This is a genomic window from Bradyrhizobium nivariense (genome assembly GCF_029846695.2).
GTDB lineage: Bacteria > Pseudomonadota > Alphaproteobacteria > Rhizobiales > Xanthobacteraceae > Bradyrhizobium.
On sequence record NZ_JARWCR020000016.1, the window covers coordinates 57672 to 113051 of the forward strand.

The following is a 55380-nucleotide window of genomic DNA, read 5'->3' on the forward strand; positions in this document are numbered from 1 at the left end:
CCGGACTATGCGGCTATTTCGTCGGACAATTGTCATTCCGGGTCCGCGGGGCCTATTTCGTCATCGTGACGATTTCCTTTGCCGAGGTAGTCCGGTTGGTCGCGCTGAACTGGGTCGAGCTGACGCAAGGTCCGCTGGCGCTCACCAACATTCCCTCCATTGCGCTGCTCTTGCCTGGTTTCGGCGAGCTGACGCTGCGCACCAAGGTGCAAAACTACTACCTCGTGCTGGTCGTGGCTCTCATCGCCTATCTCCTGATCGCGCGCCTCGTTCATTCCCATTTCGGCCGTGCCATGCGCGGGCTGATGGAGAACGAAACGCTCGCCGTCTCCGTCGGCATCGACGTGACCAAGACGCTGACGCTCGCGGCGGTAATCTCGGCCGCGATTGCGGGCGCGGCCGGCAGCCTCTACGCGCACTACATCCGGATCATCGATCCTGAAGTGTTTGCCTTCATCAACACTGTTACCATGGTGATCATGGTCATCACCGGCGGCAAGGGGTCACTGGCTGGGCCCGTCGTCGGTGGCCTGATCTTCGGTCTACTGCCGGTCGCACTGCGTCCGATCATGGCGCCGGAGGCGCAGTGGATCGCCTATGGCGGCGTGCTCATGGCCATCCTGTTCGTGCTGCCGCGCGGCATCGTGCCCTCGCTCGCGCAGCGATTGGCGAGGAGACGGAGCAGGGCGGCGGCACTGGCGCCGGTGGCTCTCACTGAAACCGGCGCCAAGGAGCCGGCGTGATGGCGGCGCGCAGCATCGCCATGGCGATCGATCAGGTGGCGGTCCGTTTTGGCGGGCTGGTCGCGATCTCCGACATGAGCTTCACCGTGGGAGAAGGTGAGATCGTCAGCCTGATCGGGCCGAACGGTGCCGGCAAGACGACTGCCTTCAATGTGATGACCGGCTTTCTGGCGCCGAGTGCAGGTCGCGTCACTTATCGCAGCACAACGCTCACCGGATTGAAGCCGCACCAGATCGCGGACCTCGGCCTGATCCGCACCTTCCAGCGCACCTCCGTATTTCCCAATGACACCGTCCACGATAATCTCCTGATTGGACTGCATCGCCAGGGCAGGGTCCGGTTGCTCGACGCGATCCTGGGGATGCCAGGTGCGCGCGCCTCGGAACGCAAGCTGCGGCAGCGTGCAGGCGAACTGATCGAATGGGTCGGTCTCGAGCGCCGGGCCCATGATGCGGCCGGCTCGCTCTCCTACGGCGAGCAGCGTCTCGTCGGTGTCGCATTGGCGCTCGCGGCAGAGCCCTCGATGCTGCTGCTCGACGAGCCCGTCTCGGGCATGAATGCTTCGGAGACGCACCGGTTTGTCGAGCTCATCCGCAGCATCCGTGATCGTGGCATCACGATCCTGTTGGTCGAGCACGACATGCCGATGGTGATGACCGTCTCGGACCGCATCGTGGTCCTCAACTACGGCCGCATCATCGCTGAGGGAACTCCCAAAGTGATCCGCAACGATCCAGCGGTGATCGAGGCCTATCTCGGGCATGGAGCGGCACGTGCTTGAGATCCGCGACATGGTGTGCGGCTATGGCGGCGTCACCGCGCTACGCGGCATCTCGCTGGACGTGAAGGCCGGCCAGCTGGTTGCACTGATCGGCGCCAACGGCGCCGGCAAAAGCACGACGCTGCGCGCCATCTCGGGATTGGTGCCACCGCGCTCGGGCCAGCTGCGTTTCGAGGGTATCGACATCACCGGGGCCAGGCCGCCGCGTGTGCTGGCCAGCGGGATCGCGCATTGCCCGGAAGGGCGACGGGTGTTTCCGCACATGAGCGTCGAGGAAAATCTCGACATGGGGGCTTACCTCCGTCGTGGATCAGGCGAGATCGCGGCCGATCGCGATCGCATCTACACGGAATTTCCGCGGCTGGCCGAGCGTCGCCGGCAGGCGGCGGGCACGCTGTCCGGCGGCGAGCAGCAGATGCTCGCGATCGGACGGGCGCTGATGTCGCGGCCGCGGCTGATCATGTTCGACGAGCCCTCGCTCGGGCTCGCCCCCAACATCGTCGAGCGGACCTTTGCGATCATCCGCAGCATTCGCGATTCCGGCACCACGGTGCTGCTGGTCGAGCAGAACGCGTTCGCCGCGCTGGAGATGTGCGACCATGCCTATCTGCTCGAGAATGGCCGCATCGCGCTGTCCGGGACCGGCACTGAGCTGATCGAGGACGAGCATGTGCGTAAGGCCTATCTCGGTGGATGAGCCGGCCGTCCGCCCGGAAGGGTCCGGGTGGATTCCGGTCTGTGACCTCAGCCGGCTGAAGGCAGAGACAATCGTCCGCGTCGCCGGGCTCAATCTGCTCGTGATCTGGAACGAGGGCGATGTCGTTGCTTGCGACCGCGCCTGTCCTCACGAACAGGCGGATCTCGGCCTGGGACAGGTGGTGGCGGGGCGGCTGCTCTGCCCGCGCCATGCAGCATCGTTCGATTTGTGCGACGGACAAATCTCTGCGGGCTGGCCAAGTCCGCCGTTGCAGCTCTATCCGGTGCAGGTCAGGGGAGAGCGGGTCTGGATCGAAGCGCAGGAGCGACGACCGGGGCGATGATGACATCATGCCCCTGTTTTGCCCGACGTGTCAAAGGCACCGACGGCGTGGAGCTGTCCTCAGAAAGCCGATGGGCCTTCGAAAATCTGCCTTTGGAAACAAAGAGCCTTCTACTGTGCATGGGGTTGTTTTCGCGTTTTTAGTCCAGCAACCGGCGGGCAGCGTCGACCAGAATGCCGTCAGGACGACGCAGCGCCTCGAGGATGGTGAAATGGTCGGCGCCTGCGACCGGAATGAGCTTGCCGGGCGCCTGCGCGGCCGCACGTCTCTCGTGAAAATTGATTGAATCGCAGACCAGTGCCGGGAGCTCCCTGCTGCCATAGGCGATATCGAGTCGCTTGTGCGTTGAGGGCAGGCGAAGCGGCGAAAGCCTGGCAATCTCTTCATCGGTGAGCTTCAGCGCTTTGTTGAGCCCGGTATCGCGGATCGGCGCGAGATCGTAGACGCCGGAGATCGCCAATCCCGCAAGGACGCGTGGGTGGTCCAGTGCCATCGCAACGAGGTGGGCGCCTGCAGACCAGCCCGACAGAACGACCGGCCCCGCGACGCCGTGGGATGCGCCATGTGCGGCAAGCCAGTCGAGTGCACGCGAAATTTCAGCGACGATGTCGGTCAGGGAAACTTCCGGTGCCAGCGAATAGCCGGGAATGGCGACCGACCAACCATGCGCGGCGACGCCTTCGGCCAGCATGGCAAACAGCTCGCGCGAGTTGCGCTGCCAATAGCCGCCATGCAGGAACACCAAACAGGGCGCATCGGGCCTCGCGGCCGGGTAGAGGTCGATCTTGTTGTTTGCCCGCTCGCCGTAAGGCAGATCGAGGTGGGATTTCAACGCGTCCCGCAGCCGCGCTGATGCTTCGTTTCGTTCAGCAATCAAGGCTGGGCTGTTCTTGACAGCCGTGTTGTTGTCATACGCAGCGTCGCGTTCGACTTGGGAAAGCTCTGACCAGTTCGTGCGAGGATCGAGGAATCGATGTGTCAAACGGATGTCATCAACCATGGAGTCTCCGGACCGGTACTCGGCGGCTTGATCCGTCGGCTCGTCCAATTCGAGCAGGCCGTTCACAGCCTATTGAGGTGTTGGACCATCCGCGCCAAATATGGATCCAGATATTTCAAGTTACAGCACGTGTGGCCGACAGCGCTCTCTCCTGCCTGCCATAAATCTCGTTCCAGTTGAACATCAATTGCGTTCGGGCGAAGGATATGCGCATCGCACCGAACGGTCAGGCAGGGAATACAGAACGTGTGCACTGGGAGATCAAGAAAAATCTGTCGACCAGCAAGCATGAGCAGGCAGAGCCTTTCTCGTCCCATGCTTTAAAGCATCAGCTCAACGCGTGACCGGCCAATCCGTAGACCCACGGCTCGTTTTCCTTCCGGTTCAGGAATTGCCGTCCCTTGGACATGGTTGTGACCGTCTCGCTTATCCCGAGGTGGCTCTGCTGAAGATAGTCGGCAAATAGCCCTGTCTGCTCTCGCGTATCGACGCGGGCGAACCGTCCCGTGAGTTCCTCGAGATGCACAGCCGTGAGATGGATCGCGTCACAATCATTGCTGGCTACGATTGGACCGATCACATGACCGCGCCCGAACTCGCGCTTCATGGAGTAGCCGACGGTCTCGCCGCCGCGGCTCAGAGCGCAGATTGACGCCCCTTCCGAAAGCAATCCAAGCAGCTTCTGGCGGTTTGATCCGAACGCGCGCTCATCCAGCGCTGCGATCTCCTCAACATTTTCGGCTGACAGCGACCTCAATTCACCGTCTAGAACTGGCGCCACTGGAAGGGGCGACACGACCGCTCCCTGCCACTGATAAACGACCGCTTCCTTTCTAAAGCCCAGCGAAACATAAAGATGGTAGGCAGCGTCGGTCGAGTTGAGGCTCAAATTCCGGTCACCACACCGCTCAAACACCTGATCCATGAGCCAGCGGCCGGTGCCTTGAGTTTGGGTGCGGGGCGATGTGATCACCAAGCCGATGGTGGCAAATTCGCGCCCGTGCGGGAACCACATCGCGCTGCCGAAAACGCGCCCGATGCCGTCGACAGCGACGATGCCCCGACCGGCGCGGCGCAGGAAATCCCAGTCCTTGGGTCGATGCGGCCAGCCAACTGCAATCGAGAGAGCGTGGAGCAGCTTCACGTCAACTTCGCGAATGTCCCGCGCGACCAATTCGAAGGATTTCAGCCGTACCGATCGTCCCATTTCAGCTCATCCGTTGCGTCGCGGAATGCCAAGCCTCTGGCATAACTTGCCTTTTGATCCCGCTGCAGCAATACGCCGCAGACTTGCTTTGCCGCAGTATCGCATGGAAACCCAGCAGGTTCGCCTGTTTGGGGGTGGGTCTTCGAAATCATCAGCCTTTAGCGCAACGCAATTCGGCAGGGAAAGCTCCTGCTTGTGATTACGCTGCCGATAGGCGAATTGCGCAGGCAGAGTGGGCCGTCATGAATGTTGCTGTCATGAATGCTGAGGAAATTCTTGCGAGGCTAATCGCATTTCCCAGCGTCGTCGGCACGCCAAACGAGGCAATTGTCAATTGGGTACGAGGGTACTGCCAGGCCGCCGGGGCCGAAGTTGCAATCATTCCTGGTCCTGAAGGCGATCGGTTCAACCTGTTTGTTACGATTGGGCCGCGCGAGGCCGGAGGGTACGTTCTTTCCGGACACATGGATGTCGTCCCGGCGAGCGAGCCGGAATGGAGCGGAGCCCCCTTTGTCCTGCGTCGTGATGGTGAAAGGCTTTATGGTCGCGGCGCCAGTGATATGAAGGGTTTCCTTGCGTGCGCGTTGGCTGCCCTGCCGCAGCTTGCGGCGATGAATTTGCGGCGGCCAATACATCTTGCATTCTCCTACGACGAGGAGGCGGGTTGCCGTGGTGTTCATCATCTGATCGCCGCGCTGCCAAACTTGTGTGAAAAGCCGCTCGGTGCGATTATCGGCGAGCCGAGCCGGATGCAGCCCGTGCAGGCCCACAAGGGCAAGGCGGCCGTGCGGCTCGAAGTGATCGGGCGGTCCGGCCATTCATCACGCCCTGATTTGGGTCTCAATGCAGTTCACGCAATGGCCAGCGTGGTCGCGCACGCTGTGGCTTACGGCGGATGCCTGACGGCTGGGCCGTTCGACGATAATTTCGTGCCTCCGTACTCTTCCTTGCAGATTGGCGTCATCAACGGCGGGCAGGCGGTCAACATAATTCCCGACCGCTGCTCTGCTGATATCGAGATCCGCGCTGTTCCGGGCGTTTCCCCATCGTCCTTGCTCGAGCCCCTCAGGACCCAGCTTCTCGCCCTCCGCAACAGCGGTTTTGAAGTGGCGTGGCATGAGTTGAGCGCCTATCCCGCACTTGCTCCTGTCAAGGGGAGTGAACTGACGGTCGTTCTGGTCGAGCTGACAGGAAAGAAGTCGCTTCCTGCCGTGAGCTACGGCACGGAGGCTGGGCTTTATCAGCAGGCAGGCATCGATGCGAACATTTGCGGTCCCGGCGATATCGGCCGCGCCCACCGTCCCGATGAATATATTGAGATCGGCGAACTCGCTGAGTGCCAAAGAATGATTGAGGCTCTCGGTGCGCGCCTTGCCGCGTAACACGAGTGGGGTGCATCGATGGCATTTCTTTTCAATTCCGATGCTGCCAGGGAGGCAGTCTTCCGCCAAGTCTTTGCGCGCGAACTCCCCGATCTGGAATTCTACCATTGCAGCGAATCTATCGACCCGGAAAAGGTACGGTACCTGCTGACCTGGAACGTGCCGGATGATGTCTCGCGTTTTCGCAATCTGGAAGTGGTTTTTTCCCTCGGTGCGGGAGTTGATCAGTTCGAGCCGGAGACTGTACCCGGCCATGTGAAGCTGGTGCGCATGGTCGAGGATGGCATCATACGCATGATGCAGGAATACGTCGTTCTTGGAGTGCTGACGCTCCATCGCGAGATGGTTGCATATCGGGAGCAGCAGAGAAGGGGCCTCTGGCAAGCTCTCGCAACGTCCCAGGCCGCTGATCGGCGTGTGGGCTTGTTGGGTCTTGGGACGCTGGCGCAAGCTGCAATCGAACGCCTGAGGCCGTTTCGATTTCCCCTTGCCGCGTGGAGCCGCAGCAAAAAAATGGTCGAGGGTGTTACCTGCTTTCATGGCGACGATCAGCTTGGCAATTTCCTGAGAGAAACGGATATTCTCGTCTGCCTTCTGCCCCTGACGGAGCAAACAAGCGGCATCCTGAACGCAAGGCTTTTCTCGCTTTTGCCTGTGGGCGCGAGGTTGCTGCACGTTGGTCGCGGCCCACAGCTTGACCAGGGCGCACTCATCGAGGCGCTCGACAGCGGTCGCCTGGCAGCAGTCATGCTCGACGTTACCGATCCCGAGCCGCTGCCGGAAAGCCATGCACTCTGGTCTCATCCGAAGGTGATCATAACGCCGCATATCGCGTCCGTAACGCAACCGCATACGGCAGCACAATCCGTCATAGAAAACATCCGGCGCCACCGCGCTGGAAGAAATCCGATCGGCCTCGTCGATCGAACACTCGGCTACTAACAGGAAAGATGCCATGTCACTTCTGATCACCATCGACACCAATCCGGACTTCGCACCAAAGAACGCCTTGCCTGCTCCGGAACGGCTCATTTCCGGCAATCCATCATTCAAGACCTGGGCGCAGGACGCTTCGAAGGGCGAGAAGTTGCTAACCGGCGTCTGGGAAGCAACGCCCGGCGAGACCCATTCCATCAAGGGCACCACCTACGAGTTCTGCCACATCATTTCGGGTCTTATCGAAATTGAGGAAAAGGATGGTGAGACGAAGACGTACCGCGCCGGCGACAGCTTTGTAATGAAGCCCGGCTTCGTCGGCATCTGGCGCACGATCGAGACCGTGCGAAAGATCTACGTCTGTGCTTATGACTGAGCCGAATGCTCAGGGCGGCTAAATTCTGGCTTGGCAGAACAATCGACTTTCAAAGTGGTGCCTGATCGGAGTCAACACCGTCAGGCAATTCATTCTCGATGAAAAATGCGGCGCGCCGTCCTGTATTGCTTGGATGAGACGGCTTTGCCTCGCCAATCGCAAATCCCAGAGCGTTCTCGTCCACGGGTAAGCAGCAATGGCGGGGTTGGGTCCGAAGCCAAAGGAACACATAGATGATTGCATTGAAGGACAGCGATCTGTTTCGTCAGCAAGCGCTGATCGGCGGCAGTTGGCGGGATGCGAGCGCAAAAGCCACCGTTAACGTCATTGATCCTGCCAGCCAGGACGCTCTCGGCACTATCCCCGACATGGGTCGCGACGAGACCAGGAAAGCCATCAACGCTGCGGCCGACGCTTTCAAGCGCTGGAAAAAGACTACGCATGCAGAGCGTGCGGCGCACTTGGAACGATGGTATGAGCTCATGCGGCAGCATGAGCAGGATCTGGCGCTCTTGCTGACTCTGGAGCAGGGCAAGCCCCTTGCTGAATCGCTCGGAGAAATCCGCTATGGGGCATCCTTCGTAAAATGGTTTGGGGAAGAGGCACGCAGGATCAATGGGTCGACCATCCCTTCGCCCACTGCCGATCGCCGCATTTTGGTGCTGAAAGAGCCGGTAGGCGTCTGTGGGGTCATCACCCCCTGGAATTTCCCAAACGCGATGATCACGCGCAAAGTGGCACCTGCGCTTGCTGCGGGCTGCACCGTGGTCATCAAGCCATCTGAATTTACGCCTTTCTCGGCTCTCGCGATCGGCGTTCTGGCGGAGCGAGCAGGAATTCCGGCGGGCGTCATTAATATCGTGACCGGCATGCCCGCGGAAATCGGCACGGAGCTGATGGCCAATGAAACGGTCCGCAAAATCTCGTTTACCGGATCGACCCGCGTAGGCGCGTTGCTGATGAAAGGCGCCGCCGACAACATCAAGAAGCTCAGCCTCGAGCTCGGCGGTAATGCACCATTCATCGTCTTCGACGACGCCGATCTCGACCGGGCCGTCGAGGGCGCGATTGCGTCGAAATTCCGCAATGGCGGACAGACCTGCGTCTGCTGCAATCGCATCCTCGTGCAATCCAGCATTTACGATGCTTTTGCAGAAAAACTCGCCAGCCGAGTTGCGAAAATGAAGGTCGGTGCCGGCACTGAGGAAGGCGTCGAAATCGGACCGATGATCAATGGCCCGGCGATAGAAAAGATCAAGCGGCACGTCACAGACGCCCTGGACAAAGGCGCGAGGATCATCTCGCAGAGTGAACGTATGCCGGAAGGTAGACAGTATGCCCGCCCCGTCGTGCTCGGCGAGGCAACGACTGAGATGCTCTTGGCCTCAGAAGAGACGTTCGGACCAGTCGCGCCGCTTTTCCGCTTCGAGACCGAGGACGAAGCGATCGCGATCGCGAACGGCACGCCCTTCGGCCTGGCTGCCTATTTCTATACGGAAAACCTCAAGCGCTCATGGCGCGTTGCCGAGGCGCTGGAATTCGGCATGGTAGGCCTGAACACCGGCCTGATCTCGACCGAGGTCGCGCCTTTCGGCGGTGTAAAACAATCGGGGCTGGGCCGTGAAGGATCTCAGCTCGGGATAGACGAATATCTCGAGATCAAAACGCTACATGTCGGCGGGCTGGAATAAGCGCCCCGCGAGCCCGCGTCCGCGCGACAAAATGGGATGATGCCTCAAGCTGAAGTAACGCAATTCTACGCGACGAGTAGCTTGAAACACAGGAAAGGGGGGCGGCTGAACCGCTCCCCCTTATTGTATAACTCATCCGTCTCTATTGAAGTTTTAAGCTCTGAAGTGCGCGAAAGGGCCCGAAAGGATACACATTCACGCCCTTTTTTGAAGAGGCTCCAAACCGACCGCCGCGGCGAGCCCGCCGATATCATCCACCTCCGTATACTCATAGAAGGGGTTCGCGGGCTCATGACCGCGGTTCACCCATACCTTGCTCTTGATACCTAGGTCGTAGGCGGTCATCAGGTCGTAGCGGAAGGAGGATGAGACGTGGGTGATGTCTTCCGGACCGCAGCCCAGCTTGTCAAACATGTATTCAAAGCCCTTCATGTGCGGCTTGTAGGCGCCGGTCTCCTCGGCCGTGATGACCATGTGAAAGGGCGCGCCGAGCTTTTCGACGTTCGACATGATGAGGTGCTTCATGGAGTTCGACAGGATGACCAGCGGTATCTCCCTGGCAACCTTGGCCAGGCCCGCCGGGACGTCGGCATGTGGACCCCATGTGTGGATCTCTTCATTAATGCGCTGGGCATCCTCCGGCCGAAATGCGACACCGTTGCGCTTGCACGCGCGCTCTACCGAATTATGCACGACCTCGAAGTACGGCTTCCACGCGCCAAGAACCTCGTCCAGGCGATAGGCAGCGAAATCCTTGATGAACCCTGCCATCGCCGCGGAGGAAAGCTGCGAGCCGTAGACTCTCCGCGCCGCACCGGCCATGTCGAAATTTGTCAGCGTGCCGTAGCAATCGAAGGTGATGTATTTCGGTCGGAACTTCGTCATGGCGTGGAATCCTCCAATCCTCTCGGCACTGCGCGCCGGTACGACAGGCATCATAGTGAGCGTGCCGTAAGATAAAGCGCCGCTTTCGCTGGAGCCGGAAGCAGATTGTGTCGTATCGGATCGAAGCTTTGGCAGACAGTTGCGCCAAGCACCTTTTCAGTTGAACGGCACAGCCACGCGGCGGACGCGCTCCGGTATAAGATGCGGCGTCGATCACCAACGAAAGTCAAAACTCCTTTGGTTCAGGTGCAGCTTGGGAGGAACTGCTGCCTTCGATGTCCTACTTTGCTTTTCGGGTTGATATGGAGGCAGAGATGTTGAGCAATTCGCTGATCGAGCTGGATCGTGCGCATCTGGTTCACCCGGTCTCGTCTTACCGCAGTCACGAGGCGTTGGGCGTGCGGGTGCTAAAATCAGCGAAGGGCGCGACGCTAACCGATGCCGCGGGACATCAATTGCTCGATGGGTTCGCTGGCCTGTGGTGCGTCAATGTCGGGTACGGACAGGATAGCATCGTTGAAGCTGCCACGCGGCAGTTGCGCGAGCTGCCTTATGCGACGGGATATTTCGGCCTGGGATCGGAGCCGGCCATTCGTCTGGCCGCCAGGCTGGCTGAATTGGCGCCTGGCGATCTGAACCATGTTTACTTTACGCTAGGTGGCTCCGATGCCGTCGACAGCACGATCCGATTTATTCGGTACTATTATCATGCCAAGGGTACGCCGCAGAAGGATCAGTTCATTTCCGTCGAGCATGGCTACCATGGATCGTCGACGGCAGGGTCCGGCTTGACCGCGATCCCCGCCTTTCATGCGGGCTTTGGGGTACCTTATAGCTGGCAGCACAAAATCCCGTCGCACTATGCCTATCGTAATCCCGTCGGTTCCCATCCCCAGGCTATCATTGCTGCGTCGGTCGCGGCCCTGCGAGCCAAGATCGCCGAAGTGGGCGTTGATCGCGTCGCCGCTTTTTATGTCGAGCCGATACAGGGGTCAGGAGGGGTCCTCGTTCCCCCGCCGTCTTGGCTGAAGGCCATGCACGCTGTTTGCAAGGAGCACGATATTCTGCTCGTTGCCGATGAGGTCATCACTGGCTTCGGCCGTGTCGGTCCGCTCTTCGCCTGTGAAGAGGATGACGTCGTGCCGGATCTCATGACCACGGCAAAAGGACTGACTTCGGGCTATGTGCCGATGGGAGCGGTTCTCATGTCCGACCGTGTCTACAACACGATTGCGGACGGTGCCGGGAAGACAGCTGTCGGCCACGGTTACACCTATTCCGCACATCCGGTCAGCGCGGCCGTCGGGCTCGCGTGCCTTGATCTTTACGAAAACGGCTTATTGGAAAACGGCCGGAAGGCCGGTCAGCGTCTGATGGAGGGCCTTCGCGCGCTTTCCGACCATCCGCTTGTCGGCGATGTCCGCGGTCGCGGCATGTTGGCCGCCATCGAGCTTGTCACCGACAAGAAGCGCAAGACACCCCTGCCGGCGGAAGCGGACGCGGCGCGCCGCATTTTCGACCGCGCATGGGACAACGGCCTCGTCATCCGCGCCTTTGCCCAGGGCGTGCTGGGTTACGCGCCGCCACTCTGCTGCACGGATGCGGACATCGACGGCATCATCGAACGGACACGGGCCACGCTCGACCAGACGCTCGAAGACAGGGACGTCCGCGCGGCGATGAAAGGATAATCACTGGCCTGCCGATCGGTGGCCAACAAAGCCTGAGCCGTAGCGCGGTCCGGTATCTGCCCGTGCCCCTCCTGAGGTGGAGGATTGTTCTTCAGCTATTGAATATGCTTTCTAGAGGCAGATGTGATTTCACGATTGGGGACTTCAGCACGACAAAACTGAAGTATTTGTCGATGCCAATGTCCATCTCGACCAGGCGCTCCATGACAGCCTGGTATTCGCTGATCCCTGCCGTGATGAACTTTACGAGATAATCGTACCCACCCGAAACGAGATGGCATTCGACGACCGAATCGATCTTTTCAATTGTCGTGAGAAAGCGCGCGAAATCGATCTGGCGATGATTTTTGAGCGTGATCTCGGTGAACACGGTCAGAGTTTGTCCGAGCTTGGAAGCGTCGATCTGGGCGGAATATCCGGTGATGAAGCCCTCCGTCTGGAGCCTCTTGACGCGCATCAGGCACGGGCTCGGGGAAAGGTTTATCAGCTCTGCGAGCTCGACGTTGGAAGTCCGCCCGTTCTTCTGCAGTTCGCATAAAATCCTGATGTCGATCTTATCGAGCTTCATAGCAATGCCATGAGATGGGAGCGATAGTGGCGTCAAGGCTTTGAGGTTTCAGCGTCATAGGCACTGTCATAGCACCAACCAGCATCCTTTCCCACCGGGCGGAGAGATTGCTTTTCAGAACTCGGCGACTTTGCCCCAGGCACCCGTTTTCAGCCGCTCCGGCCTGTATGGACGCGGGTCGACGATCGGCGCAGTACCGGTAATGATGTCGGCGATCAGGTGCCCAGCGCCGGGGCCAATCCCGAAGCCGTGGCCGCTGAACCCTGCCGCAAGGATGAAGCCTGGAATCGACTCAACTTCGCCGATTGCGGGAATGCCATCCGGTGTGCTGTCGATGTAGCCGGCCCAGACGTTCGAGATTGCGGCACGCCGGAGCTCCGGCAGCAATTCGCAAGCTCGTTGATGTGTCAGCCGAATCTGCCGCATGTCGGGACGGGGATTAAGTGTCCGGTTCAGCTCCATCGGGGTCACCTCACCGAGCGCCCATTTCGCCAGGGATTCGTGACCTTGGCGCATGCCTTCGAATGCTCCAGGGGCGAGACTGCGCCACCGGCGAGCAAACATCGGCACGAATTCGCGGGCGAACCTGAATTGCTGCGGCGTTGGATCGACTCGCGCGCGCCCGCTTATTGCCAGCGTGTACCCGCCGCTGCTACGCCTCGTAAGCGAGACGAGCGCTGTGTGCAGGGCATCGGGCAGGCCAGCCGCGCCAGGAGCCACGGCGAGAATGGACTGGCGTACGGACGCCTGCGGGAAACGAATTCCAAGCTGGTTGCAGAACGAAGAAGCCCACGCGCCTCCTGCCATAACCGCCGTCTTCGTCCGGATCGTGCCCGCTTCAGTCACCACTCCGTTGACCCGGCCGGCATTGAGTTCGATGCCGCGAGCCGCGCAATGCTGGTGCACCGTGCCACCCGCCGCCATGATCGCACGCGCGGCAACTGGCACGGCTTTTGAAGGATCTGCCGTTCCGTCGGTTGGAGAAAAGACTCCGCCTTTCCACTTGCGGCCCGTCGCCTTGCCTCTCTCGCTTGCTTCTTCCGCGCTCAACATGTGCGTCGTAACGCCAACGGTCCTGGCGAAGTCTCGCCACTTTGCCCAGCCCGCCAGCTCATTTTCGTCGTTCGACAAATACAGAAGGCCGCAGCGGCGGAAACCGGTATCTTCTCCGGTCTCCTGGGCAACTCTCTCCCAGAGATCGAGGCTGTTGGTTGCAATCGGCAACTCGCGCGCATCGCGGTTCTGTTGCCGGCACCATCCCCAGTTGCGGCTGGACTGCTCTGCGCCAACACGGCCCTTTTCCAGCAAGGCGACCTTAACGCCGCGACGGGCGAGGTAGTAGCTCGTGAACACGCCCACCACTCCGCCACCGATGACGACGACGTCTGCCTCTTGAGGCAGCGATGGACTGGATTCGATATGCATGAGCGGCGCGCTCATTGGCGGGGACTCCTGGCGTTTGATCCATCGTAGCGGAGAATTCGCGGCAGGTGCCCTGTGGGAATTTGTGATTAGACGGAATATCCTGCGGTTTTCCGCCTTCTGTTCAAGCTATTGTTGCGCGCCCACTTCATTCGCCAAAGGCACCAGGGCCTTAAGTTTCGAGCGCGTGGGGGCTAGACGTGCCATGCACAGCGATAGTGCGTTTGTGCGCAAGAGGCAGGCCGCCTGAGAGTTCACGTTCGCGACGGCAATCTTGATCTGATCCATTTCCGGAAGTTGGTCTTGGACGTTTGGCGGCGCAGCCTGAAATGCCAAATCGCACTTTGTTTTCAGAACTTCCTGCTGCTCATATGGCGCGTTTCGGCGACTCCGGGGTGATTGAAGCAGTCAAACTCGCGAATGTCGGGTCAATGTCGATCAACGGCAGAAGTTCTAGAGGGAAGCTGGATGAATCCTGTCCAGGAACAGTCCTTAGCTGAAGCAATCAAGCTGGATGCCAGTGGTAGCTCCACGAACTTCGATACATTGATCGGGTTGGCCACTCGACCGACGCTCCGGCCTGAACAACAGCTTCCACCTGTTGAGCAGAGAGGTCTGGATCATGTCGCAGTCTCCCAACAGGGAATGGCAAAATGAGCGGCGAATTTTCGTTCTGTTCGAGCGTCGCGTGGGCAATAACGGCCGAAGAGCCAATCCGCAGCAGAATGAACCAACGCTGTTGAAAGGGGAGACTGTTCAAATGGCGTCTGCCCCTCAGGCTGTAGCCTCGGAAGATGTGGCACTCTCAGTGCGCGATCTGACCGTGAGCTTGCCGGCCGGGATGGAACGGGTGCACGCCGTCGAGAACGTCTGCTTTGATCTGAAGCGCGGCCAAATCCTGTGCATCATTGGAGAGTCCGGATCAGGCAAGTCGGTCACAGCCAATGCGATCATGGGGCTTCTGCCCAAGGCGATACGTGTTGCCTCGGGTACGATCGACCTGAATGGGAGCAATATCGTAGGCCTTTCGCCCGATAAGCTCCGCAACCTTCGCGGCCGGGTCGTGTCGATGATCTTTCAAGACCCGCTTTCAGCGCTCAATCCGCTGATGACAGTGGGTGCGCAGATCGACGAGGCCATAGCGGCGCATGGCATCGGCACACCGAAATCCCGCCGCAGCCGTGCTATTGAGTTGCTGACCGAAGTGGGGCTGCCCGATGTGCAGCTCATGTATCATCAGTATCCGTTCCGGCTTTCGGGTGGGCAGCGACAGCGCGTGATGATCGCCATAGCCCTGGCGCTCGAGCCCGCGATCTTGATCGCTGACGAACCGACAACCGCACTCGACGTGACCACCCAGGCGCAGATCCTGAAGCTGATCCGCGACATTCAGCGCCGCAAGGGGATGAGCGTGATGTTCATCACGCACGATTTTGGGGTGGTGGCCGAGATCGCCGACAGCGTCGCGGTGATGGAGAAAGGCCATGTCGTCGAGCAGGGCAGTGCCGTTCAGGTTCTGCAATCGCCCAGCCACCCTTACACGCGGCGGCTCATTGCGGCCGTCCCCCATCTGACAGGCAAGGACCGGGTTCCTCTGGAAGCTGCTGGGAAAGCGCCGATCCTGCAGGTTGAGGATTTGGTGAAAACCTATCGCAGCGGCACCAAATTGTTCGGCGCAACGCGGACCGTGCCGGCGGTCAACAACGTATCGTTCGACTTGGCACCTGGCCGGACACTTGGCGTCGTTGGCGAAAGCGGCTCCGGCAAGTCGTCGCTAGGGCGGCTTTTGATCAAACTGATGGACAGTGACGGCGGTCGCATTCTGTTCGAGGGCCGCGACGTTGCCGGGCTTTCTGAGGCCGAGTTCCGCCCACTGCGGCCGCGGATCCAGATGATCTTCCAAGATCCTTTCGCATCCCTCAACCCGCGCTCGACGATCGGTCACATCCTCACTGTAGGTCCGATCGCGCATGGAATGCCCTATGCTCAAGCACGCGAGGAGGCCCGGGGACTGCTGTCCCATGTGGGTCTCGACGCTGGCGCCTTTGGCCGCTATCCGCACGAGTTCTCCGGTGGGCAACGCCAACGCATCGGCATTGCGCGGGCGCTGATGTTCAAACCGACGCTGCTGATTGCCGACGAAGCAGTTTCAGCGCTCGATGTGTCGATCCAAGCCCAGATATTGAAGTTGCTGGATCAAATCCAGCGGGAGACCGGCGTCTCAATGATCTTCATCACCCACGACCTGCGTGTGGCCAGCCAGATCTGCGACGAGATCGCCGTGATGCAGCACGGGCGAATCGTCGAACGCGGACCGCCCTCGCAGATATTCCTAAACCCGAAATCATCCTACACGCGCGAACTGGTGGCTGCGATTCCTGGAGAGCAGCCGGAACATGCCCGCCAGGCTTCGGCCAACCGATGAGAGTAACTGCCGATCCCGCCATAATGAGGAAACCATGACCAAACACTCCAAATCTGCATCCGACTACTCGCGACGCGACACATTGCGAATGATGGCCTTAGGCGGGGCTGCCGGCATCTTCGCGCCCAATCTGCTAGCCAAGCCCGCCTTCAGTCAAAACGCTCCACGAACTCCCAAGGGCCGGATTGTCGTTGGACTCTCGCAAGAGCCCACGGTCTTCAATCCGCTGATGGCGCATATCGAGGTCGATGACGGCGTGCATTTCTCGCTTTTCGACGCGCTCTTCCGGATTGATCCCCACGGCGTTATCCAGCCGAACCTCGCGGTCGACGTGCCGACGCAAAAGAACGGTGGCATTTCCGAGGACGGTCTGAAATGGCGGATCCGCTTGCGCGACGATGTTCGTTGGCACGACGGAAAGCCCTTCACGGCCGAGGACGTGAAATTCACCCTTGAACTCATCACGAACCCGAGCTTCCGCAGTTGGCGTACGACGGGGCACTCGTTGGTGCGCGACATCACCGTGGTCTCGCCCGCCGAGATTACTTGGCGGATGGAGCAGGCTTTCGCACCGTACCTGTCGTTCCTGACCGAAACCTTCATGGTGCCGAAACACATCCTGGAGAAGGAGGCTGATCCAAACAATGCCGCCTTCAACCAAGCGCCAGTCGGTACTGGTGCCTTCAAGTGGGGCACGCGTGTTCCTGGCGACCATGTCGAGCTTGTCGCCAACTCGAATTATTTCGGTGAAGGTCCATACATCGAGCGGCTAATCTTCAAATACATTCCCGATCTGACCGTCCTCTACACCCAATTCAAGAGCGGTGACGTGGACCTCGTGGGCCAGTCATACATCACCCCCGACCATTACGAGGAAGCTCGCAAGCTGCCGAGCCGGGTGGTCAAACTGGAGCCCAAATCCTCATTCGAGTCTTTTTACCTGAATCTAGAGCGCCCGCAGTTTAAGGAGCTGCAGGTCCGTCAGGCGCTGTATGCGGCGATCGACAAGAAGGCAATTGTCGACGGGCTCTATTACGGCGTGCCGACTCCGACTGAGACCTTCATGCCGCGGCAGTCTTTCTATTATAACCCGGGCCTTCCGGTGCAGGAGTTCAGCGTCAAGCGGGCGCAGCAGATCCTCGACGCAGCCGGCTGGGTGCCCGGAAGGGATAGGATCCGCGTAAAAGACGGGGTGCGTCTGTCTTTCACCAACTCGACCACCTCAGGCGACCCTCTCCGCGAGCAGGTCCAGCAGTACCTGCAGCAGACATTTGCCGAGATCGGCGTCGAGATGACCATCTCCAACCTTCCGGCCGCGGTGATGTGGGGCGAATTCTGGCAACGATCTCGTTTCGATTCGGTCATAGTAGGCGCCACTTATTTGATCGGCGCAGACCCGGACGTCACCAACCGCCTGCATTCGCTTTCGATCGCCAATAAAGGCGGTCGCGGTTCAAACAATGCGCAATACGTCAATCCGGAGGTCGACTCTCTCTTGGACAAAGGTAGCCGCACCTTCGATCCGGAAGCGCGGCGCGCAATCTACTTCCGCGTACAAGAACTGGTCCGGCAAGACCTGCCCTTACTGCCGCTTTATCAGAACACTGCAGTGCAGGGGCACAAGAAAGGGATTCAGGGAGCGGTGTCTAATGGGAACACGCGCACAGAGTCCTGGAACGCCGGCGCCTGGTCTTGGACGAGCTGATATTAGCAGCCGCCGCCCCGTCTCGCGAAAGCCAGTCGGGGCGGCAAAGTGCTACTGAATTTCTCATTCTACGGGAGGAAGGCCGAATGCGCGGATTTCTGCTGAATCGCCTCTCACAGAGCCTCGCGCTGCTGGTGATCGTCTCGATCATCGGCTTCACCATTCTAAGCCTTATTCCAGGCGGCCCCCTGTCGCAATACGCACGGGATCCGAGCATGAACCAGCAGGATATCGAGCGGCTGGCGGAACAGTTGGGGCTGAACAGGCCGATATGGATCCAGTATTTCGACTGGGCATGGCGTCTTGTGCAGGGCGACTGGGGGCGCTCGTTTCGCGACGGGACATCCGTGCTGACAGTGATCGGCCAGCATGTTTTTGCCACGCTACTGCTGATGGGTTCCTCGACGGTGATCGCGATCGCCATCGGCACATGGATCGGCATCCGTGGCGCCACGCACCGCTATTCGCTGTTTGATTATTTGGCGACGATCGGCGCCATGATCGCGCTATCGATCCCGACCTTCTGGTTCGGGCTTGTCGGGATCTACGTCTTCTCTCTGCAATTGGGTTGGGTGCCTGCCGGGAATATGTACACTATCGGCGACGGCTCCACTCTAGATTACCTGCACCATCTGATCCTGCCCAGCGTAGTGTTGTCACTCGTCCATGTCGCGGTCTGGAGCCGCTACATGCGGACGGCGACGCTGGACGCCATCAGCCAGGACTTCGTCAAAACTGCCCGCGCCAAGGGCCTGAGCGAGCGCCGAATTCTTTTGAAGCATGTTGTCGGCAACGCACTCCTGCCAATGATCACGCTTGCAGGTGTGCAGCTGCCCAGCATCCTAACCGGCGCATTGGTGACCGAGACGGTCTTTACCTGGCCAGGAATGGGACGGCTGTTTCTCGACAGCCTCGGTTACAGCGACTATCCAGTAGTGATGGGGTTGCTGATATTCTCCGCCATCCTTGTCATTCTCGGAAACCTGATCGCCGACATCGTCGTCGCTATTGTTGACCCGCGCATTCGTCTGGGTTGAACCCGCAAAAGCCCCGACAGGAGCCGACCGATATGACCGCTCTCGCCGTAAGCACAGCACCAAGCCGATGGTGGCACAGCCGCGCGGTATTCCGCTTCATCAACCATCGCCTGGCGCTGCTAGGTCTGGCAATGATCACGCTGCTGACGCTGGCATGCGTCTTGGGCCCCTATCTGCTGCCGTATGACTCGCTCCACATTGACTTGCGCGCCCGCTTCGCTCCTCCGATGACCGGAAATCATTATCTCGGCACCGATCCGCTGGGGCGTGACTTGGCGGCTCGACTGTTAATGGCAGGACGGATCTCGCTGCTGGTGGGATTCTCGGCGATGCTATTGTCAATAGTGATCGGAGCACTCGTCGGGGTGGTCGCGGGATATCGCGGCGGCTGGATCAGCGCAGTCCTCATGCGCACTGTTGATGGCTTCTTGTCGTTTCCGTCGATCTTTCTCTTACTGGCGCTGGCTGCAGCATTGCGGCCCAGTCCCGTCATGATCACGGTTATCATCGCAATCACCAAATGGATGGAGGTTGCCTGCATCGTCGAGGCTGAGGTTCGCTCGTTACGCGAGCGCGAGTTTGTCCAGGCCGGTCGGATGCTTGGGCTAAGCGGAACGCATATTATGCTCAGGGAGATCTTGCCCAACGCTATGGGTCCGATCATCGTAGCCGCCAGTTTGACGGTCGCCCGTGCGATTCTCCTGGAAGCCTACATCAGCTTTCTCGGCTACGGGATCCAACCGCCGCTGCCCAGTTGGGGAAACATGCTCAACGGCGCCCAGCAGTATCTGGCCAGCGCTCCCTGGCTTGCCATCATTCCCGGCGCTGCGATTACGATCGCGGTGACCAGCTTCAACTTCATCGGCGACGGGCTGCGCGATGCGCTCGACGTTAGAGACGACCACATTTGAGAACTTGAGATCAATGCGATGCGGGCTGGCAGGCAACGGACAGCGTTGAAGGCTATGCAGCAGAACTTCTTGATAGCGTAGACGTCGCAAGCATCGCGTTGGCTGATCACAATCCGTCTTGTCAGTAATCCCAGGCCACCTTTAACACACGAGAAGTCAGCTACATGCACGAGCCGATAGCCGCAGAGAAGGACACGCCCTATTGGTGGGAAGCCGCACCGCTTAGGTCGCTGCCTCAACAGACCCTTCCCAAGAAACTGGACGTGCTGATCGTGGGCGCTGGCTATGCCTCTCTTTCGGCCGGGCTGGTGCTGGCGCGCGAGGGACGCTCGGTTGCGGCCTTTGACGCGATGACTCCGGGCGAGGGAGCCTCGACGCGCAACGGCGGAATAGCCAGCGCAAGCATACGGCCGGATTACGCGGCGATCTCCCGACGCTTCGGCGAAGACAAGGCGCTGGCAATCGAGGCGGAAGGCAAGATCGCCCGCGAATTCCTTTACGATTTCATCAAGACCGAAGGGCTTGCCTGCGATTTCCAGCTGGTCGGGCAGTTCAAGGGCGCGTTCGGATATCAGCAGTACGACACGATGGCGCGCAGCGCGGAAGCGTTGGCGAAGAGGCTGCGGATCGAGTCTCACGCCGTTCCCTATGCCGAGCAGCGCAGTTACATCGGCACCGATGTCTACCGGGGTGGAACAGTCCGGATGGATATCGGTGGGCTACAACCGGCGAAGTTTCACGCTGAACTGCTTCGCGTGGCACTCGCTTCGGGCCTCGCGGTTCATGCACACACTCCCGTCATCTCAATTGAGAGGGATGGCTCCGGATTCCGCGTCGTGACCTCGGCCGGCTCGGTGCAGGCGCGTCAGGTGCTGGTTTGCACGAATGGCTATACTGATAGCGCCGTTCCCTTCTTGCGCCGCAGGCTGGTCCCCGTTCGCAGCCGGATCATTGCAACCGAGGAGCTCGCACCTGATGTCATGGCGCGGCTGATGCCAAAACGCATGATGATGACCGAAAACCGCCAAGTCGGGTTCTACTACCGCCCATCGCCCGACGGCAGACGTATCCTGCTAGGGGGGCGCGACAGTTCTCGTGTCGGTAATCCGGTGGCTCCCAAGCTCCTACTGCGCAAGGGGCTGGTGAACCTTTTCCCGGAACTGGAGAATGTTCACCTTTCGCACAGCTGGTTCGGCAACGTGGCGATGAATCGCGACATGCTCCCGCGCATCTTCGAAGAGGACGGTGTGCTCTATGCCAGCGGCTTCTGCGGTTCAGGCGTGGTCTGGGCACCGTGGATCGGTAGGCATGCGGCCCACAAGCTCATGGGAAACGACGAGCGGTCGCGCACGGCCTTTGACTTCCGTCCGCCGGCCTCCATCCCGCTCTATCGCGGCGATCCCTGGTTCATGCCCGGCATGATCTGGGGATATCGGATGCAGGATCGGTTCGCGCTGTGGCGCGACCGCCGCTGACAGCACATCGTCTCCTTTACCGTATCATCAATGCAATACCCTGCTGAACTTTGCTTCCGGCTGTTTGCGCAATGCTGTCGGAGCCAAGATACGCTGCAGCTGGTGCGGCATGTCGGATAGTTCGCCGCGTCAGGCATTGGCGATGTCCGATAACCCAAGCAGGAGACCTCGACCGAATCATGGCAACGGCAACTTACCAGTCCAGAGATCGCGAGACTGAAAATGTAGTCCTCGTTCCTTTCGCGAGAGCGCATCTGGAAGGCGCTCTGAGGCTCTCGCAGGAGATGTCTTGGCCCTACCGAATCGAGGACTGGGATTTCGCGTTGCAGCTGGGCCATGGATTCGTTCTGCAGTGCGCCGGTGTGGTGGTCGGGACCGCGCTCTGGTGGCCTTACGGCGATACCCATGCTTCCGCCGGAATGATCATCGTCGCGAAAGCTGTTCAGGGACGCGGTTACGGGGCGCGACTGATGGACGCGCTGCTGGCGGCGGCACGACCACGGATCATCACGCTGAATTCGACTGCCGAAGGAATGACGCTTTATGAGCGCCGCGGCTTCGCCAGCATCGGAGTCCTGCACCAGCATCACGGCATTCCCACGCAGCGCGGCGACGTGCCGCCGCTCGGAGACGTCAGACCGATGGTTCCATCGGACCTTGGGGCGGTCGTGGGTCTCGATCACGGGGCCACCGGCTGGACGAGGCGCGAGATGCTGAACCGGCTGACCGAGGTCGGCGACGGCTATGTCCTCCTACGTGACGGCACACTCCGCGGCTACGCCATCTCGCGCCGTTTCGGTCGCGGGCATGTCGTCGGTCCCGTCGTCGCCGAAAATCCCATCGATGCGCGCGCGTTGATCGAGGCGGCGCTTGCGCGGCTCGGGAATGTTTTCGTCCGGATCGACACCTCGGCGTCCTCGCAGCTCGGGGACTGGCTCGAGAGCATCGGCCTGGAGCAGGTCAGCGACGCCACGACGATGGTCCTCGGGGCACAGATGCCATCGACCGGGCCGGCGCGCACGTTCGCGGTCGCCAACCAGTCCTTCGGCTAAAGCGCGATGAGATCAGGATGAATCATCATCGCGCTTTAGGTTGTTGTTTGAGCATGATCTTTTCGGAAAACCGCTTCGCACTTTTCCGGATCATGCTTTAGGAGACATCCAGATGCAACGCTGGGAGATGCGCGGAATGGATATCCAGGACGCCGGGCGGCCTGAGATAGCCGCGACGGTCGGCGCATTGGCGACGCCGGCCCTCCTGCTCGACAAAGATCGGCTTGATCGCAACCTCGCCCGTCTGTCCTCTCGCATGGGCGCGCGGGGTGTCGTGCTGCGCCCTCACATGAAAACCGCGAAATCCATCGACGTCGCCCAGCGCGTCCATCTCTCCGGGCCGGGGCCGATCACCGTCTCAACCTTGGCAGAGGCGGAGTACTTCGCGCGGCACGGTTTTCGGGACATGACTTATGCCGTAGGTCTGGCACCGCACACCGCTGAGAGGGCGATGCGTCTCCGGAAAGCGGGCATCGACCTCAAGGTGCTGCTCGATTCGGCCGAACAGGCGACGACGCTCGGCGCGGCCGGGCGCGCCGCTGGTGTGACGCCGTCCACCTTCATCGAGATCGACTGCGACGGTCACCGGGGCGGGCTGACGGCCACCGACCCCAAGCTCATCGCCGTCGCGGCAGCCCTGGCCGAGGCCGGCGTCAAGCTCGCCGGCATTCTCACCCATGCCGGCGAGTCCTACAGCCTTTGTGCGCCGGAGGCCCTTTTCGCGGCTGCGGAGAACGAAAGGGCCGTGGCTGTGGCCGCGGCGGAGACGTTGCGGGCGGCGGGGCATGAATGCCCGGTCGTGAGCGTCGGTTCGACGCCGACCGCCCATTTCGCTGAAGACCTGACCGGCGTTACGGAGATGCGAGCCGGCGTCTACATGTTTTTTGATCTGGTGATGCACGGTGTCGGTGTCTGCACCACCGACGACATCGCGATCTCGGTTCTTGCCACCGTTATCGGCACGAAGCCGGAGAAGGGCTGGATCTTGGTCGATGCGGGGTGGATGGCGCTGTCGCGCGATCGCGGCACTGCGGCACAGCGGGTCGACCAAGCTTACGGTCTTGTCTGCGATCTGTCCGGCCAACTCTATCCGGACCTGATCGTCGCGCAGGCGAGCCAGGAGCACGGCATCCTCGCCATCAGGTCCGGATCGGCTGCAACCCTCCCGCATATCCCGATCGGCGCGAAGGTCAGGATCCTGCCCAATCACGCCTGCGCGACGGCGTCGCAGCACGAGCTGTACAATGTCGTCTCCGCGGGAAGTGACGCAATCGAAGCTCGGTGGCCGCGAATGCGCGGCTGGTAGGTTCTCAAACAGAGGGGGGTCGCCGCGACGTGCGGATACCCAGCATTCAGATAACGCGAGATTCGGAGCCGGTATGAAGCTCACATCCTATTGGCTGGACACATCGCAGCCATTCACGCGCGCCACCGCAGGACCGGTGCAGGGCATCTGCGACGTTGCGGTGATCGGCGGCGGCCTGACCGGTTCTTCGGCGACTCTGGCTCTCGCCAAAAAGGGCGCGCGTGTCGTGCTCCTCGAAGCCGAGACGATCGGGCATGCGGCGTCCGGCCGGAACGGCGGCATGTGCAACAACGGGTTCGCTCAGGATTACGGCACGCTCTCGGCCAGGCTTGGTAAGGACGTCGCCGACCGGCTCTACCGGTCCTTCGACGCCGGGGTCGATACGGTCGAGCGCCTGGTGGCGGAAGAGAAGATCGACTGCAGCTTCGCGCGCGTCGGCAAGATCAAGCTTGCAGCTAAACCTGAGCACTATGACAAGCTGGCGCGCAGCCAGGAATTGCTCGCGGCCAATGTCGATCCCGACACGGCGATGGTGAGCCGTGCCGATCTGGCCGGCGAGGTGGGATCGGAGCGTTATTACGGCGGGCTGATCTACCGCAAGAGCGCCGGCATGCACGTTGGCCGCTTCGTCCGCGGCCTTGCGGACGCAGCGGCACGGCGCGGCGTCGAAATCCACGAGCATACGCCGATGACGGGCCTGCGCCCCGCCGCGGGCGGAGGCCACGAGATCGAAACACCGAAGGGCCGGCTGCGGGCCTCGCAGGTTCTGTTGGCGAGCGGCACCTCGCATACGGGGCCGCTGGGTTGGATTCGACGCCGGATCGTGCCGGTGGGCGCCTTCCTGATCGTCACCGAGCCCTTGCCGACAGCGACGCTCGATCGGCTCCTGCCGCGCCGCCGAATGGCGGTCGATACGAAGAACCTGGTCAACTACTTCCGGACCACACCCGACAATCGGCTGCTCTTCGGTGGCCGCGCTCGCTTCGCGATCTCCAATCCCGCCTCAGACGAGAAGAGCGGTGCGATCTTGCAGGCTGCGCTGCACGATGTCTTTCCCGAGCTTCGCGCCGCGCGCATCGATTATTGCTGGGGCGGAATGGTGGACATGACGCGCGACCGGCTGCCGCGCGCCGGCGAACGCAACGGCATCTACTATTCCATGGGCTACAGCGGCCACGGCACCCAGATGTCGACGCTGATGGGAACGATCATGGCGGACGTCATGGACGGGCGCACCGAGCTCAATCCTTGGAAGAACTTCGCTTGGCCGGCCATTCCGGGCCATCTCGGTCCCCCCTGGTTCCTGCCGCTGGTCGGCGCCTATTACCGGATCAAGGATCGCTTCCAATGACCTCGGCCGTTCGACACCTGACGGAAGCCGGCTTCCTCGGCAAATTCTACATCGACGGAGAATGGCGCAGGCCGAGCGGATCGGAGACGGCAGCCGTCATCAACCCGGCAACCGAGCAACCGATCGCCGAGATCGCGCTCGGCAATGAGAAGGACGTAGACCTCGCCGTTGCCGCCGCCAGGCAAGCCTTCGCCGGCTGGTCTCGTAAGCCAGCGGCAGAGCGGGCGGCGCTGCTCGACCGGGTCCATGGTTTGATCCTCAAGCGGCTCGAGCTGTTCGCGCAGACCATCACGAGTGAGATGGGAGCCGCGGTCACCTATGCGCGCCGCGCCCAGGTGCCGCTGGCCGCCGAACATATCCGCGTCGCGCGCGACAATCTCGCGACCTATTCTTTCGTCAGCCCGCGCGGCAGCACCGCCATCATGCGCGAGCCGATCGGCGTCTGCGGCCTCATCACCCCTTGGAACTGGCCTCTCTACCAGGTCACAGCCAAGGTCGGTCCGGCGCTCGCGGCGGGCTGCACGGTGGTGTTGAAGCCGAGCGAATTGTCGCCGCTGAGTGCCTTGCTGTTCGCCGAGGTGATGGACGATGCCGGCTGTCCACCCGGCGTTTTTAACCTCGTCAACGGGACAGGTCCAATCGTGGGCGCCGGTCTGGCGTCGCATTCGCAGGTGGACATGATCTCGATCACCGGCTCGACCCGCGCCGGGGTTCTCGTTGCGCAAGCAGCGGCGCCCACCGTCAAGCGCGTCGCCCAGGAACTCGGCGGCAAGTCGCCGAACATCATTCTGCCGGATGCCGAGCTGAGCCGGGTCGTTCCACTCGGCGTCGGCGCCGCCTTCCGCAATCTCGGCCAATCCTGCAGCGCGCCCACGCGCATGCTTGTGTCCCGATCGCAGATGGCGGAGGTCGAGGTTCTCGCCGCGGCGGCTGCTTCCGAAATGGCGGTCGGCGATCCGCTAGCGGAATATACCACCCATGGTCCGATCGCCAACCGGCCGCAGTTCGAGCGCATCCAGACCATGATCGGCGTCGGCCTGGAAGAGGGCGCCAAGCTTGTCACCGGCGGGCGAGGGCGACCCGACCACCTTCAGATCGGCCTCTATGCGCGGCCGACGATCTTCTCGAACGTCCGTCGCGACATGAGGATTGCGCACGAGGAGATCTTCGGCCCGGTACTGTCGATCATCCCCTACGATACGGTCGACGAGGCGGTCGAGATCGCCAATGACACTGTCTACGGCCTCGGCGCCCATGTTCAGGGCACCGATATGGAGACAGTGCGGAAAGTGGCTGGGCAGATCCGGTCCGGTCAGGTCCATCTCAACTATCCCGACTGGGACCCGAACGCACCTTTTGGCGGATACAAGCGTTCCGGCAACGGCCGGGAGTATGGCCTTGAGGGCATGGAAGAATATCTCGAGACCAAGGCCGTTCTCGGATTCTACCGATAATACGTCATCTCTAGGACGAACCGTTCGAAATCAGGCTGCCGCATGTCGGCGGCCGATTCGCGCAGCTTGCATGCGATGGCTGAGTTGGCGGGCTTTAAGGTCGGCTCATTCTGGCCCGTCCTCTCTGGGGAGGGGCGCGGGAACGTGGTGAGACGTCGGCTACAAGACGTGATGAAGCGGACCGAGCGGGGTCTTGATGGCGACATTTCGTTTTGCTGAGATATCGCGCTCGGCGGTCACGTGCTGCTGGAGCATCCAGGGAGAAGGAAGCGCGAGATGAAGATGATCAAGGGACCGGCGATATTCCTCGCTCAGTTCACGGCCGATGCGGCGCCGTTCAACTCCTTCGACGCGATCTGCGAATGGGCTGCCTCGCTCGGCTATGAGGGGATTCAGATCCCGAGCTGGGACGGGCGACTCTTCGACCTCAACAAGGCCTCGGAGTCCCAGGACTATGCCGATGAGGTGAAGGCGACAGCGGCCGAACACGGCCTTTCCATCACCGAACTCTCGACCCATCTTCAGGGCCAGCTCGTCGCCGTGCATCCGGCTTATGACGCAGCATTCGACGGCTTCGCCGTGCCGGAGGTGCGCGGCAATCCCAAGGCACGCACCGAGTGGGCCGTCGACCAGGTCAAGCGCGCAATTCGCGCCTCAGGACGCCTCGGGCTCACGGCGCAGGCGACCTTCTCCGGCGCGTTGGCCTGGCCCTATGTCTATCCCTGGCCGCAGCGTCCAGCCGGCCTGATCGAGGCCGCCTTCGACGAGCTCGCCAGCCGATGGCGGCCAATCCTCGACTATGCGGACGAGCACGGTGTCGATCTCGCTTATGAGATCCACCCCGGCGAGGACCTTCACGACGGCGTCTCCTATGAGATGTTTCTCGATCGGGTGAAGGGTCACAAGCGCGCGAACTTGCTCTATGACCCGTCGCACTTCGTGCTGCAGCAGCTCGACTATCTCGACTACATCGACATCTACCACGAGCGGATCAAAGCCTTCCACGTCAAGGATGCCGAGTTCAACCCGACGGGCCGCCAAGGCGTCTATGGCGGGTTCCAGAGCTGGGTCGATCGTGCCGGCCGCTTTCGCTCGCCAGGCGATGGACAGATCGATTTCGGCGCGATCTTCTCGAAGCTCACGCAGTACGACTACGACAGCTGGGCGGTGCTGGAATGGGAATGCGCGCTGAAGCATCCCGAGCAGGGCGCGCGCGAGGGCGCCGAATTCATCAAAAGGCACATCATTCGGGTGACCGAGAAGTCGTTCGACGATTTCGCGGGCTCCGGCGCTGAGGACCGGATGAACCGCAAGATGCTTGGCATCTCCTAGCGAGGAACAAGAAATGATTATTGAGGCAAGCAGTGGGGGCGGCGGTCATGGTCGTATCCGGCTAGGCATGGTCGGCGGTGGCCAGGGGGCTTTTATCGGCGCCGTTCATCGTGCTGCCGCGCGTATCGACGACCAATTTGTGCTGACGGCCGGTGCGTTGGCGTCGGATTCGGCGCGAGCAAAAGCCTCGGCGCGGGAGCTCGGTATCGCCGACGACCGCGCCTATGCCTCCTTCGAAGAGATGGCGAAGGCGGAGGGCGCGCGCCCGGACGGCATCGAGGTGGTCTCGATCGTGACCCCCAACCACCTGCACGCCCCGGTCGCCAAGGCGTTCCTTGAAGCCGGCATCCACGTCATCTGCGACAAACCGCTCACGAGGAGCCTCGCCGAGGCAGAGGAACTGGTGGAGTTGGTCAGGAAGACGGGCAAGGTTTTCGTCGTGACTCACAACTACACGGGCTATCCCATGGTCCGACAGGCCCGCGCCATGGTGGCGAACGGTGATCTCGGCGAGATCCGGCTCGTTCAGGCCGAATATCTGCAGGATTGGTTGACCGAGCGGTTGGAAGCAAGCGGCCATAAGCAGGCCGCGTGGCGCACGGACCCGACCCGTTCCGGGGCAGGCGGGTGCATTGGCGATATCGGCACTCACGCCTACAATCTCGCTTGCTTCGTCACCGGCCTCGAGCTTGAGGAGCTGCTCGCCCAACTTTCGACCTTCGTCGGCGGCCGGCGTCTCGATGATGATGTCCAGATCCTCCTCAAATGGAAGGGCGGTGCCAAAGGGATGCTTTGGGCGAGCCAGGTCGCGGTCGGCAATGAGAACGGCCTGACGCTGCGCGTCTATGGGACCAAGGGCGGGCTCGAATGGGCACAAGAAAATCCGAACTATCTCTGGTTCACGCGTTACGGGCAGCCCAGGCAGCTCCTGACCCGCGGCGGCGCCGGCGCGTTGGTTGAGGCGGACCGCGTTACCCGCGTGCCAGCGGGGCACCCCGAGGGGTATCTTGAGGGCTTTGCAACGATCTATGCTGAGGCAGCGCGCGCCATTCGCGCGGCACTGGCCGGCAAAGCACCGGATCCGGCGGTGATTTGCCCCACCGTGGAGGATGGCCTCGCCGGCATGAAATTCATCGACGCCGCGGTGAATTCGTCTGCAAGCAATGGCACCTGGGTTCGAATGACGTAGATGCCGACGCTTCTCTTGAGCTGATCCTGGCTCCATAGCGGCCGATCACGTCTTGCGACGGGTTTGACGGCTGGCCAAGCTTCAGCTCGATGCAGGCCGGCTTGACACTCGCCGCCGACGTTCTCATTATGTTCCGTCAAGAGTTTCCTCGAAACGTGAGGGACGAAAGGTCGGATGGCGACGACAGCCACCATCCTCCATGCGGATCTGGACGCCTTTTATGCTTCGGTAGAGCAGCTGCTTGACCCTTCATTGCGCGGCAAAGCCATTGCCGTCGGCGGCGGAGTTGTGCTTGCCGCGTCCTACGAGGCTAAGGCGTTCGGGGTCCGCGGAGGGATGCCGGGACGGCGAGCGCGCGAGCTCTGTCCGCAACTCACTTTTGTGAGCGGGCATTTTAAGGAATATCGGCGACTGGGCGACGCCGCCATCACGCTGATCGGCGACTACACGCCTTTGGTGGAGCGGATTTCCATCGACGAGGCCTTCGCCGACGTTGCTGGCTGCACCCATCTGTTTGGTCCACCCGACGAAATTGCGAGGACAATCCGCCAACGCGTTCGGGCTGAACTCGGCCTTCCGATTTCGGTCGGCGTGGCTCGCACCAAACATCTTGCAAAGATTGCCTCGCAAGTGGCCAAGCCCGATGGGCTGGTGGTCGTCGATCCTGACAGAGAGTTGCAATTCCTTCACCATCTGCCGGTCGAGCTGATGTGGGGAGTTGGTCCGGTCACAAAAGCGCGGCTCGCCGAGATCGGCGTCCTCACAATCGGAGAATTGGCAAAGACACCGGGAGGCTCGCTTGAGCGGCTACTCGGTCCTGCGGCGGGAGAGAAGTTTGCGGCGCTGGCGTGGAATCGTGATCCACGCGACGTCAAGGTCCATCGCCGTGCCCGATCGGCGGGAGCACAATCGGCGATCGGCAGGAAGCCTGCCGAAGAGCGAGTTTTTCGACCAACCCTGCTGCACCTTGCAGACCGAATCGGCACCCGGCTTCGGGCCAAGGGCAGGCTGGGCCGAACCGTGACGGTCCGGATTCGCTTCGCCGGCCTGAACTCAGCTACGCGCTCGGTAACGCTCGACGCGCCTATCTCGGCGACCATGATCCTTGCCGAACTCGCCGAGGACCTGGTGCGCGCCGTCCTCGCAGATCACCCTGACGAGAAGACAATTTCGCTCCTCGCGATCTCCGTCTCGCATCTCGAGGAGAACTGGGATCTTGAGCTGGAGCTTCCGCTTGGGCTTCGAGATGAACCGCACCGCCCCGGCAGCAAAATAGGCATGGCGCGTTGGGCGGCCGACCGTGCGGTCGATAAAATCCGCGATCGTTTTGGATGGGATGCCATCGGATATGGCTCCGTGGCGCTGGGCATCTCGCGTTCGGTTCCTGATGAGTTTCGCAAGCTCGCCGAAAAGGACCTGTGATGGTCACGGGAAAATTAATGGCGCATGCGATTCCGACTCGCTGCCGCTGCCCGCCACTCAGTTCGCACGAATGGCGAGCGGCGAAAGACGGATTCAAGCTGACGGCCGTCAACGTGGCCGCTATGGCCGCGCTGCGCGCTTTGTTGAGTTATATGAGCTCCATCGCCCGCGGCTGGCCGGATTGGGCATTCTTCGAGTTGGCGTAAATCGTAGAGGCCATCGGCAGGATATCCGGCACATCGGACGAGCTGCCGCTCACAAGGCTGACCCATTGTGCCTTGCGACTTTCGAGTCCATTCATCGGTGGCTGGAACACGCCCTCTTTGGCAGCGTCAGTGATGTCCTGGATTTGCTTCTCCACGGTGTTCAGTTCTGACGCCAAGGTTCACCGTTCGAACGTCGTTCGCGATTGAGCCGGTTTGTCTCTTCTGCGTAGGCGCGCATCGCCTCTGCAAGCATCTTCGGCGCCATCATTCGGTCCTTCGACCCGGCCAGAACGCGCCGTTCGAGTTCTTCACGCGGAATGGTCCGGCCGTTCGAGAAAGAGCGTTAGCTATGTGCGCTTGTTGATGATCGCCGGTCCGCACTTAACCTGCCCGCGGAAAATCGTGTCATTCCATAGCTCTCCGGCCGGTGACAGCTTTCATCATTGAGTGTCTTGGCAATCGAGCGCGGACTGATGTCCTTCGCGAAATCGCGGAAAAATGCGACCGGCCCGATGTTGCCAAGACGGCGTGACCGCTGTCGCGCTGGCGGTTAGAGCGAAGAGAATATCTTTCGCGGACCCGGGCTATCAGTGAGCCGTAACAAGATCGTGAGGGGCCGATGAAATTGCAATGCGTCGCCAGTCTTAGACTTCGGTTGGATCGCAGAAGATCTGTTGAAGCGAGAGCGTACCAAAAGGAACATCATGAAACTCACCGGTCGCACAATCCTCATAACCGGAGGATCCGCAGGCATCGGACTTGCCTTCGCGTTGAAGTTTTCTGATCTAGGCAACGAGGTCATAGTGACCGGTCGCCGCCAGGCCACGCTGGATCAGGTCAAAGCGAAACATCCCAAGCTTTACACAGTTCAGAGCGACGTTGCCGACCCAGCTCAGATTGCGATCCTCGCGGCGCGGGTAAAGGCGGACTTTCCAAGGCTCGACGTGTTGATGAACAATGCAGGTATCAGCCACTATAGGAATCTCAAAAGTACGGCCGCCGACCTTGTCGGCTTAACCGACGAGCTAGATGTTAACGTGGGCGGGATCATTCGGATGACCTCGGCACTCATGGACGTCCTGAAGGCCAACAAGGGGACTCTGATCAACGTGTCGTCCGCGCTTGCGTTCGTGCCGCTGCCTTGCTTGCCGATCTATTGTGCGACCAAGGCGGCGATCCACTCCTACACTCAATCGCTCCGCTTCCAGTTGGAGGACACCGGCGTAGAGGTCATTGAGCTCATGCCTCCGGCGGTGAAAACCGATATGACCTCTGACCTTCGCGAGGACGACGGCATTGCGCTGATCACCACGGAGGAACTGGTGAGCCAGTCGTTCGGGTTCCTTAAGGTGGGCGCCACCGAGATCCGCCCTGGACAATCGAAGCAGCTTGCCCTCATGCGACGCATTGCTCCGAACTTCATCAATGGGCAGCTCTGGAAAGCATCGAAAAAGCTCGTTCCGGCAAGCGCAAATGAGTCCCTGCCACCCGTCACGCGTGGGGTCGGCGTGCACGGTCGCCCTGGCGGCGCCCACGAACGCGGCCCGGCAGCCTCAGGCAGAGTCCGATGAGGATACAAGGAGGGCTTCAGGTTGATGGAGGACCTGAGCGACGCTTTGCGCTTGGCAGTCGGCCGCGCAATCGAGCGAACAAGAGAGCACGTTGAACGTCGATCACTCCTGGTCGTCGGGCCGTCTTACATCTGGGACGAGCAGCCGTGACAAGTTCGACACATGAAGGAGGATAGGATGCTTCCATTGACGGGAAAGAAGGTCATCGTGATCGGCGGGAGCCAGGGAGTCGGGCGGCGGATTGCGGAAGAGGCGCACGGGAGCGGCGCACGGGTCTTGGCCGTGGCACGGCGTGAAGCCCCGCTCCACCGCCTCGCGGAAGAGGTGCCTGGAATGGAAGTTCTTGCGCTTGATGCAGCCGACGCGACCGCGCCTTCGAAGGCATTCGGAGTGCTAGAACCCGATGTCCTGGTGTTGTGTGCTGGGGCGCATCCGACGACCTTGCCACTCTACAAGCAAAGCTGGCAAGAGTTTACCGTAAATTGGGAAAGCGACGTAAAAATCGCATTCCATTTCTGCAAAGCGGCGCTGTCGCGACCTCTCGCTGCTGGAGCGCTCGTGCTTCTTGTCTCGAGCGGAGCCGCGCTCGCTGGGTCGCCGCTAACCGGAGGGTATGCCGGCGCCAAACGCACGCAGATATTCATCGCCAACTACAGCCAGAAGGAGTCGGATCGCCTTGGTCTTGGCTTACGTTTCTTTGCGCTCGCACCGCGGATCATGCCGGACACCGAGTTCGGAAAGCATGCCGTGGCCGGATATTCCGGCTATCTGGGCATATCGGAAGTGGACTTCATTCGCAGCATGGACTCTCCGCCGACCTCGTCGGACGCGGCGCGTGTTGCCATCGAGCTGGTGATCAATCCGGATAGATTTAAGGAGCGGGTGTTTATTGTGTCCAGTAAGGGCATCGAAGCTGTACCGTCGTGATGCGCCCCTTGAAATGATGCAAGGAAGGCCAATATCGAGTCCGATGACAGCGGCAGAACCACCAACTCAGAGGACGGCGTCGGAGCGGTCGACCAAGGCGTTCGAGCAGCTTGCCGAACCATTTCGCCGCGAATTGAGATTGCATTGTTACCGCATGCTAGGATCTCTGCACGAAGCAGAAGACCTTGTGCAGGAGACGTATCTGCGGGCTTGGCGAAGTTTCGACAACCTCGAGGAACGAGGTTCGCTTCGCGCATGGCTGTATCAAATCGCGACCAATGCCTGCCTCGACGCGCTGGAAAGGCGCAAGAACATCCGGCGTTGGCTCCCCGACCAACGAGTGCCCGCCACTGCTGAGCTTCCGGACGGCGTACCAGTACGTGACGTGCCCTGGCTTGAACCTTACCCGACCTCGAGCCTGGAAGGCCTCATTGACGAGGCACCGAATCCGGAAGCACGCTATGCTTCGCGCGAAGCCGTGCAATTGGCCTTCGTCGCGGCCATCCAGCAGCTATCTCCACGCCAGCGCGCGGCGCTCCTGCTTTGTGATGTGCTCGGTTGGGCGCCGGCCGAAGCGGCTACTCTGCTCGGCGGTTCGACGGTTTCGATAAATAGTGTCCTTCAGCGCGCGCGCGAAACGCTGGTTCGGCGTTATCCTGACGGCCGGCCGCCGGTTTCAGCCCGACCGAACGCCGCGCAGAAAGAACTTCTCGGCCGCTATTTACGCGCTTGGGAAGCGCTCGACGTCGACGGCTTTGTTGCGCTTTTGAAGGAAGATGCGACGTACACGATGCCGCCGTTGCCGCAATGGTACGCAGGACGGCAGACGATCCGCGGCTTCTTTGAGTGGGCATGGAAATTTTACGATAGTTACCGCCTGGTCCCCATCGGGGCCAATGGACAACCTGCTTTCGCTGCCTACTCCCGCGCCCGTGAGGGCGAGCCTTGGGTCGCGCATTCCCTTCACGTGCTCTCGCTCGACCACGACCTGGTTCAGGCATTGACTCTTTTCGTGAAGCCAGAAGCTCAGCGATTGTTTCAGCGCTTCGACCTGCCGCTCAGTGTGCCCGGTCGGGTTGCTATCGCCTGATCTTGTCCTGGTCGACTTGGATGTCAGCCTCAGCGGCGACGTACGCGGCATGCCTGAAGTCCCGAATTTTGGCGACCTTGCCCGCCGACCAGCCGAGCAATATGAAGTATTTCGGCCTTGCGCCGGGGATCGCCGTCGGGTCGAGCACCAGGATGGCCGGACGGCCCTCGACGAGGCCCGGTACGAAGTGCCAGTCATTGATCTTGGCGTAGTTGCCGAAGTAGCGGGACACCTCGGCTTTGCCGTTCAGCCGGGACCTGTTCACCAGATCGAGCTTGACGTCCTCGGCAATCATGGCGCGGATCGCATCGAAGTCACGCGCATTGAAATGGTCGACATAGTTGGCGAGCCGCGTGCGGTCGGCCGCCGATAGACGCGGACGCGGGGCATCCTCGGGTTCCTCAGCAAGTTCGCGCAGCATCGTGCGCCCGCGATGCAGCGCGCCTTTTACCGCGGGCAGTCTTAAATCCATGATATCGCAGATCTCCTGAAGCGAGCAGCCGAGCACGTCCATCAGGATCACGCTGGCGCGTTGGCCAACCGGCAGACGCATGAAGGTGCGCAGGCTGGTCGCTGCAATCTGGCGGCTTGCGACGGCATCGATCTCGTCGACAATCATGTCCACCTCCTGAGGCGAATGCAGGGCCTCCTGCCGGTTGCGACGGCGCAGGAAATCGAGCGCCGTGTTGTGGGCGATCCGGAACAGCCAGCCTTCCGGATTGCGGATCGGGCCGGCCGTGGAGGCCGCCTCCACAGCCTTCATCAGCGCGTCCTGCAACACGTCTTCCCCGTCGATGACGGATCCGACCATGCGCGCGCAATAGCGGTGCAGCCGCGGCCGCATGGCGAGCAGGATCGCCGGAATGTCGTCTGCTGCGACTTCCTGAGCCGAATTCATCATGCCTCCATCGCGAGCCCTACGGCTCCGCCAGTACACGATAGTTGCCGACGACGATAGCATCATTGAAGACCGGCGGCTCGGCGCAGCGGTCGCGTATACCGCTCTGAAACGCCTGAAAGGCCGCAAGCTTCGTGATCGGTGACGAATCGTTCTCGGCGGTTGCTTCGACAATGTGGATGAAGCTGTTGTCCTCGAGCCGCAGCGTCAAGTAACGCACATTATCTGGTTGCGCCGCCTTCAACTCGGCAAACACCGCCGCGACCAGCTCGGCATTCCTGTCGGCCATTTCGGGTCTGGTCTTGTAGCGGATCACTGTTCTTTTCATGGTTGCCTCCTCGCCTCGGCCGCAGCACCAACTGCGACTTCTCAACTCCATAGGACGTTTGCCTGGGCCCAAAGGATGCGGCCCGCATAACTTATTTTGAGGCCGCATCCTTGGGCCCTTTTGCTTCGTCCTCCGTGCGACGGCGCCGTTCTGGCGCCAGGATGGAGACTGCCAGATGCAAGACGCTCCCAACCCCGCGGAGAAGACCTGGGTCCTCGCTCTGACCTCACTCGCCTCGTTCATGATGGCATTGGATGCCATGGTGCTGACGACGGCGTTCGCGGATATCCGCACCGAGTTCTCATGCTCGGTCGAGACGCTGCAATGGACTGTCAATGCCTATAATCTCGCATTCGCCGTGCTGCTGCTGTCCGGGGCTGCGCTCGGCGACCGGTTCGGCCGGCGCAGGATGTTCGCCGGCGGCATCATGCTGTTTACCCTCGCTTCCGCCGCTTGCGCGCTGGCACCGACGGTCGATTGGCTGATCGGGGCGCGCGCCATGCAGGGCGCTGGAGCGGCCCTGGTGATGCCGCTTGCGATGACCATCCTGAGCGGTACGTTCGGGCGCGAGCAGCGCGCAAAAGCGCTCGGCATCTTTTCCGGGATTACCGGCTTTGCATTGATCATCGGGCCTGCGGTGGGGGGCCTGTTCACCGAGCAACTGGGCTGGCGCTCCATCTTTTGGATCAACCTGCCGATTGGCGCAATCGCAGCCACGCTGGTACGGGCGCGTTTGCGCGAAAGCTTTGGTCCGGCGGCAACACTTGACATCGTCGGGCTGACGCTGGTCGCCATTGCCTCACTGGCCTGGGTCTGGAGCCTCATGCGCGGCAACATCGTCGGCTGGACCAGCGCGGAAGTCGTGGGTGCGATCATCGCTGGTCTCGCCTTCGCGACCGCGTTCCTGATCTGGGAGTCGCGCGCCGCCGCGCCGATGGTGCCGTTACGGCTGTTCGCGTCAAGGCCGTTCTCCGCGGCGCTCTCGCTGAGCTTCCTGTTTTATGCCGCGATGTATGGGGTGCTATTCCTGCTGCCGCAGTTCCTGCAAGTGACCCTGCATTTCGACGCCTTCGGCGGCGGGCTGCGTCTGTTGCCGTGGACCGCGACCTTGTTTGTGACCGCCCCGATTGCAGGCGCCCTAGTCGGCAAATTCGGCGAGCGGCCATTGGTGGTGACGGGACTCATCATGCAGGCGATCGGGCTCGGTTGGATCGCCTTGATCGCTTCGCCCGATGCCGGCTATGGCGCGCTGGTCGTTCCGCTGGTGGTTGCTGGCGTTGGCGTATCCATGGCGATGCCGGCAGCGCAAAGCGCCATCCTGAGCTCGGTCTCGTTGCCTGAAATGGCAAAGGCCTCCGGCATCTTCAATATGGGCCGGTTTCTCGGCGGCATGTTCGGGATTGCCGCGCTGGTTGCCACGTTCGCGGCGAATGGTGCAATGGATAGCCCGGCGCATTTCGCCGATGGCTTTGAGGCAGCAATGACGTTGGCGGCGCTGCTGTCGCTGGCCGGCGCGTGGGTCGGCCTTTTGCTGCCCGCTCGGGAATTGGTGTCCACCGCATCGGCGCCGCAAAGAATTGGGTGAAACGAGCGTGAACCAAACGAGATGGCGCCCTCGACGTCGAGCATTTTCAATGACTGAGAAGGTGGACACCTCGTTCGGGACGCAGGTGACGGCCGCTTCGGACGGCCACGATCAGCGAACGTCGGTATTGGCGGTTGCAGGTCCCCGATTTGAAGTGCGTCAGGAGAAGCTCATGATGCCTAGCGGATTAAAGTCCTGCCGAGGTGGGGTCTTAGCCACGGCTTCAAGGTTTTCAGCTGGTTAGAGGCGTCGTGGGCGCGATGCGTGCACCGGGAGATCAAGAGAAATCCATTGAGAGCAAGTGTGGGTGGTCGTCGTTTGGAGGTGATGTAGCGCCACAGCACTGTGGACGGCCCGGTGAAGTTGGATGACCAACAGAGCTCTGTGTTCGGCTGATCCGAGGAGCGCGGATTGCATTGTGGACAAAAAACGGCGTCGGGGAGGCGAGTCGCTCCCCCGCTACGCCCCGCCACACTTTCGCTCCCTTGGAGAATCTCGTCCAGCAGCGAGGCCTGACGGTCTCGGGGTCTCTGAATTAGGTAGTTACTTTCCTGCGCCTGTCGTCAGCCCGCTGACAATATAGCGCTCGAGGAAGATGCCGACCAGGACGAGCGGGGCGATTGCCGCCGTCGACAGCGCTGCCATCGACCACCAGTTGATGCCTTGCGAGCCGGTCTGGCTCGCCACCATCACCGGCAGCGTCTTCGCATCCGTGCTGGTGAGGAGGGCCGCGAAGAAATACTCATTCCAGCACAGCACCAGCGACAGGATGAAAGCGGCCACCATCCCGGGCACTGCAAGCGGCAGTATGATGCGCAGGAACGCGCCCCAGGTCGACAGCCCATCGACGAAGGCGGCTTCATCGAGCTCGATCGGGATCGCGTTGAACTGGTCGCGCATGATCCAGATGACGATGGGCAGAACCGAGAGCGTATAGAGCAGGATCAGGCCGAGGCGGGTGTCGAGCAGCGCGAGCGCCTTGTAGAGCACGAGGAAGGGCAGTGCGAGCACGACCGGCGGCAAGATCAGTTGCGACATGAAGAAGAACAGGATGTCGTCGTTGCGCATCCAGGCGAATTTGTAGCGGAAGCGGCTGAGGCCATAGGCGGCAAGCGAACCTAGGATCAACGCGAGCAGGGACGCGCCGACCGAGGTGATAATGCTGTTGACGAACCGGTTCGTGAACTCCGCGCGGGCGGTCGAGATGCCGAACAGCGTGTCTGGCGACAGCCCGAGCGAGCGCCATCCCTTCCAGTCCGGCTGAAAATCGACCCATGGGATCAGGTGGGCCTGCGTGACGTCGACTGCCGATTTGAACGACGTTGTCACCGTCCAGTAAATCGGGAACAGGCAAATGAACGTCCAGAACAGGAGCGCGGCATAGATCAGCACGCGGCCAAGCAGCCGCTTGGCGCGCGGGGCCGCGGGATGCCGCCGGACGGGCTTCAATGCCGATGTCGATATCGACACGCGCGTGAACTCCTTGGTTCTAGACGACTCTCTGCGTCCAACGCTTCGACAGGCGCAGGAGCAGCGTCAGAAGGAGGATGATCAGCACCAGATAGACCATGGCGAGTGCCGTGCCGTATCCGACATTGGAGCGGTCGCGGTACACGCGATAGATGAAGCTCGACACGGTGTCGGTGGCGCCCCCGGGGCCGCCGGCCGTCACGTTGATTACGATGTCTGCAAGCTTCAGCTTGAAGATGATGCGGATGATGAGGACGGTGATGCTGACCGGCAGCATGATCGGAAAGGTGACGTGCCAGAACGACTGCCAGCCGTTGGCGCCATCGACCTTGGCGGCCTCCTGTACTTCCCGCGGCATGGCCTGGAGGCCGGCGAGCAGGATGATCATGATGAAGGGGATCGACACCCAGGCGTCCATCGCCTGGATGCTCAAGCGCGCCATCCAAGGCGAAGCGAAGAACGCCGGGTTCTCCCATCCAAGATAGCGTGCCAGCGTCGCAGCGGGTCCGAAGCGATATTCGAGTAGCGACTTGCCGATCATCCAGCTCACCGCGACAGGGCTCAGCATTATCGGCAGCAGGAACACCACACGGAAGAACTTGCGCGCGCGGATCTCGGCGCTGAGCAGCAGCGCAAGGCCGAACGCGATCGCGTACTCGCCGAGGACTGCGACCGCGTAGAAGATCATGTTGCCCAGCGCGTTCCAGTAATAGGTGTCGTTGAGCATCCCGACGAGATTGCCGAAGCCGCTGAAGCGCGGGCCTTCGACCGAGCTGAGATTCCAGTCGAGCGAGGCGATATAGATCCCGAAGATGGTCGGGAAGATCACCACCGCAATGGTGAAGAACACCGCCGGCAGCAGGAATAGCGCGCGCTGGCCGCGTTCGCCGCGGATCAGCACTTGGGCGATGGCGAAGGCGACAGCCCAGATGAGATAGGCGACGAGGATCGGTCGCCAATCGGAGAACCCGGCCGCGGTCGTATCGGTCGTGTGCAGGATCTGGACGAGGAGCACGAGCAGGAAGCCGAGCGACGCCACCGCGACAATCGCGCGGCCGGCGGCCTTCCGCGTCGCCGGCGCGCGCTTTACTGCGGGCTGGTGGTGCAGGTCGTCGGTCACGGGAGCGGAATTCTGCATGGCAATCGAACTCGGCCGATCCTGAATGCCCGGCCGGCCGCCGGGTAAGTTTTCGGCTGGCACCGCGAGAGCGTCGCCAGCCGAGGATCTTCGCGATGCTCGTGCGGCTACACGCCGAGCGAGGCCTTGTAGAGTCCGATCTGCCGCTCGCGGCCGATCTGGTCGGTCAGCTTCTCCCAGGCGGCGGCGATGTTGTTCGCGCCGGTCTGCGCGTCGACCTTGCCGGCAAAAATCTTCGTCAGCTCATCCTCCGCGATGCTGTAGTACTGGAAGATGCCGGGGATGCGCGGTTCGACCGCGCGGTTCGGATGATTGTAGGAGCCAAGCTGCGAGTTGAGGTAGGAGGTGATGTATTTGCGGTCATAGCCCGCGGCCACCCATTCGTCGAACTGGAAGTGGCTGGCGCGGTGGGCCTGGAAGCCCGATGGATACATCACCATCCACAGCGACAGATCCTTGCCGCCGAGATGCGCAGCCGCGCTCCAGGCGGCCTTGTGCTTCTTCTCGTCGCTATTGACCCTGGCCATCACATAGACGCCCCAGCCGAGATAGGCGCAGTTCGGCGCGTGGTTCGGACCGCTCGCGAGCTTGTCCCACTGTCCGGTCTTGGAATTATAGACATCGTCCGATCCCGGCAGGATGTCGAAGCCGACGATATCGCCGATGACCGAGGTGTCGCTCGCCTTGGCGACCTGGCCGATGTCGCCCCACCAGGGAATCATCGAGCCGATGCCGGCGAGAAATTGCTGGAAGCCGGTGGTGTTCGGATCGGCGTTGAGCTGGTCGGCCGGCTCGAACGGCAGCGCGTCAATGACGTCCTGGATAGCGCGCACCCAGGCCGGATTATTGATGCGCGGCTTCATCGTATCGATGTCGAACAGCCAAGCCTTGTCCTCGGGATGTTTGGCGTAGGCAGAGGCGCGGCTGCCGAGGAAATAGAAGCCGAAGCCGCCCCAGGGCTTTGGCGCATCGAGATAGCCGAATGCATTCTGGTTCTTGATCTTCTTGCCTTTGAGGAATTTCGTCACCGCCTGGACCTGCTGCCAGGTTTTCGGCACGCCCCATTCGCCCGTGTTGCCGGCGTCCTTCCAGGCCTTGGCGAGGGCTGCGTCGGAGAAGACGTCCGTGCGGTAGTTGAAGTTGTGGCAGTCGCCGTCGATGGTGACGCGATAGGTCTTGCCGTTCCAGGTTCCGACCGGCGGCTTCAGATAGTCGACATAGTCATCGATATCGATCTGCTTTTTGACCCAGTCCGGCATCTCCGATGCCAGGCCCTTGCCACAGACATCGCCCTCGAACGGCGCGCCCATCTCGAGGATGTCGAAATCGACCGTACTCGTCGCGATCGCCTGCTGGAGCCTTGGGTTGTAGTCGGCCTGGGCGAGATCGATCCAGGAGATTTTCGCGCCCGTATAAGCTTCCCACGGCTTGAGGAAACCGCGGAACAGGAGATTGTGCAGGTTCTGATTGTTGAGTCCCATGAACGAGAGCTCGACGCCCTTGAATTCGCCTTCCTTGACGCTCGCCTTGGTCGGGCCGAGGCAGAGCTCGCCGACCTTCTGCCAGTCGGCGTCCGTCGGTGCGCCCTTGCCGACACCCGGAATTTGTGTGATCTGCGCGCGCAGGTTGGCTTGCGCCAATGCGAGCTCCGAGAACGTGCCGAGTGCGCCGCTGGTGCCGAGTGCTGCGGCGCTCGCCGCGCCTCTCAGGATTGTTCGCCGGTTCGGCTGGAATGCGGAATGCTGACCGTGCTGTTTCACCGCGATACCCTCCCGTTTTTGACCTTCTTGGCGTGACCCTCTTTTGTGAAGCCCACTTCGCCCGAGCACCTCGATAACGCGACGCTCGGCGGACTTCCGCGTCGTGGCGACGGCGGCAGAGGCCGCTTCGAGTATGCAGCGGCGCATATCAAAGTCAACGAATGCGCGTGAATTCGAGGCCGCGCGTGCCGTCGATGCGTGAACGATGCGCGGAGTCTTCGCAAATGCCGCGCTGCAAGATGATCGAGGCTGCGCAGCGCCGATCATCGTCGCGGTGACCGTGAATGAGCAGGTTCCGCGAGCGCGACATCACCTCGACATCGTTTTTATGTCAGACGCTTCGTGCAGCCGTACCGCCGTCCAGACGGTTTGAGCTGTTTACCTCAAGCCACATCAGGCGGGATGACGCCCTTCTTGAAGGCGAAGCAACCATAGAAGCGCCGCTCTCCGGTCTGGATCACGCAATAGGATCTCTTCGCAAGCTCGTAGAATGCAAAGCGCTCGACTGAGGCCATCGGAAAAGATCGGCCTTGCGCCGCATCGAGTTCGGCCTGGACCTCGCTCTGCACAGCCGGAATTTCGTTGGGCTGGCCGACGATCTCCATGCGAGATGCCGGCTTGTCCACGAAGCTGTCGAGCGGCAGCACCGAAAGGATCGCGCGCGCGGCGCGGCTTGCGGTGACGTTGTCGATGCGCAACAGCCGCCCCAGCACAGTCTGGCGCGCGACCGCGTCGGCCGGAAAGTTCGTGTCGCAGAGCACGAGATCGTCGCCATGCCCCATGGACCGCAGCGCATAGAGAACATCCGCATTCAAGAGCGGATCGATCGATTTCAGCATGCGGCGTCTCCCTTGGCGAGATCAGGCTTCATGGATTGATTGACTATCCGACGTTGCGGTGCCGTCGTCCATATCGACGTCCACGATTTGCAAGGATCGTGTTTCTCGGCATCGATCTCCGCACCCCGGCGGTCAAAACCGTCCTCTTCGATCGCGCTCAACGCGCGATCGCGAGCGCAAGTCAGCCGTTGAGGACGGCCTCGCCGCGTCCCGGTCTTGCTGTATGTCGCGATGAGCCCTTAGCCCGTATTCTTGACCGCCTCAGCCAGCATGGCGTAAAGCTGGCGCTTGCTGAGTTCATTCGGCTGCTGCCTCTCCAGCGGTTTCGATACCTTCTTTTCCACCGGGCTGGCACAGGCGGCGGACAACGCCGGCCTTCGCTTCGGGACTGGCCTTATTCTGGGCTTTGCTGCTGGCGGCCGGTGACCACGCTTCAGGCGCAATCGAGTCAGCCTCCCGCAAACTGCGTTACGGCTACATCCGAGTGCGCGCGCGATCTGTGCGGCGCTGTGTCCCAATGCCCAGAGTTCTTTGAGCAGCGTTATGTCTCTCTCATCCCATCTCATGGGAGATACTATAACGCCAGCTGCCAACGACCGGCTAGTCTAGTCTTCGTCTGGCTCGCGCACGACCGGCGGTTCGTCGGCGAGGTCCTCTTCTTCTTCCTCATCGTCATCTTCGTCTTCATCAGGATCGCGGGGCGGCATCGCGTTGCCGATCACCACGAGCGGACTCCAGTCAATCAACCCAGGAGTAAAGAGCTCGAGGATGTGCTGCTTCATGTTGTTCCTCCTCAAAAAATGCCAATGACCGGATGCGAAAACCTGACCACGGATTGAGATGGTACCCGATTTGAACTCTTACTACCGCTCCGGCGTTCAAACCTTCGGAATGAGCATCATTGGAGGCGGAGGGAGCTCAAGAGGAACCTGAGCCCAGAAGGAGTGGCTTCATGGCCCGTATTCAAACAGGTAGTCAGATAGTCACGCAGATTACTATCGTCGAAGCCGAACCGGCCAAGCAGAAGGAGGCGCTCTCGCTGATGGCCGATCGAGCCCGATTCATGGCGCGCCAGCCGGGCTTTGTGTCGATCAGCTTGCATCGAAGCCTCGACGGTCGGCGCATCGTCAACTACATCCAATGGCAAAATCGCGAACAGCTCCATTCTGCCCACCAATCGCCGGGCTTTCGTAAGGAGTGGGGTAAGTTTGATAACTTGACCGATCAAATCGATCCCCATCTCTATGAAGTTGTCGAGGTTCTGGACGCCGAGTAAGCGTTTTTTCACACTTGCATCGAGATCCTGCACAAAAGCCGGAGTCGTAGATCAGCGTTGTTTGACCCACAATCGGCGCTCACGACTGACCTCATCCCGCGTAAGCGCGGGAGCTCAATCCTCTGACGGCGTAAGGGACAATGTTCGAAGCCGATACGCTCGCATGAGCGTAGCCCCACCTTTGGGGGCTTGTGGGGGGCTTGGGGGGCGGAGCCACGCAGGCCACGCATTTGAGCGCGGACCTGTGGAGTCAACCCGGGTCGACTGGACTCGTTCCTCCTGGCACGCGGGCGGGAGCACAAAAGCTATAAAAGCTAAAGACTCTTGGTTCGGAAAGTATCATGCTGCATTCCTCCAGGAGTTCCATGGATGACTGCCTCGACCAACGAGCGCCCGATGTGTCCGGTATGCAAGCACCGGATGGGGTTGGCTCGCATTTCTCCCGGCCAAAGAGGAATCGAAGAGCGCACTTTCGAATGTTCGACCTGCGAGCGCACTGAAACTGTCTCTTTTGTCGTGGATCCAATGAACACGGATGCGGTCGGCTGGCTCGCCGGCGAACTGAAGCCGCCGCAATGATGCTCGGTGGGAGCTTGCGTGAGTACGGGGTGGCGACCTCGATCGAGGCTTGTTATCCTCCAGCCGTTCGTCGCGTCGCCGCAGGCCTCCATCGTGGCGAGCAGGACTACTGAAACCGTCGTCAGGATCACTGCCGCCGCCGTGATGGTCGGGCTGATATTCTCGCGGATGCCGCTGAACGTCTCGCGGGGCAGGATGCGCTGCTCCAGACCGGCCATGAACAGCACGATCGCCACCTGAGAGAACGGTCGTTCTTGATGTGCCTGACCGCATTCCGTCCTTGGCGCGTGATCAATGCTCCAACAACCGATCCCCTTGTCGCGATGTCATCCAAGCCCGCACTCCATCTCGTGGAGATAGTAGCCCAGCACCAAGGGGCCGCCGCGGTGCCTGTTGCGGCGGGCGGCCTTATAGGCGCACACCGGTTGTAGCGAACGCCTGGGCGACGGGCTCCTGCACCTGATCCAAGAGCGCCATTGCTGCAATTGCGATCACAACGGCTGCAGCGCAACCGAGCAGAAAAGCCTTCATGCGCAGCCTCCATCACTTACAAGCCGTACTCATCTAACAATGCCGCTTCCTGTGAGCAACTGTGACGAACGATCGCAAGTTCGCCCGCCGTTGCTGTCGACTTTAAGGGCTCTTGAAAACAGGGTCGATTGAAAATGCATCGCCCATTAACCCCAGCGATTGAAGGTCAGCGCTATGCAAATCCATCTCCAATATGGCGAGGAGCAGCATGAGCACGACGACCGTGAGGATGAGGAGGGGCGAAGCTTCTCGGGCGGCTGGATCCGGAGCGATCAAGAGCACGCGCACGGCGCGAAGCCATGAGATCATCCGCAGCCATGGTCTCGATTGCCCTTGCATGCCGTCTTCCTTGACATGACGAGCAAAGACGTAACGCACCAAAGTTAGGACCCGCGCGGCCGCCATTCAAGTGAAGAATGCGCACGATGGGCGAACTAACCAAGTGCGCGTCGAGGAACCGATCTCGATCCTTCCTCGTTGAAGTCTGGGCTCCAAGGGAGGATCACGCCGTGAAGGCACTGACATCCATCCTGTGCCTGGCAGCGGTCGCGGCCTCCGATAGTGCGCTCGCCAAGTCTGGAAAGACAGGGTCGCCTGCAGCACAGACCCGTTCCGAAGAGAAGGGCCAACCGCAGCCACAGGGCTGGACGGGCCCGATCACTACGGGTTCGGGCGGCGCGCCCGCCGAAAGTCCGCAAGGCCAGAGTCCGCCCGGGATGCAGGCGGCGCCCGAGGGCTCGTCCAAGAAGGTGGTGGCGCCGGAGAAGTAGAGGTGGTGCCGCGGACATCTATTTCGGGCATCATTGAAGGCACGGACATAAGCATGGTCGGCAGAGATTGATGGGATGGGCTTCGTGCGTCCGGGTCGCCGCAACCCTCCTGGAGCTAGTTGCTGCGTCGGCGGCGCCCGCGCAGCTTGCGGGTCACGGCGGCCCCGTCCGCGCGCTCGCCGTTTCGGCTGACGGCGACAGCCTGTTGTCAGGTAGCTTCGACACGTCCGGCATTCGCTGGTCGCTGAAGACCGACACGGCGGCGGAGGTGCTGCGGTATCATGCGGATGCCGTTAACGCCGTTGCTTTGCTGCAGGACGGCCGCATGATCACCGCCGGGGCCGATGCCCGGCTTGCGGTATGGACGGCCGGCCGGCAACAGCCTGATCAAGTCCTGGAGGGGCATACCGGTCCGATCGTGGCACTCGCCGTGGCACCGGACGGATCGAACCTCGCCTCGGCCTCTTGGGACCATACCGTGCGCCTTTGGTCCTTGGCTGATGGCGCCTCCCGGGTGTTCGAAGGTCACGCGCAGAATGTGAATGGTGTCGCCTTCGCTCCGGACGGCCTGTCGCTCGTGAGCGTCGGCTATGATCGTGCGTTGTGCATCTGGCGCTTGCCGGAAGGCCGACCTGAAATGGTGGAACTGCCGGCGCCATTGAATGCCGTCGCCATCGCTCCCGGTGGCGAGATCGTCGCGGCAGGGGCTGACGGCAAGCTGCGCATGCTGACGGCGGACGGAGAGCCGGCGGGCGAGGTGGCCGCAGGCTCGGCACCGATCGTCGCTTTGGCGCTTTCCGATGATGGGATGCTGATCGCCGCTGCAGGCGTCGACGGCACGGTTGCCATTGTGGACCGTAAGTCGCGGAGTGCGTTGCGGACACTCGTGGGACCCGGTTTCCCGGTCTGGTCCGTCGTGTTCCTGCATGATGCAGCAACGCTCGTGACCGGAGGTGCGGACGGAAAGATCCGGCGCTGGAATGTGCATAGCGGTGAGCCGGTCGGTTCGAACCTGTTCGGCACATCAGCGGATCCGCTGGCCGCCTATGCGGGCGATCATGGCGCCGATGTCTTTCGCGCCTGCGTTGCCTGTCACACACTGTCGGACAAGGAGCTGCAACGCGCAGGGCCAACGCTTGCCGGATTGTTCGGGCGGAAAATCGCCTCGATCCCCGGCTATCGTTTTTCCGAGGCGCTCAAGACGATGGATATCGTCTGGACCCCCGAGACCGTCGCTAAGCTGTTTGAAGTCGGGCCCAATGTCTACACGCCGGGAACGAAGATGCCGGAGCAGCGCATCGGATCGGGCGAAGACCGCCGCGCACTGACCGACTTCCTGGCCCGGGCGACCTCGCAATAGGCGAGGGCCCTAATCTGGACGAGGGACGTCGCGCCTACGTCTTGCTGTCCGGCCGGCGCAAATAATCCTCGGTGGTTCGGGGCGGCGCGCGTTCTGGCACGCCCTCAAACGGATCGAATCGCTGTTCGCTCATCACGATCACGCGGCAATCCGCGCACATCCTGATGGCGTCGAGGCGCTTGTCGCCCGCCGGATACATCCAATGCCTGCCCTCGAGCTTGACCGCGATGCGATCAATCGTGCTCTTCACGCCGAATGCCGTGCCGCAGCGGATGCAAAGGGCAGGCTCTTCCTCTTTGATCACAATCGCGGGCGCGCGGCCTGCGCGGAAATCGATCTGGGGCTTCAGCGTGATGACCTTCTCGGGACAGGTGCTCTGGCAGAGACCGCATTGCACGCAGGCATCTTCGACGAATTTGAGCACTGGGCGGTCAGGATCGTCGCGGAGTGCGCCCGTCGGGCAGACGGAAACGCAGGACAGGCACAGCGTGCATCCATCGGTATCAACGCTCACTGCGCCAATCGGAGCGCCCTGAGGCAAGGCAATGACGTCGACCGGCTTCGGCGCGAGGCGATGCAGTTCGCTCAACGCGAAGCGAAGCAGGTCGCGCCGCTTGCCGACCGTCTTGAACGTCGCAGGCGTCTTCACCGCAGCAAGTCGCTTGATGCCCCACAGTTGCTCCCGCATTGAATCCGGATCGTCAGTTTCGATCGCAGTGACCCGGCGCCCTTCAAATCCGAGGCCCGCAAGGATGGTCTCTGCCATGTTGATCGTTTGGGTCAGTCCAGTCACGTCATGCCGCGGCTTGCCGCGGAGCAAAAACCGGAACGCGGTCGCTCCGTAGGCAAATGCGCCGATGACAGCCTCAAGCCCGATCTGCGTCACCTCGTTGACGACCAGAGGGATGACGTGGGCAGGCAGGCCATCCCCCTGCCGCGCCAGCGCGTCGATCAACGGCGTGCCGTGTTGGCGGTCGTGTAGCAACAGGACGGGGTTCGATCCGCCCGCCTGATGATAGGCGAGCAGCATGGCGCGGATGGTCTGAAGCTGGGTGTCCGCGGGCGGCAACGCGTAGGATGCGGCGCCCGTCGGACAGGCGGCGGCACATTGGCCGCAGCCGGCGCAAATCTCGGCATCGATGGCAACATGATTGCCGGCTGGCGTGATCGCATTCGTGGGGCATAGATCAAGACAGCGATGGCAGCCGGTCAGATTCGAGCGCGAATGGGCGCAGAGATCGGGCGTGAACTCGACATATTTAGGCTTATCGAAACGCCCGACAAGTTCACGCGCGCTTAGGACGGCGCGGAGCATGGCGCCCGGATCCTTGGGATCGGCCCGCAGGTAACCGTCGCGCAGATCATGCGCCTGAAACAGCGGTCTCTCTCCCGATAGGTCAAGGACGATGTCGCAACGCGAGGTGGCGCCGTTGCGTGGAGTTTCAAAGACGTAGCGATCGCGCGAGGAGGGGCGCGGGCGAGCGTAGTCGTCGATAGTGAGCTCGAAAGCGCCAAAATGTCCTCTGGCATTACGGATCGTTCCCTTAACAACCGGGAAGGGCGCTGCCACAGGCGAGACGATCTCGCCCGGCTCCCTCAGCATCACCGTCACATCGAGGTGATCCGCAAGCAGCCCCCCGGCTTCGATCGCCGCCTCGTCCCTGCCATAGATCAGGATGACCCCGTCGCTCGCAAGCGTGACCAGCGGATAATCGGGCGCCTGCACGGCGCTGGCTGCGAGCAGCGCTGCCATTTTGGGGCCCGCCTGCGCGCCTTCGGTCGACCAGCCTGCCGTCTCGCGAATGTTCGCGAAAGCGATCGGCGCGGAACGATCGCCGGCTTCCTCCGCAAACAAGGATTGCTGATACGTACAGGCAACGGTCAGAGGGCCTTCTGCCTTCGCGCATGCGCGAAAGTGGTCGAGCTCGGCGCCGCACAGGTGACGAAAACTCCGGATGTCACCATTGCCGCATCCGCGCTTGATCGCGGCCACGTCAAGCCGCATCGTGTCTTCACACGAGCAAATCAGGATGGTCTTCGCTGGCTGCTCCAGGTTCATCCCTCCGAGAAGGCGACGAATGACGGACTCGCAGCGATCCTTCGCCTCGTATAGATATTGTCAATCGGGAAAAAGGAGAAAGTGGAGGAAGGCCTGCGGTCGATCCCAACCAGCCACGCTTCCATGGCGGAACAGATCCAATTGCCGCCGCCCTTTACCTTGGTCCGGCTGCGCGAGAGCGAAGACGCGTTCGCTCATGCATGCCGCATTGCACCCAAAAGCGGTGCTGGCACGCTGGTCTATGTAGGACGCTTCGACCTCGCCGAGTTCGCGGTGGTGCTGGAGCCGGCCGAGCGGCTGATCACCGCACGCCGCGCCTTTTACGCCGGCATGGTTGCCCTGACGGACGCCCTGCGCGCCTATGCGCCGCCGGCCAAGGAGGTCGCGGTCGGCTGGCCCGATGCGGTGAGGATTGACGGGGGGCTGGTAGGAGGGGGACGGCTTGGCTGGCCCGCATCCGCGGACGAGGATGAGCCGCCGGGCTGGCTCGTATTCGGGGCCATGATCCGGACAGTCATGATGAACGATCGTGATCCCGGTGTTCGCCCACTTGCCTCCGCCCTGGAAGGAGAAGGGTTCGGCGAGGCCGGCGCAGTGCAGATGACCGAGAGCTTTGCGCGGCATCTGATGCGGGCGATCGACAGCTGGCAGGTCGATGGATTTGACAGCGTCGCGCGCGAATATCTCAGCCGCATCCCTCGCGAGCGGCAAACGCTTCGACGCATCGATGATTGCGGCGATCTGCTCACGCGCCGCACGGGTAGTGATACGACCGAGCGGGCAGACCTTGTTAAGGCGCTCGCCACGCCATCGTGGCTCGATCCGAAGCTCGGAGGGCCATGGTCGTGAAAAAGGCTGCGAAACTCCTGCGCACCATCGCGCTCGATGTCTCCGATACCTTCACGTTCGAAGTAACGGCAATGCCAGGCGAGTGGGCCGTCTCCGGCGCCTTTCGCTTCTGCGACCAGGATCCGGCGAAGCTGAGCGGAAAGGCGCGCGCCGCCTTCCGCAGCGGCTTTCTGGGCGTGCAATCCTGGGGATGGTCGACGCTGGCGCAGATCGTTCCGGCGACTGAGGACGATTGCCAGGTGCTAATCGAACTCCTTGCCAGGCAACTCGTTGATCGGTTCGGCGCACCGGACATGGCAATTGCGAGGGCCGCTGCGGAAGAGGAAGTCACCTTTGCGCAGTCGCTCTGCACGCACCCGATCAGCTCACTCATTGCGGTCCACCGTTCGGCGGGCGATGGCGAAGTCCACGAGGGCTTCCGCAAGCTGCAACTGCGGGAAGGGCAGCGGCATGGCAAGGCGTTCTCGTTCATGGAACTCGAGGATGATGTCAAAGCCGACGGCGATCTTGATGGAGGCCAGGAGCCACCCCTCCGATGAGTGATTTCTGGATTGCATGCGGCCATCATCTGCTCGATCGCGACGAGAGCGGCGGGCTTCGTGTCACCGACGAATTCTTGAAGGCTTATTTTGCCCGTCCCGAGCTGATGCCGCCGAAGGACGCGTGCCTGGTGGAACGAAGACTGCATCGTGAGATGCTTGCTGATCCGCGCCGAGCGGTCGCAGCCGACGAGGTCGGTGCGATCGCCGATGAGGACGCGCGGGAGAACTGGCGCTTCGTGGTGGGGTTTCGCGATCTCATGCTGCGGCACCCGACGCTCGAAGCTGCGTATCTTGCAGTCCTGCGTTCGTCGTCAAACGACCTGCCGCCGCTGTTCATCAATCACCTCGTGCACGTGATCTTGCGCAATGCTCTCGACGGCAACGACGATGCGTTCGTGCTGCGCGCCGCCGAGCTGTTCTTCCGGCCGCAGCGGATCCTTCCGCATGAACAGGCCTTGCTGCTTGGCGATGAAGAGGTTGTCGGCGGTCGCAGCCCGACGCCTATCTTGTCGCTGATCTCGATGCTGGGCGCCAAGACCGACGCCCAGCTCGATGTGTTGAGCGAGGAAAACGCCGAGAGCTATTGGAAACGTAGCGACCAGTTCGATATGGCCCTCGATCTCACCGCGGGCGGGCGAGGCCCTCGCGCGCTGGCACAGGCGATGACACGCTGGGTCTCCCATCTGCTCGGGATCGATGTTGCCATTGAACCGCTGACGGAACTGCGCGACGTAAGGCTGGCTTGGTATATTGGGTTGGACGCTGACGCCACCAAGATGGGCGATCGGCTTTGGCACGACGAGGAGCTCGACGGGCCCAGCGCAGGGCGAGTTCTTTCGCTGTTTCGCCTGACCTTTGCGGATCCTCAGTTCGCCATGGAGACCTTGCGGGGCGAGCCAGTCTATCTGATGCTGGCGATGACAGCCGATCAGAAGCTCCGCATGAAACCGCAGAATCTGTTGGCGGGACTCCCGACCAGGCGCCTGGAAGCCATCTCATGAGCGCTGCCCTGCCAATCCTGCGTATCCCCGTCGGCATCGTCGTCGAACGGCGCAAGGCGGATTCGTTCTGGGGCGATTTCATATGGCGGAGCGCCGCCGTGTTGCCAGACAAACCGGACACGGAGCCCTGGACAGTCTTGCGCGAACAGGGCGGCACGACCTGGTTCTATGCCGGGAGCGCAACGGTTGATCTGTACGTGTCGGAAACCGCGCGTTACCGCGACAATGTTGCCTCCGGTACTCCGAGCATCTGGGTGGTCTTGAGCCCATCCGAGGGGGCCTGGCCTTATGCGATCGCCGCCGCGACCGCTGATCCCGCGGAAGGAGAAGGGTTTACCGAGGCCGCTGACAATCTGGTTGAAGCCGTACCGATGCCCGAGGTAGTGCGCGAGGTGATTGAAAGCTTCATTGCCGAACACCACGTCGAGAGAGAGTTCGTCAAACGCGAACGACGGCGCGCCGATCCCGAGGCTTTGGCGCGTCGGCAGCACGAAGGCGGGCAAGAATGACCGAGGAAGAGTTTCTCGCACGTTGGTCGCGCCGCAAGCGCGAGTCAAAATCGAATGCTCCGCTGGTGGAAACAGCCGGGCCAGCCGGTGAAGCCGCGGTGCCATCCCCCGCGGTCGACGCCGAACCGGACGTGGATATCGGGAGCTTGCCGTCGATCGATGCGATCACCGCCGGGACCGACATCACCGCGTTCCTGCGCAAAGGTATTCCGCCGGAATTGGTGCAAGCGGCTCTTCGCCGCGCCTGGACGGCCGACCCGGCGATCCGCGATTTCGTGGGGCTCGCCGAGAACGCCTGGGACTTCAACGATCCGAATGCCATGCCGGGCTTCGGACCACTCGATTGCTCGCAGGCGGAGCTGGCCGCGTGGGTCGACCGGATCGTCGGGGGTCTGCATGACGCCGCAGAGGCACAGACTGACACGCCGACGCAATTGCAGGAGCCCTCGGACGTTCGGAATGGGGATATTGTGCACTCCGCTGTGCTTACAGAGATGCCTGATGAAGCCGTCCCCACGGAGATCGCAGCTCCCGTTGCATCGCAACCGGCCATGGAATCCGATATGGAACCCGATACTGTTCCGCGCCGCGTACATGGTGGTGCCCTGCCTAGCTAGGGCTGCGACCAATGGCTATAGCCTCAACCTATAGAGCGGCGATTGACCGTCTGCGGAACCAGGTCTAGGGTTTGCTAGCGCTTTGTTGCGCAAGTAAAATTGGTCGCTCGAGGGTCTCAGGTAACGGAGGTCCATGTGCGTGACGCCGGGCTTGATCGCGCCATTGACGCCGCAGGCGGCGTGGCCCAGCTTGCGCGCAAAATCCACATCAGCCAGCCCTCGATTTCGAACTGGAGCAAGATACCCGCTCAGCGGGTGATTGCGGTGGAAGCTGCAACAGGTGTTCCCCGGGCCGAACTGCGGCCTGATCTCTATCCTGATCACCATCACGAACGCACGGTATCGCAAGACAGTATCGATCCGATCGATGTCGCGCGAGCGCAGGAATATGTCCTTCTCGCCGCCTTGCTTGCGGCTGCGCCGTCCAGGAGCTTGCTCGATCGGCTTACGGGCTTGAGCGGAGACGGCACGCCACTCGGTCAGGCTCACGCCGGCTTGGCGGAAGCCGCTTCGCGCACGACCGCAGCTCAGGTCGAACGCGAATATTTCGATCTTTTTGTTGGTCTCGGCCGCGGTGAGTTGCTGCCCTATGCCTCCTACTATTTGACCGGCTTCCTCAACGAACGTCCGCTGTCACGTTTGCGGACCGATCTCGCGGCGCTCGGCATCGCGCGCGCCGAGGCCAATTCCGAACCTGAGGATCATGCCGCCATCCTCTGCGAGATCATGGCCGGAATGGCTGATGGCCGCTTGGAAGCGCCGTTCGTTGCGCAGCGTGCGTTGTTCGAGAAGCACGTTTCGTCCTGGATGGGACGGCTGTTTGCCGACATGGAGCAGGCGGCGAGCGCAAGGTTTTACCGCGTAGTCGGCACGTTCGGCCGCCTGTTTATCGAGATCGAGAGGCAAGGATTTTCGTTCGCGAAGTGACCATGCGCAGGCTGGTCCGGGAGAGGTGCGATGAGCGATGACAAGAAAGCGATCGTCGGACGGCGCGACTTCCTCCGCAAGGTTGGCATCGGCACGGTAGGCGCTGGCGCCACGTTGGCGACGCCACTCGTCGGTTCCGCGCAGGCCGACAGCGAGAATGACGATGAGAAGCGCAAGGCGCGCTACAAGGAATCCGATCACGTGAAGGCCTATTACCGCGTCAACCGCTATCCCGCCTGAGGGAGGCTGCCCGTGCTTATCAAGCGAACACAAGAGCATTCCGGATCCGACCGCCGCGGCTCGGTCGCGGACACCCTGACAAGGCAGACCGGCGGTCTCGATCGCCGCACCTTCCTGCGCCGGTCCGGCGTTGCGGGTGGCGCGCTCGCGGCGCTCGGGACCATGCCGATTTCCGGCGTGCGCAAGGCAGAAGCCGCCATGGCGGGTCCGCTGACCGCCGGGGCCACCGTCAGGAAAAGCATCTGTACGCATTGTTCGGTCGGATGCACCGTGACCGCGGAGGTGTTGAACGGGGTTTGGATCGGCCAGGAGCCGAGCTGGGATTCCCCCATCAATCGCGGATCTCACTGCGCGAAGGGAGCTTCCGTACGCGAGCTGGTGCACAGCGAGCGGCGTTTGCGCTATCCGATGAAGCTCGTAAACGGGCAATGGACGCGCGTCTCCTGGGAGACTGCGATCAACGAGATCGGCGACAAGATCATCGAGATTCGCGAAAAATCGGGTCCCGATTCCGTTTATTGGCTCGGCTCGGCCAAGATGACCAATGAAGGCGCTTATCTGTTCCGCAAGCTAGGGGCGTTCTGGGGCACCAACAACACCGACCATCAGGCACGCATCTGCCATTCGACGACAGTTACCGGCGTCGCCAATACGTGGGGCTATGGTGCGATGACCAATAGCTACAACGATATTCGCAATGCCAAGACCCAGATGATCATGGGCGGCAATCCGGCCGAGGCGCATCCGGTTTCGTTGCAGCATCTGCTCGAGGGCAAGGAGCTGCAAAAGGCCAACTTCATCGTCATCGACCCGCGCATGACACGCACCGCTGCGCACGCCACGGAATATGTGCGGATGCGTCCGGGCACCGACATTCCAGTGCTCTACGGTATCATGTGGCACATCCTCCAGAACGGCTGGGAGGACAAGGAATTCATCAGGCAGCGCGTCTACGGCTTCGACGATCTCCGCAAGGAAGTGGAGAAATGGAATCCGAATGAGGTGGAGCGCGTCACCGGCATTCCCGGCGAACAGCTCAAGCGGGTCGCCAAGATGTTCGCCACCGAGAAGCCGTCGACCTTGATCTGGGCCATGGGCCAGACCCAGAAGACCGTCGGCACCGCCAATGTGAGGGCGAGCTGCATCCTGCTGCTCTTGACCGGCAATGTGGGCGGACCGGGCATGGGCGCCAACATCTTCCGCGGCCACGACAACGTGCAGGGGGCGACCGACGTTGGGCTCGATATTGTGACGTTGCCGTTCTACTACGGTCTCGCCGAGGGCGCGTGGAAGCACTGGTCGCGGGTCTGGGACGTTGACTACGAGTTCCTGAAGTCGCACTTCGATTCCAAGCAGATCATGGAGACTCCCGGCATTCCTCTGACCCGCTGGTTCGAGGCGGTGACGCTGCCGAAAGATCAGGTCGCTCAGAAGGACAACGTGCGGGCAGTGTTCGTTCAGGGACACGCCAGCAACAGCATCACACGCATTCCGGAGTCTCTCAAAGGCCTGAAGGCGCTGGACCTGCTTGTCATTGCCGACCCGCATCCCACGACCTGGGCATCGCTGGCGGTCGAGGCCGGCCGCAAGGATGGCGTCTACATTCTTCCGGTGGCCACGCAATTCGAGTGCAAGGGATCGCGCGTCGCCTCGAACCGCTCGCTGCAATGGGGCGAGCAGATCGTCAAACCGATCTTCGAATCCAAGGACGATCTCGAGGTCATCTATCTGGTGGCCAAGAAGCTCGGCTTCGCCGACCAGATGTTCAAGAAAATCAAGGTCGAGAACAATCTGCCTGAAGCAGAAGATGTGCTGCGCGAAATGAACCGTGGCAGCTGGTCGACCGGCTATTGCGGGCAATCGCCTGAGCGGCTTAAGGCGCACATGAAGAACCAGGCGAAGTTCGACATGCTGACGATGCGTGCC

At 61.4% G+C, this 55380-nt stretch carries 56 protein-coding genes and 1 pseudogene (2 of these 57 running past the window's edge); 38 read left to right on the forward strand and 19 right to left on the reverse strand.

Annotated elements, in window-relative coordinates; all coding sequences use genetic code 11:
- The 4 genes in view from QCM77_RS15495 to QCM77_RS15510 are tightly spaced (each overlapping or abutting the next) and all read left to right on the forward strand, a layout consistent with a single transcriptional unit that may run on beyond the window.
- Positions 1-743, forward strand: the 3' portion of a protein-coding gene (locus QCM77_RS15495) for a branched-chain amino acid ABC transporter permease (protein WP_279684149.1). Its footprint begins 304 nt before the window's first position; 743 of the gene's 1047 nt are visible here — the last part of the coding sequence; its start codon lies off the left edge, out of view; the stop codon is at positions 741-743.
- Positions 743-1525, forward strand: a complete 783-nt coding sequence (locus QCM77_RS15500) for an ABC transporter ATP-binding protein (RefSeq protein WP_279684150.1) — start codon at positions 743-745, stop codon at positions 1523-1525. Before QCM77_RS15495 ends, QCM77_RS15500 begins: the two co-directional genes overlap by 1 nt.
- The gene (locus QCM77_RS15505) at positions 1518-2222 is read left to right on the forward strand and encodes an ABC transporter ATP-binding protein (protein ID WP_279659699.1); all 705 of its coding nucleotides are present in this window, start codon (positions 1518-1520) and stop codon (positions 2220-2222) included. Before QCM77_RS15500 ends, QCM77_RS15505 begins: the two co-directional genes overlap by 8 nt.
- Positions 2215-2565 carry a Rieske (2Fe-2S) protein gene (locus QCM77_RS15510; RefSeq protein ID WP_347882372.1) on the forward strand — a complete coding sequence of 117 codons (351 nt, stop codon included), beginning with the start codon at positions 2215-2217 and terminating at the stop codon, positions 2563-2565. The genes QCM77_RS15505 and QCM77_RS15510 overlap by 8 nt, the downstream gene beginning before the upstream one ends.
- Positions 2566-2704: 139 nt before the next feature.
- Here QCM77_RS15510 and QCM77_RS15515 read toward each other — a convergent pair whose 3' ends face one another.
- Entirely contained in the window at positions 2705-3565 is an 861-nt protein-coding gene (locus QCM77_RS15515) for an alpha/beta hydrolase (RefSeq protein WP_279684151.1), read from the reverse strand.
- Positions 3566-3771: 206 nt separating this feature from the next.
- On the opposite strand from QCM77_RS15515, the gene QCM77_RS15520 reads away from it, so the two are divergent.
- On the forward strand, positions 3772-3909 hold the full coding sequence (locus tag QCM77_RS15520) for a hypothetical protein (protein WP_279684152.1): 138 nt from the start codon (positions 3772-3774) through the stop codon (positions 3907-3909).
- On the opposite strand, the gene QCM77_RS15525 is transcribed toward QCM77_RS15520, so the two are convergent.
- Positions 3894-4772 carry a GNAT family N-acetyltransferase gene (locus QCM77_RS15525; RefSeq protein WP_279659695.1) on the reverse strand — a complete coding sequence of 293 codons (879 nt, stop codon included), beginning with the start codon at positions 4770-4772 and terminating at the stop codon, positions 3894-3896. The genes QCM77_RS15520 and QCM77_RS15525 overlap by 16 nt on opposite strands.
- 257 nt (positions 4773-5029) lie before the next feature.
- On the opposite strand from QCM77_RS15525, the gene argE reads away from it, so the two are divergent.
- The 4 genes from argE to QCM77_RS15545 all read left to right on the forward strand — a co-directional run bounded on the left by argE (position 5030) and on the right by QCM77_RS15545 (position 9157).
- Positions 5030-6154, forward strand: coding sequence for an acetylornithine deacetylase (gene argE, locus QCM77_RS15530; RefSeq protein WP_279684196.1), 1125 nt, complete (start codon positions 5030-5032; stop codon positions 6152-6154).
- An 18-nt stretch (positions 6155-6172) separates the two neighbouring features.
- Complete coding sequence (locus QCM77_RS15535) at positions 6173-7096, forward strand: 2-hydroxyacid dehydrogenase (protein WP_279659694.1); 924 nt, start codon at positions 6173-6175, stop codon at positions 7094-7096.
- Positions 7097-7109: 13 nt separating this feature from the next.
- A complete protein-coding gene (locus QCM77_RS15540; RefSeq protein ID WP_279659693.1) occupies positions 7110-7466 on the forward strand; it encodes a cupin domain-containing protein in 357 nt (118 codons plus the stop codon).
- A 233-nt stretch (positions 7467-7699) separates the two neighbouring features.
- Positions 7700-9157, forward strand: coding sequence for an NAD-dependent succinate-semialdehyde dehydrogenase (locus QCM77_RS15545; protein WP_279684153.1), 1458 nt, complete (start codon positions 7700-7702; stop codon positions 9155-9157).
- Between the two features lie 195 nt (positions 9158-9352).
- Here QCM77_RS15545 and QCM77_RS15550 read toward each other — a convergent pair whose 3' ends face one another.
- Positions 9353-10042: a haloacid dehalogenase type II gene (locus QCM77_RS15550; RefSeq protein WP_279684154.1), complete on the reverse strand. Its 690-nt coding sequence runs from the start codon at positions 10040-10042 to the stop codon at positions 9353-9355.
- Between the two features lie 314 nt (positions 10043-10356).
- On the opposite strand from QCM77_RS15550, the gene QCM77_RS15555 reads away from it, so the two are divergent.
- Positions 10357-11733 (forward strand): aspartate aminotransferase family protein, encoded by a 1377-nt coding sequence (locus QCM77_RS15555; protein ID WP_279659690.1) that lies wholly within the window; start codon positions 10357-10359, stop codon positions 11731-11733.
- 91 nt (positions 11734-11824) lie between these two features.
- Here the strand turns inward: QCM77_RS15555 and QCM77_RS15560 are convergent, their stop codons facing one another.
- Both QCM77_RS15560 and QCM77_RS15565 read right to left on the reverse strand, forming a co-directional pair.
- Positions 11825-12301 carry an Lrp/AsnC family transcriptional regulator gene (locus tag QCM77_RS15560; RefSeq protein WP_279660005.1) on the reverse strand — a complete coding sequence of 159 codons (477 nt, stop codon included), beginning with the start codon at positions 12299-12301 and terminating at the stop codon, positions 11825-11827.
- A gap of 114 nt (positions 12302-12415) precedes the next feature.
- Positions 12416-13741: an NAD(P)/FAD-dependent oxidoreductase gene (locus tag QCM77_RS15565; protein ID WP_279684155.1), complete on the reverse strand. Its 1326-nt coding sequence runs from the start codon at positions 13739-13741 to the stop codon at positions 12416-12418.
- A gap of 742 nt (positions 13742-14483) precedes the next feature.
- On the opposite strand from QCM77_RS15565, the gene QCM77_RS15570 reads away from it, so the two are divergent.
- From QCM77_RS15570 to dinB, 12 genes are all read left to right on the forward strand, one after another.
- A complete protein-coding gene (locus QCM77_RS15570) occupies positions 14484-16148 on the forward strand; it encodes an ABC transporter ATP-binding protein (RefSeq protein WP_279684197.1) in 1665 nt (554 codons plus the stop codon).
- Between the two features lie 34 nt (positions 16149-16182).
- The gene (locus tag QCM77_RS15575; RefSeq protein WP_279684156.1) at positions 16183-17853 is read left to right on the forward strand and encodes a peptide ABC transporter substrate-binding protein; all 1671 of its coding nucleotides are present in this window, start codon (positions 16183-16185) and stop codon (positions 17851-17853) included.
- 86 nt (positions 17854-17939) lie between these two features.
- On the forward strand, positions 17940-18890 hold the full coding sequence (locus QCM77_RS15580; protein ID WP_279659687.1) for an ABC transporter permease: 951 nt from the start codon (positions 17940-17942) through the stop codon (positions 18888-18890).
- Positions 18891-18922: 32 nt separating this feature from the next.
- Positions 18923-19801: an ABC transporter permease gene (locus QCM77_RS15585; protein WP_279659686.1), complete on the forward strand. Its 879-nt coding sequence runs from the start codon at positions 18923-18925 to the stop codon at positions 19799-19801.
- 164 nt (positions 19802-19965) lie between these two features.
- Positions 19966-21276, forward strand: a complete 1311-nt coding sequence (locus QCM77_RS15590) for an NAD(P)/FAD-dependent oxidoreductase (RefSeq protein WP_279684157.1) — start codon at positions 19966-19968, stop codon at positions 21274-21276.
- Between the two features lie 179 nt (positions 21277-21455).
- Entirely contained in the window at positions 21456-22328 is an 873-nt protein-coding gene (locus QCM77_RS15595) for a GNAT family N-acetyltransferase (RefSeq protein ID WP_279684158.1), read from the forward strand.
- Positions 22329-22464: 136 nt separating this feature from the next.
- The gene (locus QCM77_RS15600) at positions 22465-23634 is read left to right on the forward strand and encodes an alanine racemase (RefSeq protein WP_279684159.1); all 1170 of its coding nucleotides are present in this window, start codon (positions 22465-22467) and stop codon (positions 23632-23634) included.
- 73 nt (positions 23635-23707) lie between these two features.
- On the forward strand, positions 23708-24985 hold the full coding sequence (locus QCM77_RS15605; protein ID WP_279684160.1) for an NAD(P)/FAD-dependent oxidoreductase: 1278 nt from the start codon (positions 23708-23710) through the stop codon (positions 24983-24985).
- Entirely contained in the window at positions 24982-26439 is a 1458-nt protein-coding gene (locus QCM77_RS15610; RefSeq protein WP_279684161.1) for an aldehyde dehydrogenase family protein, read from the forward strand. The genes QCM77_RS15605 and QCM77_RS15610 overlap by 4 nt, the downstream gene beginning before the upstream one ends.
- 276 nt (positions 26440-26715) lie before the next feature.
- Positions 26716-27771, forward strand: coding sequence for a sugar phosphate isomerase/epimerase family protein (locus QCM77_RS15615; RefSeq protein WP_279684162.1), 1056 nt, complete (start codon positions 26716-26718; stop codon positions 27769-27771).
- Positions 27772-27784: 13 nt separating this feature from the next.
- Positions 27785-28960 (forward strand): Gfo/Idh/MocA family protein, encoded by a 1176-nt coding sequence (locus tag QCM77_RS15620; protein ID WP_279684163.1) that lies wholly within the window; start codon positions 27785-27787, stop codon positions 28958-28960.
- A 174-nt stretch (positions 28961-29134) separates the two neighbouring features.
- Complete coding sequence (dinB, locus tag QCM77_RS15625) at positions 29135-30382, forward strand: DNA polymerase IV (RefSeq protein WP_279659678.1); 1248 nt, start codon at positions 29135-29137, stop codon at positions 30380-30382.
- Between the two features lie 148 nt (positions 30383-30530).
- Here dinB and QCM77_RS15630 read toward each other — a convergent pair whose 3' ends face one another.
- Entirely contained in the window at positions 30531-30764 is a 234-nt protein-coding gene (locus tag QCM77_RS15630) for a hypothetical protein (protein WP_279659677.1), read from the reverse strand.
- Positions 30765-31292: 528 nt separating this feature from the next.
- On the opposite strand from QCM77_RS15630, the gene QCM77_RS15635 reads away from it, so the two are divergent.
- The 3 genes from QCM77_RS15635 to QCM77_RS15645 all read left to right on the forward strand — a co-directional run bounded on the left by QCM77_RS15635 (position 31293) and on the right by QCM77_RS15645 (position 34176).
- Positions 31293-32159: an SDR family oxidoreductase gene (locus QCM77_RS15635; RefSeq protein WP_279659676.1), complete on the forward strand. Its 867-nt coding sequence runs from the start codon at positions 31293-31295 to the stop codon at positions 32157-32159.
- Between the two features lie 177 nt (positions 32160-32336).
- Positions 32337-33086 (forward strand): SDR family NAD(P)-dependent oxidoreductase, encoded by a 750-nt coding sequence (locus tag QCM77_RS15640; RefSeq protein WP_279659675.1) that lies wholly within the window; start codon positions 32337-32339, stop codon positions 33084-33086.
- Positions 33087-33129: 43 nt separating this feature from the next.
- Complete coding sequence (locus QCM77_RS15645) at positions 33130-34176, forward strand: sigma-70 family RNA polymerase sigma factor (protein ID WP_279684164.1); 1047 nt, start codon at positions 33130-33132, stop codon at positions 34174-34176.
- Here the strand turns inward: QCM77_RS15645 and QCM77_RS15650 are convergent.
- Both QCM77_RS15650 and QCM77_RS15655 read right to left on the reverse strand, forming a co-directional pair.
- On the reverse strand, positions 34166-35074 hold the full coding sequence (locus QCM77_RS15650; protein ID WP_279684198.1) for a sigma-70 family RNA polymerase sigma factor: 909 nt from the start codon (positions 35072-35074) through the stop codon (positions 34166-34168). The genes QCM77_RS15645 and QCM77_RS15650 overlap by 11 nt on opposite strands.
- A gap of 19 nt (positions 35075-35093) precedes the next feature.
- On the reverse strand, positions 35094-35402 hold the full coding sequence (locus tag QCM77_RS15655; protein ID WP_279659673.1) for a hypothetical protein: 309 nt from the start codon (positions 35400-35402) through the stop codon (positions 35094-35096).
- 175 nt (positions 35403-35577) lie between these two features.
- Between QCM77_RS15655 and QCM77_RS15660 the strand changes: the two genes are divergently transcribed.
- Positions 35578-36987 carry a DHA2 family efflux MFS transporter permease subunit gene (locus tag QCM77_RS15660; RefSeq protein WP_279684165.1) on the forward strand — a complete coding sequence of 470 codons (1410 nt, stop codon included), beginning with the start codon at positions 35578-35580 and terminating at the stop codon, positions 36985-36987.
- A 543-nt stretch (positions 36988-37530) separates the two neighbouring features.
- On the opposite strand, the gene QCM77_RS15665 is transcribed toward QCM77_RS15660, so the two are convergent.
- The 7 genes from QCM77_RS15665 to QCM77_RS15695 all read right to left on the reverse strand — a co-directional run bounded on the left by QCM77_RS15665 (position 37531) and on the right by QCM77_RS15695 (position 42976).
- Positions 37531-38391, reverse strand: a complete 861-nt coding sequence (locus tag QCM77_RS15665; RefSeq protein ID WP_279660002.1) for a carbohydrate ABC transporter permease — start codon at positions 38389-38391, stop codon at positions 37531-37533.
- Between the two features lie 85 nt (positions 38392-38476).
- Positions 38477-39595, reverse strand: coding sequence for a carbohydrate ABC transporter permease (locus QCM77_RS15670; protein WP_279659671.1), 1119 nt, complete (start codon positions 39593-39595; stop codon positions 38477-38479).
- Between the two features lie 107 nt (positions 39596-39702).
- Positions 39703-41355, reverse strand: a complete 1653-nt coding sequence (locus QCM77_RS15675) for a type 2 periplasmic-binding domain-containing protein (RefSeq protein ID WP_462676042.1) — start codon at positions 41353-41355, stop codon at positions 39703-39705.
- Positions 41356-41509: 154 nt separating this feature from the next.
- Positions 41510-41668 (reverse strand): hypothetical protein, encoded by a 159-nt coding sequence (locus QCM77_RS15680; RefSeq protein ID WP_279684166.1) that lies wholly within the window; start codon positions 41666-41668, stop codon positions 41510-41512.
- Between the two features lie 70 nt (positions 41669-41738).
- Entirely contained in the window at positions 41739-42194 is a 456-nt protein-coding gene (locus tag QCM77_RS15685; RefSeq protein WP_279684167.1) for an RbsD/FucU family protein, read from the reverse strand.
- Between the two features lie 239 nt (positions 42195-42433).
- On the reverse strand, positions 42434-42760 hold the full coding sequence (locus QCM77_RS15690; RefSeq protein ID WP_279684168.1) for a GcrA family cell cycle regulator: 327 nt from the start codon (positions 42758-42760) through the stop codon (positions 42434-42436).
- Between the two features lie 39 nt (positions 42761-42799).
- The gene (locus tag QCM77_RS15695; RefSeq protein WP_279659667.1) at positions 42800-42976 is read right to left on the reverse strand and encodes a hypothetical protein; all 177 of its coding nucleotides are present in this window, start codon (positions 42974-42976) and stop codon (positions 42800-42802) included.
- Between the two features lie 170 nt (positions 42977-43146).
- Here QCM77_RS15695 and QCM77_RS15700 point away from each other — a divergent pair, with 170 nt between their 5' ends.
- Positions 43147-43470, forward strand: a complete 324-nt coding sequence (locus tag QCM77_RS15700; RefSeq protein ID WP_279659666.1) for an antibiotic biosynthesis monooxygenase family protein — start codon at positions 43147-43149, stop codon at positions 43468-43470.
- A 369-nt stretch (positions 43471-43839) separates the two neighbouring features.
- Complete coding sequence (locus QCM77_RS15705) at positions 43840-44049, forward strand: response regulator (protein WP_247389927.1); 210 nt, start codon at positions 43840-43842, stop codon at positions 44047-44049.
- A gap of 57 nt (positions 44050-44106) precedes the next feature.
- Here the strand turns inward: QCM77_RS15705 and QCM77_RS15710 are convergent.
- The 3 genes and pseudogenes from QCM77_RS15710 to QCM77_RS15720 form a co-directional block, all read right to left on the reverse strand.
- Positions 44107-44294: pseudogene (locus tag QCM77_RS15710) on the reverse strand (ABC transporter permease); the annotation flags it as partial.
- A gap of 163 nt (positions 44295-44457) precedes the next feature.
- Positions 44458-44580, reverse strand: coding sequence for a hypothetical protein (locus QCM77_RS15715; protein ID WP_279659665.1), 123 nt, complete (start codon positions 44578-44580; stop codon positions 44458-44460).
- A gap of 102 nt (positions 44581-44682) precedes the next feature.
- Positions 44683-44958, reverse strand: a complete 276-nt coding sequence (locus QCM77_RS15720; protein ID WP_279660000.1) for a hypothetical protein — start codon at positions 44956-44958, stop codon at positions 44683-44685.
- 131 nt (positions 44959-45089) lie between these two features.
- On the opposite strand from QCM77_RS15720, the gene QCM77_RS15725 reads away from it, so the two are divergent.
- Together QCM77_RS15725 and QCM77_RS15730 are read left to right on the forward strand one after the other, a co-directional pair.
- On the forward strand, positions 45090-45350 hold the full coding sequence (locus tag QCM77_RS15725; RefSeq protein WP_279659664.1) for a hypothetical protein: 261 nt from the start codon (positions 45090-45092) through the stop codon (positions 45348-45350).
- Between the two features lie 70 nt (positions 45351-45420).
- The gene (locus QCM77_RS15730; protein ID WP_279684169.1) at positions 45421-46710 is read left to right on the forward strand and encodes a c-type cytochrome; all 1290 of its coding nucleotides are present in this window, start codon (positions 45421-45423) and stop codon (positions 46708-46710) included.
- 34 nt (positions 46711-46744) lie between these two features.
- On the opposite strand, the gene QCM77_RS15735 is transcribed toward QCM77_RS15730, so the two are convergent.
- The gene (locus QCM77_RS15735; RefSeq protein ID WP_279684170.1) at positions 46745-48715 is read right to left on the reverse strand and encodes a 4Fe-4S binding protein; all 1971 of its coding nucleotides are present in this window, start codon (positions 48713-48715) and stop codon (positions 46745-46747) included.
- Positions 48716-48892: 177 nt separating this feature from the next.
- Between QCM77_RS15735 and QCM77_RS15740 the strand changes: the two genes are divergently transcribed.
- From QCM77_RS15740 to QCM77_RS15775, 8 genes are all read left to right on the forward strand, one after another.
- Positions 48893-49618 (forward strand): biotin/lipoate--protein ligase family protein, encoded by a 726-nt coding sequence (locus QCM77_RS15740; RefSeq protein WP_279684171.1) that lies wholly within the window; start codon positions 48893-48895, stop codon positions 49616-49618.
- A complete protein-coding gene (locus tag QCM77_RS15745) occupies positions 49609-50157 on the forward strand; it encodes a DUF6505 family protein (RefSeq protein WP_279684172.1) in 549 nt (182 codons plus the stop codon). Before QCM77_RS15740 ends, QCM77_RS15745 begins: the two co-directional genes overlap by 10 nt.
- The gene (locus QCM77_RS15750) at positions 50154-51161 is read left to right on the forward strand and encodes a DUF6352 family protein (protein ID WP_279684173.1); all 1008 of its coding nucleotides are present in this window, start codon (positions 50154-50156) and stop codon (positions 51159-51161) included. The genes QCM77_RS15745 and QCM77_RS15750 overlap by 4 nt, the downstream gene beginning before the upstream one ends.
- Positions 51158-51670, forward strand: a complete 513-nt coding sequence (locus QCM77_RS15755; protein ID WP_279684174.1) for a DUF3305 domain-containing protein — start codon at positions 51158-51160, stop codon at positions 51668-51670. Before QCM77_RS15750 ends, QCM77_RS15755 begins: the two co-directional genes overlap by 4 nt.
- On the forward strand, positions 51667-52287 hold the full coding sequence (locus tag QCM77_RS15760; protein WP_279684175.1) for a DUF3306 domain-containing protein: 621 nt from the start codon (positions 51667-51669) through the stop codon (positions 52285-52287). Before QCM77_RS15755 ends, QCM77_RS15760 begins: the two co-directional genes overlap by 4 nt.
- A 135-nt stretch (positions 52288-52422) precedes the next feature.
- The gene (locus QCM77_RS15765; protein WP_279659657.1) at positions 52423-53214 is read left to right on the forward strand and encodes a molecular chaperone TorD family protein; all 792 of its coding nucleotides are present in this window, start codon (positions 52423-52425) and stop codon (positions 53212-53214) included.
- A 30-nt stretch (positions 53215-53244) separates the two neighbouring features.
- On the forward strand, positions 53245-53454 hold the full coding sequence (locus tag QCM77_RS15770) for a twin-arginine translocation signal domain-containing protein (protein ID WP_279659656.1): 210 nt from the start codon (positions 53245-53247) through the stop codon (positions 53452-53454).
- A 12-nt stretch (positions 53455-53466) separates the two neighbouring features.
- Positions 53467-55380: the 5' portion of a formate dehydrogenase subunit alpha gene (locus QCM77_RS15775; RefSeq protein WP_279684176.1), read on the forward strand. 1035 nt of this gene lie beyond the right edge of the window; 1914 of the gene's 2949 nt are visible here — the first part of the coding sequence; it begins with the start codon at positions 53467-53469; the stop codon falls past the right edge of the window.

What these genes read in the sequence shown, in the direction of transcription:
- QCM77_RS15500 (WP_279684150.1), top strand. Translation starts at nt 743, where the DNA reads ATGGCGGCGCGCAGCATCGCCATGGCGATCGATCAGGTGGCGGTCCGT.
- QCM77_RS15515 (WP_279684151.1), bottom strand. Translation starts at nt 3,565, where the DNA reads ATGGTTGATGACATCCGTTTGACACATCGATTCCTCGATCCTCGCACG.
- QCM77_RS15520 (WP_279684152.1), top strand. Translation starts at nt 3,772, where the DNA reads ATGCGCATCGCACCGAACGGTCAGGCAGGGAATACAGAACGTGTGCAC.
- QCM77_RS15525 (WP_279659695.1), bottom strand. Translation starts at nt 4,772, where the DNA reads ATGGGACGATCGGTACGGCTGAAATCCTTCGAATTGGTCGCGCGGGAC.
- argE (WP_279684196.1), top strand. Translation starts at nt 5,030, where the DNA reads ATGAATGCTGAGGAAATTCTTGCGAGGCTAATCGCATTTCCCAGCGTC.
- QCM77_RS15535 (WP_279659694.1), top strand. Translation starts at nt 6,173, where the DNA reads ATGGCATTTCTTTTCAATTCCGATGCTGCCAGGGAGGCAGTCTTCCGC.
- QCM77_RS15540 (WP_279659693.1), top strand. Translation starts at nt 7,110, where the DNA reads ATGTCACTTCTGATCACCATCGACACCAATCCGGACTTCGCACCAAAG.
- QCM77_RS15545 (WP_279684153.1), top strand. Translation starts at nt 7,700, where the DNA reads ATGATTGCATTGAAGGACAGCGATCTGTTTCGTCAGCAAGCGCTGATC.
- QCM77_RS15550 (WP_279684154.1), bottom strand. Translation starts at nt 10,042, where the DNA reads ATGACGAAGTTCCGACCGAAATACATCACCTTCGATTGCTACGGCACG.
- QCM77_RS15555 (WP_279659690.1), top strand. Translation starts at nt 10,357, where the DNA reads ATGTTGAGCAATTCGCTGATCGAGCTGGATCGTGCGCATCTGGTTCAC.
- QCM77_RS15560 (WP_279660005.1), bottom strand. Translation starts at nt 12,301, where the DNA reads ATGAAGCTCGATAAGATCGACATCAGGATTTTATGCGAACTGCAGAAG.
- QCM77_RS15565 (WP_279684155.1), bottom strand. Translation starts at nt 13,741, where the DNA reads ATGAGCGCGCCGCTCATGCATATCGAATCCAGTCCATCGCTGCCTCAA.
- QCM77_RS15570 (WP_279684197.1), top strand. Translation starts at nt 14,484, where the DNA reads ATGGCGTCTGCCCCTCAGGCTGTAGCCTCGGAAGATGTGGCACTCTCA.
- QCM77_RS15575 (WP_279684156.1), top strand. Translation starts at nt 16,183, where the DNA reads ATGACCAAACACTCCAAATCTGCATCCGACTACTCGCGACGCGACACA.
- QCM77_RS15580 (WP_279659687.1), top strand. Translation starts at nt 17,940, where the DNA reads ATGCGCGGATTTCTGCTGAATCGCCTCTCACAGAGCCTCGCGCTGCTG.
- QCM77_RS15585 (WP_279659686.1), top strand. Translation starts at nt 18,923, where the DNA reads ATGACCGCTCTCGCCGTAAGCACAGCACCAAGCCGATGGTGGCACAGC.
- QCM77_RS15590 (WP_279684157.1), top strand. Translation starts at nt 19,966, where the DNA reads ATGCACGAGCCGATAGCCGCAGAGAAGGACACGCCCTATTGGTGGGAA.
- QCM77_RS15595 (WP_279684158.1), top strand. Translation starts at nt 21,456, where the DNA reads ATGGCAACGGCAACTTACCAGTCCAGAGATCGCGAGACTGAAAATGTA.
- QCM77_RS15600 (WP_279684159.1), top strand. Translation starts at nt 22,465, where the DNA reads ATGGATATCCAGGACGCCGGGCGGCCTGAGATAGCCGCGACGGTCGGC.
- QCM77_RS15605 (WP_279684160.1), top strand. Translation starts at nt 23,708, where the DNA reads ATGAAGCTCACATCCTATTGGCTGGACACATCGCAGCCATTCACGCGC.
- QCM77_RS15610 (WP_279684161.1), top strand. Translation starts at nt 24,982, where the DNA reads ATGACCTCGGCCGTTCGACACCTGACGGAAGCCGGCTTCCTCGGCAAA.
- QCM77_RS15615 (WP_279684162.1), top strand. Translation starts at nt 26,716, where the DNA reads ATGAAGATGATCAAGGGACCGGCGATATTCCTCGCTCAGTTCACGGCC.
- QCM77_RS15620 (WP_279684163.1), top strand. Translation starts at nt 27,785, where the DNA reads ATGATTATTGAGGCAAGCAGTGGGGGCGGCGGTCATGGTCGTATCCGG.
- dinB (WP_279659678.1), top strand. Translation starts at nt 29,135, where the DNA reads ATGGCGACGACAGCCACCATCCTCCATGCGGATCTGGACGCCTTTTAT.
- QCM77_RS15635 (WP_279659676.1), top strand. Translation starts at nt 31,293, where the DNA reads ATGAAACTCACCGGTCGCACAATCCTCATAACCGGAGGATCCGCAGGC.
- QCM77_RS15640 (WP_279659675.1), top strand. Translation starts at nt 32,337, where the DNA reads ATGCTTCCATTGACGGGAAAGAAGGTCATCGTGATCGGCGGGAGCCAG.
- QCM77_RS15645 (WP_279684164.1), top strand. Translation starts at nt 33,130, where the DNA reads ATGACAGCGGCAGAACCACCAACTCAGAGGACGGCGTCGGAGCGGTCG.
- QCM77_RS15650 (WP_279684198.1), bottom strand. Translation starts at nt 35,074, where the DNA reads ATGAATTCGGCTCAGGAAGTCGCAGCAGACGACATTCCGGCGATCCTG.
- QCM77_RS15655 (WP_279659673.1), bottom strand. Translation starts at nt 35,402, where the DNA reads ATGAAAAGAACAGTGATCCGCTACAAGACCAGACCCGAAATGGCCGAC.
- QCM77_RS15660 (WP_279684165.1), top strand. Translation starts at nt 35,578, where the DNA reads ATGCAAGACGCTCCCAACCCCGCGGAGAAGACCTGGGTCCTCGCTCTG.
- QCM77_RS15670 (WP_279659671.1), bottom strand. Translation starts at nt 39,595, where the DNA reads ATGCAGAATTCCGCTCCCGTGACCGACGACCTGCACCACCAGCCCGCA.
- QCM77_RS15685 (WP_279684167.1), bottom strand. Translation starts at nt 42,194, where the DNA reads ATGCTGAAATCGATCGATCCGCTCTTGAATGCGGATGTTCTCTATGCG.
- QCM77_RS15690 (WP_279684168.1), bottom strand. Translation starts at nt 42,760, where the DNA reads ATGAGATGGGATGAGAGAGACATAACGCTGCTCAAAGAACTCTGGGCA.
- QCM77_RS15695 (WP_279659667.1), bottom strand. Translation starts at nt 42,976, where the DNA reads ATGAAGCAGCACATCCTCGAGCTCTTTACTCCTGGGTTGATTGACTGG.
- QCM77_RS15700 (WP_279659666.1), top strand. Translation starts at nt 43,147, where the DNA reads ATGGCCCGTATTCAAACAGGTAGTCAGATAGTCACGCAGATTACTATC.
- QCM77_RS15705 (WP_247389927.1), top strand. Translation starts at nt 43,840, where the DNA reads ATGACTGCCTCGACCAACGAGCGCCCGATGTGTCCGGTATGCAAGCAC.
- QCM77_RS15715 (WP_279659665.1), bottom strand. Translation starts at nt 44,580, where the DNA reads ATGAAGGCTTTTCTGCTCGGTTGCGCTGCAGCCGTTGTGATCGCAATT.
- QCM77_RS15730 (WP_279684169.1), top strand. Translation starts at nt 45,421, where the DNA reads ATGGGATGGGCTTCGTGCGTCCGGGTCGCCGCAACCCTCCTGGAGCTA.
- QCM77_RS15735 (WP_279684170.1), bottom strand. Translation starts at nt 48,715, where the DNA reads ATGCGGCTTGACGTGGCCGCGATCAAGCGCGGATGCGGCAATGGTGAC.
- QCM77_RS15740 (WP_279684171.1), top strand. Translation starts at nt 48,893, where the DNA reads ATGGCGGAACAGATCCAATTGCCGCCGCCCTTTACCTTGGTCCGGCTG.
- QCM77_RS15745 (WP_279684172.1), top strand. Translation starts at nt 49,609, where the DNA reads ATGGTCGTGAAAAAGGCTGCGAAACTCCTGCGCACCATCGCGCTCGAT.
- QCM77_RS15750 (WP_279684173.1), top strand. Translation starts at nt 50,154, where the DNA reads ATGAGTGATTTCTGGATTGCATGCGGCCATCATCTGCTCGATCGCGAC.
- QCM77_RS15755 (WP_279684174.1), top strand. Translation starts at nt 51,158, where the DNA reads ATGAGCGCTGCCCTGCCAATCCTGCGTATCCCCGTCGGCATCGTCGTC.
- QCM77_RS15760 (WP_279684175.1), top strand. Translation starts at nt 51,667, where the DNA reads ATGACCGAGGAAGAGTTTCTCGCACGTTGGTCGCGCCGCAAGCGCGAG.
- QCM77_RS15770 (WP_279659656.1), top strand. Translation starts at nt 53,245, where the DNA reads ATGAGCGATGACAAGAAAGCGATCGTCGGACGGCGCGACTTCCTCCGC.